We start from the raw sequence: 57,235 nt of genomic DNA, 5'->3' as shown, positions 1-57,235 counted from the left end.
AAGACCGAGCGGTTGTCGATGAAGCCGTGCAGCAGGACGACCGGGGGCTTGGCTTCCGTCGGCAGCTGCGCGGCGCCGTCCTCCGGGGACGGGGACGGGGACGGGGGCAGTGGGGCGCGGCGCTCCTGGGTGATGCCGGAGGGATAGAGGAGCAGATGGCCGGCGAGGATCGCGAGCTCCAGGGCGGTCGCCTTCAGCAGGGCCAGGGAGAGTCCCGCCAGACTGTCGGGCAGCAGTCGCCGGCAGAGCGGGAGAACGGGCAGCGCCGCCTTGGTGACCTTCATGGCCGACCTCCTGTCGGCACACGGTGAGGACGGCTCCGTCCCCCGTGTGCGCTCATGGGAGTCGCGACGGCGGTGTCGGCGGAGCGCGAATGGGGCGCGGGGCGGTATGGCGGCGGCGGGGTTCCGCGGGTTCGGGTGTGGGGTGCCGGCTTGGCTGGTGGAACCGGTGGTGCGGGTGCTTCAGGTGGTGCGGGCTGTGCGGTGGCGCTTTGGTGCGGTGGTGCCGGTTGGTGCCGGTGATGGCTGTGCGCTGGTGGTGCTGCTGGTGCGCCGGTGACGTGACGAGTCGCTCTGTCGGTGTGGCGACGAGGCTCCCCGCTGTCGTGCCTTACCTGTCCTACGTGCCCTTCGTGCCGTCGCCGACGCGTCTCACCACCGTGTCGCGCGGTCCGCGGCGCGGCGGCGGGACGACCTCGTTGCGGCTCCCGAACGTGTCCCACCATGTGATTTCCCCCTTGGCGTCCTTGGTGAAACTGCCGGTCGAGCGATGCTGTAGATAACGTTCGTTCACTTTCTGGGGTGGGGCGGGGGTTGTAAGGGGGTTGCCTGAGGGGGCGTCGAGGGGAACGCGGGTGGCTTTGGTGGGAACGTTGGTGGGAGTCGGTGCGGTCCTTTCGGCCGCTTCGGTCGCTTGAGTCGCTTCATGGAGGCAGTGATGGGTGTGGCAGCCGGTCCGATCCGCGTGGTGGTGGCCAAGCCGGGGCTCGACGGGCACGACCGCGGGGCCAAGGTGATCGCGCGGGCGCTGCGGGACGCGGGCATGGAGGTCATCTACACCGGCCTCCACCAGACACCCGAGCAGATCGTCGACACGGCGATCCAGGAGGACGCCGACGCGATCGGGCTCTCCATCCTCTCCGGCGCCCACAACACGCTCTTCGCTGCCGTCATCGACCTCCTGAAGGAACGGGACGCCGCGGACATCCTCGTCTTCGGCGGCGGGATCATCCCGGAGGCGGACATCGCGCCGCTGAAGGAGAGGGGCGTGGCGGAGATCTTCACGCCGGGGGCGACCATGCGGTCGATCGTGGAGTGGGTGCGGGGCGCGGTGGGGCAGCCGACGGGGGCGTAGAGGGGGTGGCGTCGGGGGACGTCGGGGGACGTCGGGGGACGTCGGGGCCCGACTGTTCGATGCCGGGACCTCATATAAGGGCGCGGGGAACTGCGCGACCAGCCCCCACCGACCCGCACCCGCCGAATCACCTGACCCAACCCCTTCCTAGTTCCTGGGCCGCACCCCTCAACTCCTCGGCCATCGCCGCCCGCAGCCGCAACGTCGTCACCAGTCTCTGGAACGCCTCCGCCCAGTAACCCCCCGCCCCCGGACTCGCATCCTCCCTCTCGTCCGGCACCGCCATCAGCCCCTCAAGGCGCCCCGCCTCGGACGGATCGAGACACCGCTCCGCCAGTCCCATCACCCCACTGAAACTCCACGGATAACTCCCCGCGTCCCGGGCGATGTTGAGCGCGTCCACCACCGCCCGCCCCAGCGGCGCGGCCCACGGCACTCCGCACACCCCCAGCAGCTGAAACGCCTCCGACAACCCGTGCGTCGCGATGAACCCCGCGACCCACTCGGCCCGTTCCTCCGCCCCCAGCGTGCCGAGCAGCTTGGCCCGTTCGGCCAGTGACACGGCGCCCGGGCCACCCGCTTCCGGCGCGGCGGGCGGACCGAGCAGTGCGCGTGCCCAGCCGGCGTCCCGCTGCCGTACGGCGGCCCGGCACCAGGCCGCGTGGAGTTCGCCGCGCCAGTCGTCCGCCACCGGCAGCGCGACGATCTCCTCGGGTGTCCGCCCGCCGAGCCGCCCCGGCCACACCCCCAGCGGTGCCGCCTCCACCAACTGCCCGAGCCACCAGGACCGTTCGCCCCGCCCCGAGGGCGCCTTGGGCGCGACACCGTCCCGCTCCATGCCCGGATCGCACTCGTGCGGTGCCTCCACGACGAGCGCCGGCTCGGTCTGCGTGCGGTCGACGGCCACGCACGCCCCCGCCCTGACCGCCATCCGCGCCGCCAGCGCCGAACCCGGCAGCGCCGACAGCAACTCCGCCGCCGTGGCCCGCACATTGCGGCTCCGGTCCGCCAGTGCCTGCTCCAGGAACGGCTCGTCGTCCGCCCCCAGCCCGGTGCGCAGCGAGTCGAGGAACATCAGCCGGTCCTCGGCCCGCTCCGACGCCCAGGTCGTGGCGAGCAGCTCGCGCGCGGCGGCGGGGTCCCGGTCCCGTATCGCCGCCAAGAGGGCGAGCCGCTCCGCGAACAGCCCCTCCTCCCACAGCTGTCGGGTGCCCGCGGTGTCCTCCGGCGGCGGCAGTGCCGTGCCCCCGCCGGGTGCCGCGCGCAGGGCGAACCGCCAGTCCGGGTTCAGCCGGGCGAGCCAGAGGGCGCGCGGTCCGGCGAGGGTCAGCGCCGCCGGTCGCAGGTCCGTACGGCCCCGGGCCGCGTCCAGCAGCGCCGGCAGCAACTGCGGTGGCGGCGCGTATCCGCGGGAGTTCGCCGTCGTCAGCCACTGCGGCAGCAGCTCCATCAGATCCGGTGCCGTACCCCTGCGGCCGCCACCGCCCGTGCCGGGACGGTCCGCGAGCAGCATCGAGAGTCTGCGGGCCGCCGCCGCGGGCAGCACCGGGCGGGTGTCCTCGGGCGCGGGCCGCGGTCGCTCCGCCGCGCGCGTCGGACGCAGTCCGGCCCGCCGCCGTACGGTCTCCACGGCCGCCGCGTCCAGCAACGCCACCGGCGCCTCGGGACCGGGCGCGACCCCGGGCGGCGTACGGCGCTCGGTGCCTAGCAGCGCCGAGGTGACCAGCTCCTCCCAGGCGTTCGGCGCGGAGGTCTTGTCCATGCGGTTCCTTTCCGTCCGGTCGGCTGCTCGCACAGTTCCGTTCAGCACAGCTGCACCGCCTCGCCCGCCCCCTCCGGCCACGCCGTCAGCGGCGTGAAGCCGCGGTGGCCGCACTCGCCGAAGACCTTGACCGGGGCGCCGCCCGAGAGCGCCACCAGGCGCCACAGACCCGGGCGGGAACGGGCCGCGGGAGCCAGCGGCAGCGCCGAGTCGCCGACGGCGTCCGCCAGTTGCCAGGAATCGCCGTCCGGGGCCGGTATCACCCCGTCCAGGGTCACCGGGACGGAGTCCAGCCAGGGATCGTCCCGCAGCGCCTCGCCGTACCGGGCCGCAGCCTCCTGTGTCGTCACCCCCGGCGGCCGGGTCGCCGACGGGGCGGGCGGTGCGAACTGCTCGCCGAGTGCGGCCCGCAGCTGTCCGGTGCCGGGATAGGAGGACACCTCGGCCTCCAGCTCCAGCCCCACCGGCAGCGCCAGTTCGGGAGCGCGGCCGGCGGCGCCGTAGGAGAGGAGCAGCGCGGTGCGGCGCGAGTCCGTGCCGTGCAGCCAGATCCGGCGGGTCGTCAGACGGGTGTCCGACGTGTCGTACTGGGCGAGCACCAGCCAGCGGTCCCGCACCGGCGGGCCGTCCGCCGAGGAGGGCAGGCCGATCCGGGAACGGACCGTCGACGCCAGGCCGTCCGGCAGCCGCTCGCGGCGCAGCCAGCCCTGGTCGAGCAGGTGGATCAGGGCGCACTCCTCCAGCAGGCGCACCGGCCAGCCCGGACCGGACGACGGTATCGCCCCCAACTCCCGCACCCGCGAGGCGAGTCCGGGTGCCTGGGCGTCGACCATGCGGGCCGCCGTCTCCTCCCACAGGCCGTACCCCGCCTGTTCCGCCCCGGCCAGGCCGCCGCGCAGCAGGTCGACCATCCGCTGCTCCAGCTCCGTCGCACCCGCCGTGATCCGCACGGCCCGGCGCTCCGCCCTGCGCCGGGCGGCCTCCGGATCACCGGACCCGGCGGCGGAACCGGCCGCGTCCGCCGTCCGCTTCTCCTGCGCCCGCTGCCTCCTCCCCGCTGTCCACTGCTCCGCCCAGTCCGGCGCCGGCCCCGGCGGCACCGCGCCCTCCCCGCCCGCCCAGAGCAGCAGCAGCCCGAGCGCGTGCTTGCACGGGAACTTGCGGCTCGGGCAACTGCACTTGTACGCGGGCCCCGCGGCGTCCGCGATGTCGATGACCGTCTGATACGGCTTGCTGCCACTGCCCTTGCACTGCCCCCACACCGTCCCCTCGTCGGAACTGCCCGCCCCGGACCACGGACCGGCCGCGCCGAGTTTGCTTCCCGCTTTGCGTGAAGCGGCGTCAGGAGCCAGTGCCAGCACCTGATCCGCCGTCCAGCGCACCCCCTGCTGAGTCATGTCATCGAAGGTAGATCCCCCCACTGACAATCGGCCCCGGGCCGCCCGCTGCTTCGCCCCCTGCGAGCACGTTTCCGCAGGTCGGATCGGATTGTCAGTGGCGTGGTGCACGGTTGGTGGCAGATCCGAACCGGCCGAGCTGGAGGGGGCCTCAGCCATGACTGTGTCCGTTGAACCGACATCCGTGGAACCGAAGCAGGTCGAGGAGACCGAGGCGTTGCGGCCGCATGCCGAGGACGCCTTCGCCGCTGAACTCGCCGCGCTGGCCGCGCAGGACGACCGCCCGCGCCCGGCCCGCTGGAAGTTGTCGCCGTGGGCGGTGGCGACGTACCTGCTCGGCGGCACCCTGCCGGACGGCACGCTGATCACCCCGAAGTACGTGGGCCCGCGCCGCCTGGTCGAGGTCGCCGTCACCACCCTCGCCACCGACCGCGCCCTGCTCCTGCTCGGCGTGCCCGGCACCGCGAAGACCTGGGTCTCCGAGCACCTGGCCGCCGCGGTCAGCGGCGACTCGACCCTGCTGGTGCAGGGCACGGCGGGCACCCCGGAGGAGGCCATCCGCTACGGCTGGAACTACGCGCAGCTGCTCGCGAACGGCCCGAGCCGCGACGCCCTCGTACCGAGCCCGGTGATGCGGGCCATGGCCGAGGGGATGACGGCCCGGGTGGAGGAGCTGACCCGAATCCCGGCCGACGTGCAGGACACGCTGATCACGATCCTGTCCGAGAAGACGCTGCCGATACCGGAGTTGGGCCAGGAGGTGCAGGCGGTCCGCGGCTTCAACCTCATCGCCACGGCCAACGACCGCGACCGCGGGGTCAACGACCTCTCCAGCGCCCTGCGCCGCCGTTTCAACACGGTCGTGCTGCCGCTGCCGGAGAGCGTCGAGGCCGAGGTCGACATCGTCTCGCGCCGCGTCGACCAGATCGGCCGCTCCCTCGACCTGCCGGCCGCGCCCGACGGCATCGCCGAGATCCGACGCGTCGTCACGGTCTTCCGTGAACTGCGCGACGGGATCACCTCCGACGGCCGTACGAAGGTGAAGTCGCCCAGCGGCACGCTGTCGACGGCCGAGGCCATCTCCGTCGTCACCAACGGGCTCGCCCTCGCCGCACACTTCGGCGACGGGGTGCTGCGCGCCGGTGACGTGGCCGCGGGGCTCCTCGGGGCCGTCGTCCGCGATCCGGCTGCGGACCGGGTCATCTGGCAGGAGTACCTGGAGGCGGTCGTCCGGGAGCGGGACGGCTGGAAGGACTTCTACCGGGCGTGCCGCGAGGTGAGCGTGTGAACGACGACCTGGGGTGGGGGCGTCCGGCCGGGGGCCAAGGGAACAAGGGAGCCGGTGGCGGTTCGTCGTTCGTGACGTGTGAGGTGTCGGGGCTCGCTGGTTCCCGGCGGCTCCGAGCGGTTTCGGAGGGGAGGGGGACGGTGTGACGGGTGCGGGTGAAGTCGGGGCGCGGCCTTGGCTGTTGGGGGTACGGCACCACGGGCCCGGGTCTGCCCGGGCCGTGCGGGCGGCGCTGGACGCGGCCCGGCCGCGGGTCGTGCTGATCGAGGGGCCGCCCGAGGCCGACGCGCTGATTCCGCTGGCCGCCGAGGAGGACATGCGGCCGCCGGTCGCCCTTCTCGCCCACGCGGTGGACGAGCCCGGCCGCTCCGCGTTCTGGCCGTTGGCCGAGTTCTCCCCGGAGTGGGTGGCGATCCGCTGGGCCCTGGACCACGACGTTCCCGCCCGCTTCATCGACCTCCCGGCCACGCACACGCTCGCGTGGGGGAGGGACGAGGAGGCGCAGGGTGCTGAGGGGCCGGAGCGCACCGACCCTTCGGACGGCGAGCAGGCCGCCCACGAAGCCGTTCGGATTGATCCGCTCGCGGTGCTTGCCGAGGCCGCCGGGTACGACGATCCGGAGCGGTGGTGGGAGGACGTCGTCGAGCACCGGGGCGCGGGGGACGGGGACGTGTTCGAGCCGTTCACCGTGCTGGAAGAGGCGATGGGGGTGCTGCGGGAGACGTACGGGACCGGGGGACACGACCGGGATCTCGTGCGGGAGGCGTTCATGCGGCTCCAGGTGCGGGCGGCTCAGCGTGAGTTCGGGGACGACGTGGCCGTGGTGTGCGGGGCCTGGCACGTGCCCGCGCTGCGCACGAGGACCACCGTCGCCGCGGACAAGGCGCTGCTGAAGGGGCTCCCCAAGGTCAAGGCGGACATGACGTGGGTGCCGTGGACGCACCGCAGGCTGTCGCGTCACAGCGGCTACGGCGCCGGGATCGACTCGCCCGGCTGGTACGGCCATCTGTTCGGCGCGCCGGACCGGCCCGTCGAGCGGTGGCTGACCAAGGTGGCGGGGCTGCTGCGGGACGAGGACCGGATCGTGTCCTCGGCGCACGTCATCGAGGCCGTACGGCTGGCCGAGACGCTCGCGGCGATGCGCGGCCGCCCGCTGCCCGGCCTGACCGAGACGACCGACGCGGTGCGGGCGGTGATGTGCGAGGGCTCGGACGTACCGCTGCGGCTGGTGCACGACCGGCTGGTCGTGGGGGACGTCCTGGGCGAGGTGCCCCAGGCGGCGCCGGCGGTGCCCTTGCAGCGGGACCTCGACCGGATCCAGCGTCGGCTGCGGCTCAAGCCGGAGGCGCTGGAGCGGGAGTTGGAACTGGATCTGCGCAAGGAGAACGACGCCGAGCGCAGCAGGCTGCTGCACCGGCTGCGGCTGCTCGGCGTGGGGTGGGGCGAGCCGGCGGCGTCGCGGGGGAGCACGGGGACGTTCCGGGAGACGTGGCGGCTGCGGTGGGAGCCGGAGCTGTCCGTGCGGGTCGCCGAAGCGGGGGTGTGGGGTACGACCGTGCTGGCAGCCGCGACGGCCAAGGCGGAGGCGGACGCCGTCACCGCGCCGGGTCTCGCCGACGTCACGGCTCTCGCCGAACGGTGTCTGCTGGCCGAACTGCCCCAGGCCCTGCCCGTGGTGATGCGGGTTCTGGCCGACCGGGCCGCGCTGGACGCGGACGTCGGTCACCTCGCCCAGGCCCTGCCCGCTCTCGTCCGTTCGCTGCGTTACGGCGATGTGCGCGGCACCGACACCGGGGCGCTGGCCGAGGTCGCCGCGGGTCTCGCCGAGCGGGTCTTCGTCGGCCTGCCGCCGGCCTGTGCCGCGCTCGACGCGGACGCGGCGGAGGAGATGCGGGGCCACGTGGACGCGGTGCACGGTGCGGTGGGGCTGTTGGGGGAGGTGGCGCCGGGGCAGGACGGGTCCGGGACGGGCGGTGCGGGTGACGGCCCGGCGGCGGTATCGGCTCCGACTCCGGCATCGGCATCGCCATCGGCATCGGTCCCGGCATCGGTCCCGGCAGCGGTCTCGGTGCAGCGTGGGCTGCGGGGGCGTTGGCAGGCGGTGCTCAAGGTGCTGTCCGCGCGGGACACCGTGCCCGGGGTGGTCCGGGGGCGGGCGGTGCGACTGCTGCTGGACGACGGGGAGTTGGCGCAGGACGAGACGGCTCGGCTGATGGGGCTCGTGCTGTCGCCGGGGACACCGCCGGGGGACGCGGCCGCGTGGATCGAGGGGTTCGTCGGCGGGGGCTCCGGCGGCGGGATGCTCCTCGTCCACGACGAGCGGCTGCTCGGCCTGGTCGACGCCTGGCTGACGGGGGTGTCGGCGGAGGCGTTCACGGATGTACTGCCTCTGCTGCGGCGGACGTTCTCGGCGTACGAGCCCGGAGTGCGCCGGACGCTGGGCGAACTGGTCCGGCGTGGCCCCGGGCAGCGGGGAGGCACGGCGGGGGGCGGTTCCGGGATACCGGGCTTCGGGCCCGAGCTGGACGGTGAGCGCGCGGACGCCGTGCTGCCGGTGGTGCGGTTGCTGCTCGGGCTGGACGACGAGCATGACCACGACGACGACCACGCCGACGACAACGACCACGACGACTTGGCGAACGCCGACGGCAACGACCTTGCGGGGGTGGCGGGATGATGACCGACAGGCTGCGGAAACCGGTCGACGGGACGGGGACGGGGACGATGACCGGTGGCGGCGGGGGCGGGCTCGGTTCCGGCTGCCGGTCCGGACACGGCAAGGGGTTCGGCAGCGGGCTGCGGTCCGAGCGCGGCCCGGCCGCCACCGTGCTCGTGATCCCGCTCTGGGATCGGCAGGGGGCGGGGGTGCGCGGATGACGACGGGACGGAGGGAGCCGGTGCTCGACTCGGAGTCCGACCGCGCGCTCGGCTCGGATGTGGATCGGGGGCGGGGTGAGGACGAGGAGGTTGTGATGGGGTCGGCGGCCGACGGCTCGGCCTCGGGGCCGGTGGCGTCCTCGGTGGCGCCCGGCATGGCCATGGGATCGGCGGCATTCTCGGCAACGCCTCGCCCTGGCACGGGGCTGACGGACTCTCACGCGGCCCCTCACACGGACACTCGGACATCGACGGCTGCGGCGACGCGTGGTTCAGTCGTGGGGGCGGCGACGGCTTCGGGGCCCATCGAGCCGGACAGGGACCCGGACATGGGATCGGGATCGGGATCGGCGACGGTCTCAGGGTCCGCCGTCCCCTCGGCCGGCCCCGAGACCACCTCAGCGGCGGGCCTCCCCGCGACCGACCCCGACGGCGACCCCGCCCAAGAGCGGCTTCGGCGTTGGCGGTTGGTGTTGGGTGGGGAGGCGGCTGATGGGACCGGGTGTGTGCTTTCCGGGCGGGATGCCGCGATGGACGGGGCGTTGACGTCGCTCTATGGGCGGCGGGACGGCAAGGGGCAGGCGGGGAGGGAGCGTTCGGCGGGGCTCGGGGGGTCGGCGCCCGCCGTTGCTCGGTGGTTGGGGGACATCCGGACCTACTTTCCGTCCTCCGTCGTTCAGGTGATGCAGCGGGACGCCATCGACCGGCTCGGGCTGTCGACGTTGCTGCTGGAGCCGGAGATGCTGGAGGCGGTGGAGGCCGACGTGCACCTGGTCGGGACGCTGCTGTCGCTCAACAAGGCGATGCCGGAGACCACGAAGGAGACGGCACGGGCCGTGGTGCGCAGGGTCGTCGAGGACCTGGAGAAGCGGCTGGCGACCCGTACCCGGGCCACGCTCACCGGGGCGCTCGACCGCAGTGCGCGGATCAACCGGCCCCGCCACCACGACATCGACTGGAACCGCACGATCGCGGCCAACCTCAAGCACTACCTGCCGGAGTACCGCACGATCGTGCCGGAGCGGCTCGTCGGATACGGGCGGGCGTCCCAGTCGGTGAAGAAGGAGGTCATCCTCTGCATCGACCAGTCGGGTTCGATGGCGGCGTCCGTCGTCTACGCGTCCGTGTTCGGGGCGGTGCTGGCGTCCATGCGGTCGATCAACACCCGGCTCGTCGTCTTCGACACGGCGGTCGTCGACCTCACCGACCAGCTCGACGACCCGGTGGACGTGCTGTTCGGTACGCAGCTCGGCGGGGGCACGGACATCAACAGGGCGTTGGCGTACTGCCAGTCGCAGATCACCCGGCCCGCGGAGACGGTGGTCGTGCTGATCAGCGACCTCTACGAAGGGGGGATCCGCAACGAGATGCTCAAGCGGGTCGCGGCGATGAAGGCGTCCGGGGTGCAGTTCGTGACGCTGCTCGCGCTGTCCGACGAAGGGGCGCCCGCCTACGACCGGGAGCACGCCGCTGCACTCGCCGCGTTGGGGGCACCGGCCTTCGCCTGCACCCCCGACCTGTTCCCGGAAGTGATGGCGGCGGCGATCGAGAAACGGCCGCTCCCGATACCCGAGACGGCGTGAACCAGGGCCGCGGGTTGGGGATTTGTCGACCCGGTGACCTGCGTCTTCGAAGAGGAAAACGGACATGACTGCGCATCGGTAACAGGGGGCTTGCGCTACCTCGGGAGCGCCGTGCAAGGATCGGCGTCTCCACAGTCTTCACGCTTCCGCTCCGCTTTCATTCCGTTTCCACGCCGTTGTGCTTCGTTCCGCTTCGTTCCGTCGCACGGAAGGAACCGCCCTCTCTTGACCCGGCCAGCAGCCTTCCCCGCTGTAGTCCTGCGCGTGCTGCGCACGGCGGCGGGGTGGCGTGTGCGGCAAGTGGGGCTGCTGGTGGGCGGGTTGTTCGTGCTCGGCTTCCTCTGCGGAGGGCAGGCGCAGGCGGCGGACGGAGACGAGGGCGGGGCGTTGCACGGCGGCGAGGTGATCGGTCGGCTGGTGCATCCGTTGGCCCAACCGAGGCCCACGGACGCGGAGATGACGGTGGTCTCGGCCCTGGCGGGGGCGACGCGGACGGCAACGGCAACACCAACGGACAGTGCTACCCGGCCGGTTGGCGCTAAGCCGACCCCCGCCAAGCCCAGCGCTCCCGCCAAGCCGAAGCCCCCCGCTCCCACCGAACCCGGCCACGCCAGCGGCGACTTCACCGAGGGTCTCGGTCAGCCGGACGACGACACGGTCCTCCGTCCGGTGACCGAGGACCTCGTGGGGACGGTGAGCGACCACGTCGTACGCCCGGTCGGTGACCTGGTCGAGACGGTGACCTCGGGGCTGGCCGAGACGGTCGGGATACCGCCGCTGGCCGCGCTGCCGGGCCTGCCGACGTTGCCCGAGTCGCCGTCGTGGCCGACCCTGCCCACGCTGCCCGGACTTCCCACGCCCACGCTGCCCGGCATACCCGGCCAGACCCTGCCCGCGCCGGTCACCTCGGCGTCGCAGCCCCAGGCGGGCGGTGCGGCCGGGGTGAAGAAGCCGGTCGGGGACGAGGGTTCCGTGGGTGAAGGCGCGGTGTACGGGCCGCGGTTCGTGGTCGACGGCACCGTGACGCAGGGGGCCGCGGATCACGAGGCCCGCCGTTCCGCCTCCTCCGTGCACGTGCCCGCGCATCGGGCGCCCGCCGATCAGCCGGGCGGTGCGCTCGGCGGCAAGTCGGCCGTGGACAACGGCTCGTCGCGGCACAGCGACGCGCATGCCGTCACTCTTGACCACCGGGCGCCGCTGCGGCTCGTGCCCGGTGCCGCCGCGGGCGTCGACGCGGCCGGGACCCGGGACAGGCACCGGGACATCCCCGTCTTCCCCGGCTAGGGCAGGCCTTCCCCCGCCGCTGACCTGCCGCGCGGGGGCGGAACAGGTCTGCCCCGGCCGTTCGGACACCCCTCCGATCCGGACGGATCCCCTGGAGCCCTGTGGCTCCGGATGTCCCCCTGCCTCTCCAGGCACCCCAAGATCCAGGGATCTGACGCACTCATGAACAAGAACACCCGCCGTTCCGTCGTCACAGCCGCCGGAGTCACTGGTGCGTGGGCGCTCGGCTCCGCCGTGGCCAGCGCGGACGAGCTTCCGGCGACCGCGCTCGCCACGTGGGACACCGCGTCCGAGGCGTCGGCCGGCACCCTCGGCTCGGTCACCGGCACCGGCACCGTCGACGGCGTCGTCACCGACACGACAGGCGTCACCGGTACCGCCCAGCCGCATCGGACGGCCGATGACGCCAAGGTCACCGTCCTCCAGATGTCCCGGGCTGCCCACGTCAAGGCGTCCAAGATGAAGGGCGCCGCCGCGATCCAGGGCGCCAAGGCGGCCCGCGCCGCGCAGGCCGAGGTGAAGAAGGCCGCAGCGGAGGCCGCCGCCACCAAGGCCTCCGACCCGACCGGGCTCGCCGCACCCACCCGGCCCACCACACCCGAGCCCGGCGTCGACCACCTCTTCGGCCCCCTCTCCGCCCTCGCCCCCGAAGCCGAGCCCGCCCCGGCCGACGCCCAGACGAAGCTCCAGGGTGTCCAGGCGGCGGCGCGTTCCCGGGCGCAGGGCGCCGACGGCGTCGTACGGACGAAGAGGCGGCAGGTCATCGCGGACGCGGGCCGCACCGCGACGGCCGAGACCACCGCCGTCACGACCGCTGTCACCACCGCCGTCACGACCGCCGCCGACGCCACCGTCTCCTACCTCCCGAGCCACATCACGGGCACGGTGACCAGCATCCACCGCCAGGTCACCGGCACCGTCATCCCCCTCACGCGGACCGCAGCCGACCCGACCGGCACCGTCCAGAGCGCCGCCGGACCGCTCGCCGGGCACGCAACCACGGGTGTCGACGGCGTTGCCGAGTCCGTCACCCCGGGCTGCCCGCAAGGCGTGCGGAACCGCGGCTGACCGACCGTGCCCCCACCACCGACTTCGTGAGACGACGGCCCCCGGACGGCCGAAAACCGTCGGTCCGTCCTGCCGGAGCCTCACGGACAGGGTGCGGAGGTCCCCATTGGGGTGGGGATCGTCCGCCCTGAGCCCCTGAAGGGGCTGTTCAAGGGGCCTCACCGGGTTCACCCCAGCCCGGTGAGGCCCTTCACCTTCGGCACGCCGTGCCAGTGAGCGCGGCATCATGTGACAGGTATCACCGCTCAGGTGTGACCCTCGATTTAGGGGCCTCCTGCAAGCAGCGATAACCTGCGAGACGGACATGCCGCGCGCTCGGACACCGTGTGCGCCTCCCTTGTGACACAGACAGTGGTCGGACGTCACGTTGCCCTCGCGGCACGCCCACGCAGACAACGAACCGCGAGATCACTGATAGGGACGGAAGCGCGTGGACCTGTTCGAGTACCAGGCGAGGGACCTCTTCGCCAAGCACGATGTACCGGTGCTGGCCGGTGAAGTCATCGACACGCCTGAGGCGGCCCGCGCAGCCACCGAGCGTCTCGGTGGCAAGTCCGTCGTCAAGGCCCAGGTGAAGGTCGGCGGCCGTGGCAAGGCCGGTGGCGTGAAGCTCGCCGCCACCGCCGACGAGGCCGTGGAGCACGCGACCAACATCCTCGGCATGGACATCAAGGGCCACACGGTCCACAAGGTGATGATCGCCGAGACGGCCCCGGAGATCGTGGAGGAGTACTACGTCTCCTTCCTCCTGGACCGCGCCAACCGCACCTTCCTCTCCATCGCGTCCGTCGAGGGCGGCATGGAGATCGAGGAGGTGGCGGAGACCCGCCCCGAGGCCGTCGCCAAGACGCCGATCGACGCCAACGTCGGTGTGACCCCTGAGGTCGCCCGCCAGATCGTCGAGGCCGCGAAGTTCCCGGCCGAGGTGGCCGACAAGGTCGCGAACGTCCTGGTCACCCTGTGGAAGACCTTCGTCGAGGAGGACGCCCTCCTGGTCGAGGTCAACCCGCTGGCCAAGGTCGCCTCCGGTGACGTCATCGCCCTCGACGGCAAGGTCTCCCTCGACGAGAACGCCGAGTTCCGTCAGCCGGAGCACGAGGCCCTCCAGGACAAGGACTCCGCGAACCCGCTGGAGGCCGCCGCCAAGGAGAAGAACCTCAACTACGTCAAGCTCGACGGCGAGGTCGGCATCATCGGCAACGGCGCGGGTCTCGTGATGAGCACCCTGGACGTCGTCGCGTACGCCGGTGAGAACCACGGTGGCGTGAAGCCGGCCAACTTCCTCGACATCGGCGGTGGCGCCTCCGCCGCCGTGATGGCGAACGGCCTGGAGATCATCCTCGGCGACCCCGACGTCAAGTCGGTCTTCGTCAACGTCTTCGGCGGCATCACCGCGTGCGACGAGGTCGCCAACGGCATCGTGCAGGCGCTGCAGCTGCTCGCGGACAAGGGCGAGGAAGTCACCAAGCCCCTCGTCGTCCGCCTCGACGGCAACAACGCCGAGCTGGGTCGCAAGATCCTCTCCGACGCCAACCACCCGCTGGTCCAGCGCGTGGACACCATGGACGGCGCGGCCGACAAGGCCGCCGAGCTCGCGGCTGCGAAGTAAGGGACGAGGACACCAGCCATGGCTATCTTCCTCAACAAGGACAGCAAGGTCATCGTCCAGGGCATGACCGGCTCCACGGGCATGAAGCACACCAAGCTCATGCTCGCCGACGGCACGAACATCGTCGGCGGCGTGAACCCGCGCAAGGCGGGCACGTCCGTGGACATCGACGGCACCGACATCCCGGTGTTCGGCACGGTCGCCGAGGCGATCGAGAAGACGGGCGCGAACGTATCCGTCCTCTTCGTCCCGCCGGCCTTCGCCAAGGCCGCCGTGGTCGAGGCGATCGACGCCGAGATCCCCCTCGCGGTCGTCATCACCGAGGGCATCGCGGTCCACGACTCGGCCGCGTTCTACGCGTACGCCGTCTCGCAGGGCAACAAGACCCGGATCATCGGCCCGAACTGCCCCGGTCTCATCACCCCGGGCCAGTCGAACGCCGGCATCATCCCGGGCGACATCACCAAGCCGGGCCGCATCGGCCTGGTCTCGAAGTCCGGCACGCTGACGTACCAGATGATGTACGAGCTGCGTGACATCGGCTTCTCCTCCGCCGTCGGCATCGGTGGCGACCCGATCATCGGTACGACGCACATCGACGCGCTCGCCGCGTTCGAGGCCGACCCCGACACCGACCTCATCGTGATGATCGGTGAGATCGGCGGCGACGCCGAGGAGCGCGCGGCCGCGTTCATCAAGGAGAACGTGACCAAGCCGGTCGTCGGTTACGTCGCGGGCTTCACCGCGCCCGAGGGCAAGACCATGGGCCACGCCGGCGCCATCGTCTCCGGTTCCTCCGGCACGGCCGCCGCGAAGAAGGAGGCCCTTGAGGCCGCCGGCGTCAAGGTCGGCAAGACGCCGACCGAGACGGCGAAGCTGGCGCGCGCCATCCTTGGCAACTAGGCACGGCGGCAACTAGGCACGGCCTGGCCGGCTGAACGGTCCGAAACACCGGTGGGCCCGCCCCCTGAGAAGGGGGCGGGCCCACTGCCGTCAACGGCCGACCGGCACCAGCCTCTCCGGACCGCTCACCATCGCCTCCCGCAGCTTCTCCCGAAGCTCCACCTCGGCGTCCGACAGCGCACCCTGCCCCACCCGCGGCGGCACCCCCTGGATCTCCGCCCCCGGAGCGATCGGCGGCTCGTAGTGCGTCGGAGCCGTCCGCAGCGTGAGCGCGGTCGTGCCGATCAGGGCCACCGTGAACGCGATCGCCGCCCGGGTCCAGAAACGGGCCCGGCGTTCGCTCCCGTCCCGCACGGACGGCGGTCTCGCGGCGCGCAACCGCTCCTTGGAGGCCAACTCGGCGAGCCGGCGGTGGAGTTCGGCGGGGTCGGACAGCTCGGGCAGCCGCGCCGCGAGCCGCTCGCGCGCGTTCATCAGCCGGTTCGCCGTGGCCGGGGTGCTCGCCTCCGTCTCCGCCGCCGTCTCCGGAAGATCGAGGCCCACACCGTCGTACAACAGGAGCGTGCGCCGCTGGGACGGCGGGAGTCTCAGGAGTACGGCCATCAGCGCGCGGTCGGCCGGGTCGGCGACGGGGGCCTCGGGGCTGCGGTAGCGGGGGCGGAAGCGGTGCCAGGGGGAGAGCGCGTACTCGTACGCCGTCGCCCGGACCCAGCCTGCCGGGTCCCGGTCCACCGCCACCTCGGGCCAGCGCTGCCAGGCGAGTTGGAAGGCCCGTTCGACCGACTCGCGGGCGAGTTCGCGGCGGCCGGTGAGGAGATAGGTCTGGCGGACCAGCGCGGGGGAGCAGAACGCGTAGAGCGCGTCGAAGGCCTGAGCCGGTGTCAGGGGGGCGGCCGGGCGCTCGGGTTCGGGGGCCGGTGTGGGAGCGGGCTCCGGTGCCGGGTCCTTCTGAACCACCGCCACCTTCTGATCCACCGTCACCTTCTGGTCGACCGTCACCTTCTGAACCACCGTCACCTTCGGTTCCGCAGGCGGCTTGTGGGCGCACTCGGCCAGCAGTTTCACGTACGCCTCCCGTCTGCGGCCGCGCGGAGTCGTGCGGCCGGTCTCCCACGCGCGGATCGTCTCGCGGGTGACGCCCACCCGCGCCGCGACCTGATCCTGCGTCAACGACCCGGCCTCACGCAGGCGTCGGCGTTCCTTGGGCGGAGGGAGGGGGGTCGCAGGGCTCTGCGTCACAGGGCGCCCCTTCGTACGAAAAAGTACATAGTCGTATATTGAGCGACACATCGGGGGTTCGCCTGTTACGACGAGAAAGCGCGTGTCGTTGGGAGCATGGCGGTCGTGATCCAGATGACCGCTCGCCGTACGACGTTGTCGCCCCTGCTCACCCGGTTGCGCGACCGAACGCCCGGCTTGGCCGCCAGCCTCTTGGGTGGTGCCCTCGCCGCGGGCCTCGGCCTCGGTTCGTTCGCGGTGCTCGTGATGGTGCTGTGGATCAGCTCGCCCTATCCCGACAGCGGGCCCGGCGGCGCGCTGCACGTGGCGGCGGCGCTGTGGCTGCTCGCGCACGGGGCGGAGCTGGTGCGGACCGACACGCTCTCCGGGGTGGCCGCGCCCGTCGGCGTCACTCCGCTGCTGCTGCTCGCCGTACCGCTGTGGCTGGTGCACCGGGCGGCACGGGACGCGGCCGCCGGGGACGAGGAGCCGCCGCCGGCGTCCGCGCGGACCGCGTGGGCCGGGGTGGTGCTCGGGTATCTCGCCGTCGGGGCGGCCGCCGCGCTGTACGCGTCCGGCGGTTCGCTGCGGCCCTCGTGGGTGTCGACCTGCGGATGTCTGCCGGTCGTCGTCATGGCGGCCGCCGCGGCGGGGGTCTGGACGGCGTACGGCCGTCCCGCCGAGGCGGTGGACGAGGTGCTGGTGCTGCTCCCCGCGGGGCTGCGGCGGCTGGTGCTCGGGGTGGAGGCGCGGGCCCGGCTCGGGGTCGCGCTGCGGGGCGCGGGGGCCGGGGTGGCGGTGCTCGTCGGTGGTGGGGCGGTGTTGCTCGGGGTGTCGCTGGTGGTGCACGGCGGGGCCGCGCGGGCGTCGTTCCTTCAGCTGACGGAAGGGGTGTCGGGGCGGTTCGCGGTGCTGCTGCTGTGCGTGGCGCTGGTGCCGAACGCGGCGGTGTGGGGGGCGGGATACGCGCTGGGGCCCGGGTTCGTGCTCGGTGCCGGGCATGTGGTGGGGCCGTTGTCCTCGGACCCCGCGCCCTTGCTCCCGCCGTTTCCGTTGCTGGCGGCTGTGCCGGGGGCGGGGGCCGGCGGGCCGGTGCACTGGGCTTCCGCGGCGGTGCCGGTGGTGGCCGGTGTGGTGGTGGGGTGGTTCGTCGGGCGTGCCGGTGCCCGTGAGGGGTGGGCCCGGGGTCGGACGGCCGGGGTCGCCGGGTGGGCGGCCGTGCTGTGCGCGGGGGCGGTGGCGGTGCTCGGCGTGCTGGCCGGCGGGGGGCTCGGCGTGGCGGCGCTGGCCCGGTTCGGGCCGGTGTGGTGGCAGGTGGGCGGAGCGGCGCTGGGGTGGGTCGGGGGAGTGGGGGTCCTGGTGGCGGTGGGGGTGAGGGCCTGGCGGTGCCGGAGCGGGGGCGGGGTGCGGGGGTGGTTCTCGCGGAGGAAGGCGGCTGCGGCCGTGCCGGTGCCCGCGCCCGCTTCTGCAGAGGCCGGCGGGTACGTCCCCTACGACCAGGACGCCGAGCTCGAACCGTACGAGGTGCTGCCCGTCGCCGCCTCCGTGGAGGCCGGGGGGTCGTTGGCCACGCCCTGGTACGACGGGGCGTCCCGGGAGGATCGGTGGGCCGCGCTGAAGGAGGCCTCGGGGGAGGAGGGGGGCGAGAAGGGGGCGGACGAGGCGTGATCCTCGGGCCGCTTGTCCCGCCCCGCTCCTGAAGCACCGAAGGGGCTGACTCAGCTGCTCGTGCCCAGGATGCTCCGCAGCTCCTTCGGCAGAAGGTCCGTGCACGCCTGCTGCGCCTGGTTGGTGAGGGCGTCGCTGGTGCAGGTGTAGTAGTCGTCGTAGACGAGTCTCGCGGTGAAGCCGGCGGCGACGAAGATGATGGCCAGGGAGGCCGTGACGAGGCCGCTCACCGCCGCCGTGGTCTGGGGGCGGGCCGACTGGGGCGGGGTCGGGGCGTCGGGGTTCGGGGTGTGGGGCTTGGCGCGGAGGGCGCTGGCGCCCCAGTAGAGGGCCAGGGCGCCGAGGAGGAGGCCCACGGGCTGCCAGCCGAAGAGGACGAAGAAGAAGGCCCACATGCCGGAGAGCAGGGCGTAGCGGGCGCGGCGCTGGGCCGGGTCCGTCGGGTCCCAGCGCGGGCCCGGGCCGGGGTTGTTCTGGCCCTCGGGGCCGCCGGGGCGGGGCCGGTCGCCGAAGCCGCCGTCGGAACGGCCGGGCTGGCGGTCGCTCCACTGGTTGCCCCAGGGGGTGTAGCCGCCACCGCCGCCACCGCCCTCCCTGCTGTCGCCGCCGTCGTCCTCAGGGCGGCGCGGCTGCCAGGGGCGGTCCGGTGTGCCCTCGGGCGGTGGGGCGAAGGGGTTGTTCTCCTCGGTGGTGTCGCCCGGGCCGGTCGTACCGCCCTGTCCGTTCTTCTTGCCGGAGGAAGGCGCGTCCGGCGGCGAGGCGGGGTGCTCCCGCAGCAGCACGCCGCTGCGCTCCCCTCCCCGCACCGAATGCTGGGAGAGCGTGAGGAGTCGCGGGCTGCGGTCCGGCATCAAGTGAGCGTCTTCCCCTTGGAGTACGAGTCGTCTGGCGAGAGCCGTCACTGGGTGAACGCACCGCACACCGTCCGCGTTCCCGGAGAGGCTCCCGGCAGACGCTACCTTCCGGCCACGCCCCCGTCCCGTGGGGGCCTTCCGGTGTGCCGGTATCGTTGCTGACGGTCGGCCGCTTCGTAGGCTTCCCCGTATACCGGGGCTCGATGCATTCGTACGACCGTACAAAAGATCCCCCGAGAAAGGGCCCCACCGTGGCCGAGCCGGTCAAGCGCCTGGTCGTACTGGTCTCCGGATCCGGTACGAATCTCCAGGCGCTCCTCGACGCCATCGCGACGACCGGGCCCGAGGCGTACGGCGCCGAGATCGTGGCCGTGGGGGCCGACCGGGAGGACATCGAGGGGCTCGCGCGGGCCGAGCGGGCCGGGCTGCCGACCTTCGTGTGCCGGGTCAAGGACCACGGGACCCGCGAGGAGTGGGACGCCGCCCTCGCCGAGGCCGTCTCCGCCCACGAACCCGACCTCGTCGTCTCCGCCGGGTTCATGAAGATCGTGGGCAAGGAGTTCCTGGCCCGCTTCGGAGGGCGGTTCGTGAACACGCACCCCGCCCTGCTGCCCAGTTTCCCCGGGGCCCACGGGGTCCGTGACGCGCTCGCGTACGGCGCCAAGGTCACCGGATGCACCGTCCACTTCGTCGACGACGGCGTCGACACCGGACCGATCATCGCCCAGGGCGTGGTGGAGATCCGGGACGAGGACGACGAGAGCGCTCTGCACGAGCGCATCAAGGAAGTCGAGCGAAGGCTGCTCGTCGAGGTCGTGGGGCGGCTCGCCCGCACCGGCCATCGCATTGAGGGACGAAAGGTAGTTATCCAGTGACCGCCGAGAACAAGCGGCCCCTTCGCCGGGCGCTCATCAGCGTCTACGACAAGACCGGCCTCGAAGACCTCGCGTGCGGCCTGCACGCGGCGGGCGTGGAGCTCGTCTCGACCGGGTCGACCGCGGGCCGTATCGCCGCCGCCGGCGTCCCCGTCACCAAGGTCGAGGAGCTCACCGGCTTCCCCGAGTGCCTGGACGGCCGGGTCAAGACCCTGCACCCGCGCGTGCACGCCGGCATCCTCGCCGACCTGCGCCTGGACAGCCACCGCGAGCAGCTCGCCGAGCTGGGTGTCGAGCCGTTCGACCTCGTCGTCGTGAACCTCTACCCGTTCCGCGAGACCGTCGCCTCCGGTGCCTCCGCCGACGAGTGCGTCGAGCAGATCGACATCGGCGGCCCCTCCATGGTCCGCGCCGCCGCCAAGAACCACCCCTCGGTCGCCGTCGTCACCAGCCCCGAGCGGTACGCCGACGTCCTGGCCGCCGTCGAGGACGGCGGGTTCGACCTCGCTACCCGCAAGCGGCTCGCCGCCGAGGCCTTCCGGCACACCGCCGAGTACGACATCGCGGTCTCCAGCTGGTTCGCCAGCGCCTACGCCCCGGCCGACGAGTCGCAGTTCCCCGACTTCATCGCCGCCGCCCTGGAGCGCAAGAGCACCCTGCGCTACGGCGAGAACCCGCACCAGCCCGCCGCGCTCTACGTCGACGGCACGGGTGTCGGTCTCGCCGAGGCCGAGCAGCTGCACGGCAAGGAGATGTCGTACAACAACTACACGGACACGGACGCCGCCCGCCGTGCCGCGTACGACCACACCGAACCCGCCGTCGCGATCATCAAGCACGCCAACCCCTGCGGGATCGCGGTCGGTTCGGACGTCGCCGAGGCGCACCGCAAGGCACACGCGTGTGACCCGCTGTCGGCGTTCGGCGGGGTCATCGCCGTCAACCGGCCGGTCTCCAAGGAGATGGCCGAGCAGGTCGCCGAGATCTTCACCGAGGTCATCGTCGCGCCCGACTACGAGGACGGCGCCCTTGAGGCCCTCGCCAAGAAGAAGAACATCCGCGTCCTGAAGGCCCCGGCCGCGCCCGCGCACCCCGCCGAGATCAAGCCCATCGACGGCGGCGCGCTCCTCCAGGTCACCGACCGGCTCCAGGCCGAGGGCGACGACCCGGCGAACTGGACCCTGGCGACCGGCGAGGCGCTCTCCGCCGAGGAACTCGCCGAGCTGGCCTTCGCCTGGAAGGCCTGCCGCGCGGTCAAGTCCAACGCGATCCTCCTCGCCAAGGACGGCGCCTCCGTCGGCGTCGGCATGGGCCAGGTCAACCGCGTCGACTCCGCGAAGCTCGCCGTCGAGCGGGCCGGTGCCGAGCGCGCGCAGGGGTCGTACGCCGCCTCCGACGCCTTCTTCCCCTTCCCCGACGGCCTGGAGATCCTCACCGCGGCCGGTGTGAAGGCGGTCGTCCAGCCGGGCGGCTCGGTCCGCGACGAACTCGTCGTGGAGGCCGCGAAGAAGGCCGGCGTCACCATGTACTTCACGGGGACGCGGCACTTCTTCCACTGACGGAACACCACTTGGGCGGCGCTACGTGGAACTGCGGAGCGCCGCCCAGGTGTTGGGCCCCACCTGGCCGTCCACCTCCAGGCCCTTCGCGCTCTGGAACTGCCTGACCGCGGTCCGGGTGTCCTTGCCGAACTCGCCGTCCACGCCCGAACTCCCCACGCTGTAGCCGCGCTTGGTGAGCATGCACTGCACCTGGACGACTCGCTGGCCCTTGTCGCCGTAGTCGGTGAGTTCGGTGCCGGAGTAGTAGGTGCAGCCGGAGATCCAGGCGGGGGTGGCCGGGGGCGCGGTGGTCTTCGTGACCGTGGCGGTGGGGGCCGGGGTGGTCGCGGTGCCGCCGCTTCCGCCGCCCGTGTCGCCGCCGCCGCTGTCGCCGCCGGCGGAAGCGGAGGGGGTGCTGTCCGGCTCGCCGCTCTCCTCGGTGGCGGCCTGCCGGCCCTCGCCCTTGTCCTTCTGCTCCTCCTCCTTCTTCTCCTCGTCCTTGTCCTTGCCGGAGGGTGAGGCGGAGGCGCTGGGCGATTCGGAGGCCGGTGTCCCGGAGGCGCTGACGCTGCTGGAGCCGGTCGGGGCCGCCGCGGCGGGGGAGTCAAGGCCCGGGCGGGTGAGCAGGAAGGCGCCGACGGCCACGGCCCCCACGGCGATGCCCGCCACCCCGGCCAGGAACGGCCTCCTACGGCGCTGCCGGGTCTCACCGGTCCCCGCGACCGGGGAGAGCACCGGTGCCGTCGGTGTGCGGAAGCGATCGGTCTGCCGTACGGACATCCCGTCCAGCACCGCACACCCCTGCTGCCGGTCGCGGAGCCGGGCGGCCAGCGGTTCCTGCCAGTTGGCGGCGCGGCCGTGCCCGGCGGCGGTGGCCGCGTCCGTCAGCTGCCCCGGAGTGGGGCGCCCTGCGGGGTCCTTGGCGAGACAGGCGGTGAGCAGCGACGCCAACGCCGGGTCGGACTGCGCGAGTTCGGCCATCACCTCGGCGTCCGGCGCCTCGAAGGCGACCCGGTGCATGACGTCCACGCCGGTCCCGTCGCCGAAGGGGGCGTGCCCGGTGGCGGCGTAGACGAGGGTGCAGCCGAGCGAGAAGACGTCCGAGGTGTGGTCGCAGCGGCCCTCGCGCAGATACTCGGGCGCCATGTACGCGGGCGTGCCGACCCGGTTGCCGGTCGTGGTGATCGCGCTGCTGTCGGCGGCGCGGGAGATGCCGAAGTCGATGACGTGCGTGCCCCGGGGGGACAGGATCACGTTGGACGGCTTCAGATCCCGGTGTACGACCCCTGCGGCGGCCAGCGCCGACAGCGCCTCCCCCAGCTCCGCCACCAGCCGCCACACCCCGGCCGGCTCCATCAGCCCGCACTCGCGCACGGCGTCCACGAGGGTGAGGCCCGGCAGGTACTCGGTGGCCATCCACAGCAGCGAGTCGTCGAAGCCGGTGCCGAGCAGATGCGGGGCGCGCGGGGTGCGGACCCGCCCGTGCACGGCGGCCTCCCGCTCGAACCGCCGCCGGAAGTCCGGCCCTTCGGCGTACTCGGGCCGGATCACCTTCACCGCGGCGAGGCCCGGACCGTCGTCCTCGCGCCGGGCCAGATAGACCCGGCCCATGCCGCCGCTGCCGAGCAGCCCCAGTGGGACGTACGGTCCGATACGTCCGGGATCGGCGGGCACCAGCGGGACCGCGCCGGCCTGCCTGAGCGTGGTCTCCCCCGCCGGTATGTCTGTCACGCGCCCCCGACCTGCCTCTTCCCTCGCAACGGGCCCACATGTCACGCCAGTTGGCTGGGAAGAGGCTATCGTTCCGACGCCGGGCAGGGGGCCGGGACGGCCAGGGAGCGGTGGGGCGGGGGTGTCAGGCGTCCGCTTCGTACCGTCCGACCTCCAGGAAGTACCGCAGCGCCTCAGGTGAGCCGTCGTCGAGGGCCACCTGGGCCGCCGCGCGTACGGCGGGGCTGGTGGCCGGGTCGGCGAGGATGCGGAAGATGGCGACGCGGTCGTCCTCGGCCTGGGCGAGCCGCAGGCCGGTCTTCAGGAAGGCGCGCTGGTCCTCGATGGTGCCGTCCATGGCCCGCTGTGCCTCGCGGTAGACGGCCCGGCCGGTGGTGGGGGCGCCGATGATGCGCATGATCGCGACCCGGACCTCGTCGTCCGACATCTCGTCGACGGGGTAGTCCGCCGAGACCGACGTGGCCGCGGTGGCGGACACCGAGGACGGGGTCGCGTCGGCGGCGAAGGCCGGGGCGGTCAGCACAAGGGCCGGGGCCAGGGCGGCGGCCGCGGTCAGGACGGCGGCGCGGGTCAGTCTCACGTGGGAAACCTTCCTGGTGAACGTCGGATGTCCGTGCGTCCACCGTGACCGGTGGGCGCACGGACATCCTCGCTCCGGGCCCCGTGCCGGATCACTGCCGTGATCCGGCAGTCTTCACGGCCTTCCGTTGCCCGGTCTCCGACCCTCCCCCGAAGGGGCCGGAGCGGCGCGACCACCACCGTCCCGTACCGGCCCGCCCGGGGGAACCTGAGATGTCCCAGGGTCACTTCCTCCCGGGCGGGGTGTACTCCTTGAGGTGGCGGGCGACGCGGTCGGTGTAGTCGCGGTACTTCGCGGGGACACCGCGGGCGTCGTTCACCTTGTCGTACGACGTCCGGTACGCGGCGGCGATCAACACCCGCCGGTCGCCCGGCAGTCCGGAGTCCAGGCGGGGCGCGATCCAGCACAGGTAGCGGCCCATCGCGGGGATGGACTCGGCGGGCGGGAAGGGCGGCCGGGGGACGGTGTCCGCCGGGGTGCCGTCGGCGTTCATCCAGTAGCGCAGGACCCTCGGGGTCCAACGGGCGATGCCGTACTCGTCGTTGGCCGGGTCGGAGAGGCTCGCGTCGAAGCCGCTCTCCGTCTTCAGCATCGCGGCGAGCAGCGCGGGCGTGACGTCCGGCTCGGCGCAGTCGTGGGCCGACTCGACGATCAGCGGCCGGTAGACGGCCGGGACACCCCGGTCGGTACGGAGTTCGGCGGCCCCGTAGGCCGAGGGCGCGCTCGAACCGGCCGCCCCGCCGGGGGAGTCCGGGTCCGTCGCCCAGGTGGTGAGCCCGTGCCCCAGGGCGGCCACGGCCACCGCCGCCGCGAGGGCCGCCAGGACCGTCGTACGGCCGGGTCGGCGCCGTGGGCGAGGGGACGGGATGGTGCCGGCGGCCGCCTCGACCCGGCGCAGCAGCGGCTCGATGGTGACGCGGTCGGCGTGCGTGCGGGTGAGGCAGTCGCGGACGATCTCCCGCCAGTCGTCCGGGAGTTCGGGGGAGAGCCGCAGGTCGTCGGTGCCCCGCGCATACGCGGCCGCCGCGTCCCGGCGGGCCGACGGGGTGCCGCCGGGCAGCGGGAAGGTGTCGGTGAGGACCAGGTGGGCGAGGACGCCGAAGGCCCAGATGTCGGCGGAGGGGCGGATCCGGCGCCCGCGTTCGCCGACCTCCGACCAGAGCAGCTCCGGCGGGGTGTAGTCGGGCGTGGAGAAGGCGGGCGTGTAGGCGTGGGTGCCCTCCAGCTCCGCCGCCATGTTGAAGTCGGCGAGCCGGGCCGAACCGTCGTCCATCAGAAGGACGTTGGCGGGCTTGAGGTCCCCGTGCACCCAGTGCGCGCGGTGCAGCTGGGCCAGCCCCTCGCAGATCTGGGCGAGCAGCGCGGGACCGGACGCCGGGCGGGGTTCCGCGGCCACCAGCGAGGACAGGGAGGTCCGCGCGAGCTCCAGTACGAGGACGGTGGCGCCGTCCAGCTCCGGGCGCTCGGGGTCGTCGACGACGAGGGTGTCGTACAGCCGGATCAGGCGGGGGCGTTGGAGTCTGCGGTACAACTCCACCTCGCGGTCGACCAGTTCGCGCAGGTGGGCTAGGTGGCGGGGGGTACCGGTGCCGGTGGGCAGGAACTTCAGGGCGGCCAGGGCGGGTCGGCCGTCCCGTCGCCGGCCCTCGTAGACGCTTCCGAAGGCGCCGGTGGCGATCGGCTCGCGCACCTCCCAGCCGCCGACCCGGTAGCCCCGGGGGACCGGCACGGCGTACGGCTCGGTCACCGGACCGCCCCGCCGGCCGCCGGCAGCACCGCCAGGTCCTCCTCCCGGACCAGGTCGAAGCGGAGGGCGAGGGAGACCAGGGACTCCTTCTTGCCGTTCAGCCGCGGACCCGGATCGGCCTCCTCGGGGCCGGGTTTGAGGCGCAGCTTCACCGCCAGGTAGTCGATGTTCCACTGCACGGAGGTGCGCGAGGCGGCCGGCCAGGCCGGCCGCAGCCGGTCCACGACCTGGTCGACGGTGGGCGTCGGCGCGTGCGGCGCGCCGCGCAGCCGGGGCTCGCACAGGGCGGCCAGGACGGCGAAGTAGCGCTTGGACACGTCCAGCGAGAAGGCGGGCGCGGTGGTCGCGCCCTCCAGGCCGTCCGCCTCGCGCAGATAGTCGTGACGCGGCGCCCACACGTCGACGGCGAGCAGGTCGCCCGCGGCCGGCAGCACGATCCGGGAGAACTCGAAGGGGACCGGCGCCTCCAGCCGCCCCGGCCCGACCTTGATGTGCTCGCCCGCGCCCTCCGGGTTCTCCACGACGTAGGTCTGGCGCCCGCTCAGGTTGCTCAGCGCCCAGAAGGCGCCCTGCGCGGTGATCTCGCCGGCTCGTCGCGAGACGCCCTCGTGAGGGATCCGCACCGCGCAGGCGGCGCTGCGTCCGAAGGTCAGCCGCTCGCCCGGCGCGAGCCGCAACTGGCCGGGTGCCGTCCGGTCCTCCGTGGTCGGCGGAGGTACCACGATGATGCTGTACACGGTTCGTCTCCCCGTCCCCGCGTGTGTACGAGCAAGGGTGGGCGACGCCGCGGGGCCGTGTCACGGCGTGACACGGCCCCGCGGAAAGTATGGCGAGAAGGCACCGTGGCGATCCGGCGCCGATTGTGGTGAAGCGGTGCTCAGTTCGTACGGATGACGATGGTCGAGCAGACCTTGTCGGCGAAGGTCTGGCGCTTGGCGTCCCACGCCGGCCACAGCCAGCCGAGGTAGCAGGCGATGCTGTCGAGGAAGTGCGCCAGGCGGCGGACGAAGGCCATGCCGACGCCGATGGGCTGGCCGTCGATCTCCCGCACCAGCCGGATGCCGAGCGCCTGCTTGCCGAGCGTCTGGCCCTTCTTGCCCTCGATGATCAGCTGGTAGATCGCGAGGCCGAGGAGCGCGAGACCGCCGAGCAGCGACAGGAACGCCATCTTGGCGTTGGCGCCGACGATGACGAGGACGTACGGGACCAGGAAGGCGAGGCCGTCCACCAGGGTGCCGAGGAAGCGCTGGCCCCAGTTCGCGTACGAGGGCTGCATGCCGTAACCCGGCTGCTGCGGGTAGCCGTAGGCGGAGGCGGGGACCTGCGGCGCCTGCGGGTAGCCGTAGCCCGGCTGCTGGGGGTATCCCGGCTGCTGCGGGTAGCCCTGCTGCGGCGGCACGCCCTGCGGGGCCTGCTGCGGGTAGCCGTATCCGGGCTGCTGCTGCGGGGGCTGCTGGGGGTAGCCGTAACCCGGCTGCTGCGGGGGCTGCTGGGGGTTCTGCGGCTTCTCGTACGGGTTGTTGGGCGAGCCGAAACTCATGGTGGGAATCCTCCGTTGGCGCAAAGGGGACGTTGCGGAATTGTGCGGAGGAACGTCACGAACAGAGCGGTATGCCCCCCGAACAGCAGCCGCGATACAGCGCCCTACATCGTTCTCAAAGAGGACACGGCTTGTCCAGCCGCATTCGCCAGGTGTTGTGCAAGTGCAACCAGGATTGGAACCCGGGGCGGGTCATCCGCGAGGATGGGCACATGACCGCCCAGATTCTCGATGGCAAGGCCACCGCAGCCGCGATCAAGTCCGATCTGACCGCCCGCGTGGCGGCGCTGAAGGAGAAGGGCGTCACGCCCGGCCTCGGCACGATCCTCGTCGGGAACGACCCCGGCAGCCAGAAGTACGTCGCCGGCAAGCACCGGGACTGCGCCGAGGTCGGTATCGCCTCGATCCAGCGTGAACTGCCGGACACGGCCACGCAGGAGGAGATCGAGGCGGTCGTCCGCGAGCTCAACGACGATCCCTCGTGCACCGGTTACATCGTCCAGCTGCCGCTGCCCAAGGGCATCGACGAGAACCGCATCCTCGAACTCATGGACCCCGACAAGGACGCCGACGGGCTCCACCCGATGAACCTCGGCCGCCTGGTCCTCAACGAACCGGCGCCGCTGCCCTGCACACCGAACGGCGTGCTGACCCTGCTGCGCCGCTACGGCGTCGAGATCAAGGGCGCCGAGGTCGTGGTCGTCGGCCGCGGTGTCACCATCGGCCGCCCGATGCCGCTGCTCCTCACCCGCCGCAGCGAGAACGCGACCGTGACCCAGTGCCACACCGGCACCCGTGACCTGTCGTCCCACCTCAAGCGCGCCGACATCATCGTCGCCGCCGCCGGTTCCGCCCACCTGATCCGCCCCGAGGACGTGAAGCCGGGCGCCGCCGTCCTCGACGTCGGCGTCTCCCGCAACGCCGAGGGCAAGATCGTGGGCGACGTCCACCCGGGCGTCGCCGAGGTCGCCGGCTTCATCTCCCCCAACCCCGGCGGCGTAGGCCCGATGACCCGCGCCCAGCTGCTCGTCAACGTGGTCGAGGCGGCGGAGCGCAGTGTCGCCTGAGGCGGGGGAGCAGGGGAAGGGAACGGGCGCGGGCGCGGCTACGGGTACGGGCGTGGAGACCGGGGGTCGTGAGCCGGGTGCGGCGGATGGCGGGGATGCTTCGGCGGGTGGCTCGTCGGGGACTTCGTCGGAGGGTGCCTCGACGGGTGCCTCGGTGGGGGCTTCCCGTGCTTCCCGTGCTTCCCGTGCCTCTCGGGACGAGTCCGTCGACGCGGAGGACCCCGAGCGGCAGGCCGAGATGGTGGTGCGGGACGCGATCAGCGCTCCCGACGCCGAGGGACGGCCGCGCCGGGTGACCCGGCGGTTTCCGCTGTTCACCAGGGACACCGCACGGCCCGAGGGCGGCGGCCGGGCCGCGCCGCGGGACGCTCCGGCGCCCGCCCGGCAGTGGCCGGTGCTCGCGGTGCTGGCCACGGTCGGGATCGGGCTCCTGCTGACCGCCCTCGACCAGTTCCGCCTCGGCACGCTGCTCGTCGGTGTCGCCCTGCTCGCCGGTGCCGTGCTGCGCTGGCTGCTCCCGGACGTCGGCATGCTCGCCGTGCGCTCCCGCTTCACCGACATCGCCACCTACGGCGTTCTCGGCTCCGCGATCGTCCTGCTGGCCCTGATGGTGCAGCCGGACCCGTGGCTGGTGATCCCGTTCCTCAAGGACACCCTGCACTTCACGGTCAGCAGCAGCTGAGGACGAAGGCGGCTCAGGTGAAGCCGGCTCAGGCAAAGCCGGCCCAGGCGAAGGCGGCCCATCCCCTCCCCCGATGAGGGACGGGCCGCCGTCACGCTTCAGCCTCCCGTGTCCTGAGCTGCCTGTTCAACCGCTGTCAGTGCGCTGTGTCACAGCGGTGACGGTTCCGGCACGGTGTCCGCGAGCTGCCACAGGCGCCCCGGTGCCAGGAACCGATCAGGCCTCTGACGTCGTCGAACTCCTGGGAACAGGACAGGACCGGGAACAGGTCGGGACGCCGTGGAGGTGGGTGATGGGTGGCTGGCAGGCGCTGCCGGACGATCTGCCGCCGGAGGTACGGCACTTCGTGGAGCAGCTCAGGCAGCTCAAGGACAGCACGGGGCTCAGCCTCGTCTCCCTAGGCGCCCGCACCGCGTACAGCAAGTCCTCCTGGCACCGCTATCTCAACGCCACCCAGCCGCCGCCCCGCCAGGCCGTGGCCGCCCTGTGCCGGATCGCGGGCCTCGACGGCGCCGACACCGAACGCTTCGCGGTGCGCTGGGAACTGGCGGTCCAGGCCTGGCCCCGCCCGGCGACGGCCCCCGCCCCGTCCGCCGGAGTGCGGGGCGAGGAGTACGAGGACGACCCCACGCTGCCCTGGTGGGACGAGCCGCCCAAGGAGACCGTCGCCGGCATGAACCGGCTCCTGCTCTCCGCCGCCCTGCTGCTCGCGCTCGTCCTGCTGATCGGGATCGTCGGCGCCGTGGCGTCTGGGTGATCCGGGAACTTCCGTGACGGGCGGTATTTCCGGTGTGTTCCCCCTGTGGTGATGTATTGACAAGTTTGCGTATTTGATACGGCGCTGTTCGACGGTACGACTAACGTGTCGAGCTTGTGGATGCTCCCGTGCGCCCCTGTCCGGGGAACTGAGATCCTTGTGGCACGGGGAAGAGCGAGGAACAGCCAGCACCGACCGGGGGGAAAGAGGGGGGAGCAATGCCTCGTTGGAGGGCCTTGCCGGATGAACTGGATCCGCAGGTCAGGGAGTTCGCGAGCCAGCTGCGGCGGCTCGTGGACCGCAGCGGCCTGAGCATCGCGGCCGTCGCCGACCGTACGGGTTACAGCAAGACGTCCTGGGAGCGGTATCTGAACGGCCGGCTGCTCGCGCCGAAGGGTGCGATCGTCGCCCTGGCCGAGGTCACCGGCACCAACCCGATCCATCTGACCACGATGTGGGAGCTCGCCGAGCGTGCCTGGAGCCGTTCGGAGATGCGCCACGACATGACCATGGAGGCCATCCGGATCTCCCAGGCGCGGGCCGCGCTCGGCGAGTTCGGGGCGCCGCCGGCGAACGCCAAGGGTGGCAAGACGGCCCGCAAGAGCGGCAGCGCGACGGCGACGCCGGGGATCGCGGGACCGGCGGGGGTGGCACCCACGGTGCCGCCGCAGGGGGCTTCGCCGGAGGCCGACCGCAGCTCCTCCGGTGCCAACTCCTGGGGTGTCGCCGGGTACCAGGGGCCGTCGCGGGCTTCCGGGCGTACGGCCGCTGCGGCGCCCGTCCCGGCCGACGGGCCGGGGTGGACGCCGGGGGCGCCGGGGCCGTACGACCAGCCGCAGGACGCGCGTCCGGGGGAGGCGGGCTTCGCGGGTTCCGGTGGGTCTGGCGGCTCCGGTGGTTCCGGGGGCGGCAAGCGGCGGCTGACGATGTTCCTCGCGGGGGTCGTCGGGGTGCTGGTCGTGGTCGCCGCCGTGTTCTACCTGACCGATCCGGGTGGGGAGAAGAAGGAGGGCGCCGCCAAGTCGCCGTCGCCGTCCGCGAGCGCGTCCGTCTCGCTGCCCGCCGGGGTGAAGTGCAGTGGGGCGGGGTGCACCGGGAAGGACGCCGAGGCGATGGGGTGCAGCGGGGATCTGGTGACCACCGCCAAGACCGCGGCGGTGGGGGCGACCGTCGTCGAGGTGCGGTACAGCGAGACCTGCGGGGCGGCGTGGGGGCGGGTGACCCAGGCCGGCCAGGGGGACAAGGTCGAGGTGTCCGCCGGGAAGGTGGCCGAGCAGAGCGGGAGCATCACCGAGGCGGGGGACACGATCGCCTACACGCCGATGGTCGCGGTGAAGGACGCGGGCGAGGCGAAGGCGTGCGTGACGCTCGCTTCGGGGCAGCAGGGGTGCACCGAGTGAGTGCGTAAAACCTCGCGGCGCGTGCATGAGCCGTTGAATCGGGGGCACGCGACCCTTACCCCCACGGGAGTCCGGAAACGGTACCCCCATACGGCGGCCGCCTTCGTCCCCCCTCTCCCGGACGGGCGGCCGCCTCTTTTTGTGGGGGTGTCGCGGGGGCGTTGTGGGGTGGGCCACATGGGGCCGGACGTTCGGGGTGCCGGATGCGCGATAGCCTGACCGGTGGATCTCTTGATGCCGAGAGATCGATCAAACGTCCGGGGCAGGGACGCCCCACCGCCAGCTGTCATACGGAGAACGCCATGACCCGCACTCCCGTGAACGTCACCGTCACCGGCGCGGCCGGCCAGATCGGTTACGCCCTGCTCTTCCGCATCGCCTCCGGCCAGCTGCTCGGCGCGGACGTGCCGGTCAAGCTCCGCCTCCTGGAGATCACCCCGGCGCTCAAGGCCGCCGAGGGCACCGCCATGGAGCTCGACGACTGCGCCTTCCCGCTGCTCCAGGGCATCGACATCACGGACGACCCGAACGTCGCGTTCGACGGCACCAACGTCGGTCTCCTCGTCGGCGCCCGCCCCCGTACCAAGGGCATGGAGCGCGGTGACCTCCTGGAGGCCAACGGCGGCATCTTCAAGCCCCAGGGCAAGGCCATCAACGACCACGCCGCGGACGACGTCAAGATCCTGGTCGTCGGCAACCCGGCCAACACCAACGCGCTGATCGCCCAGGCCGCCGCTCCGGACGTACCGGCCGAGCGCTTCACCGCGATGACCCGCCTCGACCACAACCGCGCGCTGACCCAGCTCGCGAAGAAGACGGGCACCACGGTCGCCGACATCAAGCGGCTGACGATCTGGGGCAACCACTCCGCCACCCAGTACCCGGACATCTTCCACGCCACGGTCGCCGGCAAGAACGCCGCCGAGACCGTCAACGACGAGAAGTGGCTGGCCGAGGAGTTCATCCCGACCGTCGCCAAGCGCGGCGCCGCGATCATCGAGGCCCGTGGCGCGTCCTCCGCCGCGTCGGCCGCCAACGCCGCCATCGACCACGTGCACACCTGGGTCAACGGCACCGCGGACGGCGACTGGACCTCCATGGGCATCCCGTCGGACGGCTCCTACGGCGTCCCGGAGGGCCTGATCTCGTCCTTCCCGGTCACCACCAAGGACGGCGTCTACGAGATCGTCCAGGGCCTGGAGGTCAACGAGTTCTCCCGCGCCCGTATCGACGCCTCCGTCAAGGAGCTGGAGGAGGAGCGCGAGGCGGTGCGCGCGCTCGGCCTCATCTGAGCCCTTCCGGCGCCGAGTTTTCTCGACGGCTCTGTCACGAGCCTGCGCGGGCCCTGTTCCGGTTCCTTCCGGAGTGGGGCCCGTGGCCGTTTTTCGCCCTACCGTCATAGCGGTACCCGGTGGCGTGATGCGGGGGGTTCGCGATGAACGGGTGGAACGGTCACAGCTCCGATTCCGGAGCGGAGCACGAGCCGAGCGAGGAGAGAGGCCGGGCGGCCTGGAGTTCGGGGGAGACGGGGACCGCGCCGCCGTGGTCGGCCGCCGAGACCCAGACCTCCGTGCCCGCGGACCCGGCGCGGCCGGAAGCGGGCGAACAGGCGGGGGCGCGGCCGGAAGCGGGCGAGCAGGCACGGGCGGGGACGGGAGCGGGCGAACAGGCGGGGACGGCGGAACGGCCGCCGTGGGCCACGGCCGAGACCCAGTCCGCGCTGACGCCACCGCCCTGGGCGACGGCCCAGGCGCAGCCCTCGGCCCCGCCGCCGTGGGTGACGGCCCAGGCGCACACCTCGGCCGCGCCGCCCTGGACACCCGCACCGACGGTGGTCACCGCGGAGCCGCCGCACCGCGCCCGTCGGGTGTTCACCGCGGTCTCCCTGGCCGTCCTGGTCGGGGTGGCGGTCGGCGTCGGTATCTGGTTCCTCATCCGGGACACCTCCACCAGCTCCGCCGGCGGTTCCGGTTCCGGTACGGCGGCGGGTCCGGCCGCGAGTGTCACGGTCAGCGCGTCCTCGTCGGACACGCCCAGCCCTTCGGACACACCCACCTCGTCGGCGACGCCGACGCCCACTCCCACGCCTTCGCTGTCCACGGCCGCCGGCTACCGGCGCACCCAGGACCCGGTCGGCTACTCGATCGACGTGCCCGAGGGCTGGACCCGCACCGAGAAGCAGGGCGAACTCGCTCCCGTCGTCACCTACGACGACCCCTCCGACGGACGCCGGATCCAGATCTTCCGGCTCGCCGAGGACACCCCGGCCGACTCCCTCGACCAGGCCGAGAACGACCCCGGCTACGGCTTCGCGAAACAGCCCGGCTACCAGGTCCTCGGCCGTGACTCCGGCACCGCCTGGAGCGAGGTCTCCTATCGCTACGACGACTCGGACCTCGGCGCCCGCCAGGTCGTCGACCACCGCTTCGAGGCCGCCGACGGGACGCTGTACGCGATCCGCGCCGCGGGCCCCGAGTCCCTCGAACCGGACCTGGTGCGCGAGCCGCTCACCAGGGCGCTGGCCTCCTTCTGCCCAGTGGGCACGGAGTGCGGGTGAGTGCTCCTCCGGTCCGCGCGCGTACGGTGTGCGGGTGAACCGTCGTACCCCTGGGGGCCGTTGGCAGACACCGGCTCGCCCTGCGCTCCCGGCACCGCACGCGCACCCGCTGTCCGGTGAGGGAGTGGTGCCGGTGCTCGGCCGGCGGGGTGTGCGCCGGCGGGGCGACAGGCTCGGGCTCGGCGATGGCGCGGCGGAGCAGGAGGATGCCGAGAACCGGGTTCAGGAGAGCGGGCACGGCGGCTCCTCGGGACAACGGGCATACGGGGGCCGGGAGTTGGGCTCAACGGCGGCCAGAACGCGATAGTACTCGTTTTCGGCTGGACGCGATAGTGCGCGATTATCCGGACGCGGAACCTCTTCGGGCGGGCCCGGTCAGGCGCTTCTCGAACCAGTAGTCGCCGTATACGTGCTCCACGTACCGCGGGATCTCCCGGTAGCCGCACGCCCGGTACATCGTCTGCGCCTCGGTGAGCGAGGCGTGGGTGTCCAGGCGCAGGGCTGCGAGATCCCGTACGACGGCCTCCTCCTCCAGCGCCGCGAGGATCCGTCGGGCGAGGCCGAGGCGGCGGGCGTCGGGGTGCACCCACACATGGCGGAGCTCGCCGATGCGCGGTTCCAGCCGCCTGAGCGCCCCGCAGCCCACCGGACGCCCCTCCTCGTACGCCACGAAGAACGCGCCCGCGTCCCCGGAGACCTCCTCGGGCCGCACCAGGTCCGCCTTGTCGAAGCCCTCGGGGAAGCGGGCGTCGAGGTCGGCGGCGTAGGCGTCCAGACAGGCGCGGGCGTCGGGGTGGGCGCCGTCCACGCGGACGACGGTGATGCCGGCCAGCCGCAGCAGGTGCTGGGCGGTGCCCATCGCCTCGGTGAGCCGGGTGCGCTGGTCGGCGGTGAGCTGATCGAGGAGACCGGCGGCGAAGGCGTCGGCGCGGCGGTTCTGCTCCTCGACCTCCGCGCGACCGGCCGGGGTCAGCTCGATCACGCGCAGCCTGCTGTCGTCCCGGTGGACGCTGATCCGGACCATGCCCTGGGCCTGGAGGGTCTTCGCCATCCGGCTGAGGTAGCCCGCGTCGAGACCGAGCCGGCTCCTCAACTCGCGCAGCGAGGCGCCCTCCCCGACCTCGAAGAGCAGCCGGGCCTCGCCGAGGGGGCGGTCCTGGCCGAGGTAGTGGTCGTCGAGGACGCCGATCCGGCGGGTGAGGTAGCGGTTGAAACTGCGGAACCGCGCCACGTGCTCTGTCGTCACCGGGGTCATAATCTTTGACTGTAGTCAAAGATATTGGCGTCGTCCACAGGGATGCGCCGACGGCGGGTCGGGTTGTCAGTCCTGGCCCGTAACCTGCGTGGCATGACTCAGGAGATCGAGGAGATTCCGCTGGAGCCGCCGGTCGCGGGGAGCGAGGTCGACACGCTGATCGGCTCCCTGGAGCGGTCGCGCAGACTCTTCGGGTGGAAGACCGGCGGCCTGGACGCGGCGGGGCTGAACCAGCGGCTCGCGCCGTCGGCGATGACGCTCGGCGGCCTGCTCAAGCACCTCGCGCTCGTCGAGGACGAGTACCTGACCCGGCGGCTGCTCGGTACCGCGTTGGGACCGCCGTGGGACGCGGTCGACTGGGACTCCGAGCCCGACTGGGAGTGGCGGTCGGCCGCCTCCGACAGCCCGGAGGAGGTGTACGGCCTCTGGGCGGCGGCCGTGTCCCGGTCCCGGGTGAACCTCCGGCAGGTGCTGTCCGAGGGCGGTGTCGACCAACCCGTCCGGCTCGACTGGCCGGACGGGCGCGGTCCCAGTGTGCGGCGCGTCCTGATCGACCTCATCGAGGAGTACGCCCGCCATCTCGGACAGGCCGACCTGATCCGGGAGTCGATCGACGGCCTGGTCGGGGAGGATCCGCCGGCGTCCTGAGATTCGCCTCGGCTTCAGTGGGGTTGCCGGGGCTCTGGGCTTGTAGCGGGGTGCGGTGGGCTGTTGGGTGGGGGTGGCTTGTTCTGAACGGCGGCGTGCGCTGCCGGTGTTCGAGGAGGGTGCGGTGAGCGGGGGAGCGCGGTACTGGGACGAGGAGACCCAGCGCTGGGAGGAGGGTGACGGGGAGTCGGGTGCGGCTTCCGGTGCGGGTGCAGGGGTGGCTCCGCAGGCGCCGGTCCGGTCGGACGACGTACCGGTGTGGCCTCCGGCCGCGCTGGGCGAAGGGGCGGCCGGAGGGACATCGGCGGACGTGCCTACGGCGTCGGCGAGCGGCGGGACACCGTCCACGGAACTGGTCTCACCGGTGTGGCCCCCGGCGGCCGGGGCGGACGCGGGTCCCGGCGACGCGAGCGGGGCTTCGGTCTGGCCCACCTTGGGCGGAGCCTCCAACGGGTCGGGTACGAGCGGGACTTCGTCGTGGCCCTGGCGGGCGGACGGCGGTGCGTCCGGTGACGTGACCGCGGGGGCTGCCGGGGCGACCGCCTCCACAGGGCCGACCGCCTCGACCGGGCCGACCGCCTCGACCGGGTCGTCTTCGGAGGCGTCCTCCGCGCCGTCCTCGGTCACCGCATCCGCCGGCTGGCCCGGGGCGGGGGCAGGGTCAGGGGAGGGAGCAGGCGCAGGGCCCGGTCTCGGTGCCGGCAGCACCTGGCACGGTCCCGGAACCGTGGACGGCGGCTGGTCGTCCGTGGAGCAGGTCGGTGGGGGAGGGGGCCCGGCGGCCGAGTGGTCCGGGGTCTCCTGGGCGGCCGGGGATCAGGCCGCGCCCGCCGCGCCCGCCGCACCGGCCGGTGGGGCGAACCGGCGGCTCGTCTGGTCCGTCGTCGTGGGTGCCGCGGCCGTCGCCGTCGCCGTGACCCTCGTGCTGACCTCGGTCGTGGGAGGCGGCGACAAGGACGACAAGGCAGGCGGCGACACGAGCCCGTCCCCCACCGAAGTCGTCTCGCAGCAGAGCGATTCCTACGACTCGCCGACCCCCGAGCCCGAAGAAGAGTCCGCTTCCCCGCTCCCCTCCACGCCCGAACTCCCCGCGGGCTACGAGCTGTACGAGGACGAAGAGGGGTTCCGGATCGCGCGCCCAGAAGGCTGGACCCGCAGCACCGTCGGGTCCCGGTACGGCATCGACGTGGTCAACTACCGCAGCCCGGACAGCGAACGCAGACTCCAGGTGTACCAGGTGGCCGAGGAGTCGCCCGGGGCGTCCTTCGCGCTGTACCTCTCCGACGAGACCACCAAGCCCGACGGCTTCGAGAAACTCGGGCTGCGGCCCGTCGAGGACGGCCAGTTCACCGGTGAGCGGCTGGAGTACCTCGCCGACACCCTCAGCGGCGAACCGGACATCGGCCCCTGGCACGTCTACGACGAACGCTTCGTCGCCCAGGACGGCCTCATCTACGCGATAGCCGCGTACGGCCTGGAGAACGACGGCCGCGAGGACGAACTGGACCTCCTGACCACCGCTTTGCAGGGCTTCTGCGCCCCCGGCACCTGCGAGCGGGCGTCGGCCGGCTGAGCGCGGCCCGCCGGGTCACACGCTCTGCAACTCGTCCTGGAGCTTCCCGACGTCCACGCTGTCGTCCGCCGACGGTGTCTTCGACGGCACCGGCTTGCCGTAGTCCGAGAAGGACAGGGTCATGTCGGTCCCGCCGCCCTTCTGTGTGGCCCGCACCAGCCGGTGCGGCGCGTCCGAAGTCACGTACAGCACCGCCTGCTTGCCCTCCGACGTGCCCTTCAGCGGGATCACGTCCGTGCCGTCGACCTTCGTCTCCGCGCCCTTGGTCAGCCGCCCCGCGTCGGATGAGTCGTCGGTGATGTCCTTCTGGAAGGAGGTCAGATCGCAGGTGTCGGCCATTCCCTTGAGCATGGCGTCGTTGGTGGAGCCGTGGATGTAGCGGTTCTTGAACAGCTCGGCCACCGCGTCGCCCTGAGCGCCCGGCACCTGCGCCTTCCAGAACGCGGTGTCCGGCTTCATCCACACCTCGTCGCCCCGCTTGACGATCTCGACGCTGCCGCCGCCCGAGCCCATCCGCAGCGACCCGGCGCAGTTGCCGTCCTGGTCGAGGGCGAGATCCATCGAGGTCGGCTGGGTCTTGCTGGTGCGGGTGTCCGCGCCCCGGTCCGTCAGCTCCAGATGGACCGACCTCGCGTCGAGGAGGTTCTCCTTCGCCTGGTCCACGAGTTCACGCGCGCTCGGATCATCGGCGGCCGCGGCCACCGGGACCAGGGCCGGTGACAGCAGCAGCGCCGCGCTCGCCGCCGTACAGACCAACACTCTCCGTGCCATGGCGTCACCTCCACGGTGGGCACGTCCAGCGTACGTTTCGCCCATTTTGTCCGCATGTTCAGTGACCCGGCGCACTTTCGGCCGTCGATTGCGCATGCAATCGAGACCCGGGGGCAGGCGGTGACGGTCCCCGTGAGTGACACGCGTGTGACACAGGGGCACTGAACAGGAACGGAAGGCAACACCGATCATGGCCGGACAGCAGGCGCGGCAGGAGCCGCAGACCATCCACGCGGGCGGCGAGTGGCGTGCAGCCGTCTCCGGAGCCACCCGCGAGATCATCGACCCCGCCGACGCGCGGCCGTTCGCCGTGGTCGCCGAGGGTGACGAGAAGGACACCGACCTGGCGGTCGCCGCCGCCCGCCGGGCCTTCGACGGCGGCCAGGGCGTCTGGCCGCTCACTCCCGTCGCCGAACGCGCCGCACTGCTGCGCCGCGTCGCCGACCTCCTCGTACGCGACCGCGAAGAACTCGGCCTCCTGGAGAGCCGGGACGCGGGCAAGACCGTGGAGGAGGGCCGGGTCGACATCGACTGTGTCGCCGACGCCTTCCGCTACTTCGCCGACCTGGTGGCCGGGGAGTCGCCCGGCCGGGTCGTCGACGCCGGCTCCACCGACGTCCACAGCGTCGTCGTACACGAACCCGTCGGTGTGTGCGCGCTGATCACCCCCTGGAACTACCCGCTGCTCCAGGCCAGTTGGAAGATCGCCCCGGCGCTCGCGGCCGGCAACACCTTCGTGGTCAAGCCGAGCGAGATCACCCCGATGACGACGATCGCGCTCATCGAGCTGCTGGCCGAGGCCGGGCTGCCGGAGGGCGTCGCCAACATCGTCACCGGGCCCGGCCACACCGTCGGCGCCCGGCTCGCCGAGCACTCCGACGTCGACCTCGTCTCCTTCACCGGCGGGCTGGTCAGCGGCACCAAGGTCGCCCAGGCGGCGGCCGTCTCGGTGAAGAAGGTCGCCCTCGAACTCGGCGGCAAGAACCCCAACGTCGTCTTCGCCGACGCCTGCGCCACCCCCGAGGGCTTCGACACCGCCGTCGACCAGGCCCTCAACGCCGCCTTCATCCACAGCGGCCAGGTCTGCTCCGCGGGCGGCCGCCTCATCGTCGAGGAGTCCGTCCGGGACCGCTTCGTCGCCGAACTCGCCCGCCGGGCCGGGAAGATCCGCCTCGGCCGCGGTACCGCGGACGGCGTCGAGTGCGGGCCGCTGGTCTCCGAGCAGCAGCGCGCCAAGGTCGAGTCGTACGTCGCCTCCGCGCTCGCCGAGGGCGCGGTGCTGCGCTCCGGCGGCCAGCGCCCCGAGCCCTCGGCCGAACGCCCCGCCGACGGCTACTTCTACGAGCCGACCGTCCTCGACCGCTGCCACCGCGAGATGCGGGTCGTACGCGAGGAGGTCTTCGGGCCGGTCCTCACCGTCGAGACGTTCCGCACCGAGGACGAGGCGATCGCCCTCGCCAACGACACCGAGTACGGCCTCGCCGGAGCCGTCTGGACCACCGACGCGGGCCGCGCCCGCCGGGTCGCTGGACGCCTGCGCCACGGCACCGTCTGGATCAACGACTTCCACCCCTACCTCCCGCAGGCGGAGTGGGGCGGCTTCGGCAAGAGCGGAGTGGGCCGCGAACTCGGCCCCGCGGGACTCGCCGAGTACCGCGAGGCCAAGCACGTCTACCAGAACCTGGCACCGAAGCCGGTGCGCTGGTTCGCCGGCTGAGCCCACGCGCCGTCTCTCCCTCCCCAGACCTCCCTGGAGTACCCCCATGTCCGAGATCAAACAGGAGTACGACTACGTCGTCATCGGCGGCGGAACAGCCGGCTCCGTCATCGCCTCCCGCCTCACCGAGAACCCCGACACCACGGTCGCCGTCATCGAGGGCGGCCCCAGTGACGTCGACCGGGACGACGTCCTGACCCTGCGCCGCTGGATGGGCCTGCTCGGCGGCGACCTCGACTACGACTACCCCACCACCGAGCAGCCGCGCGGCAACTCCCACATCCGGCACAGCCGCGCCCGGGTCCTCGGCGGCTGCTCCTCCCACAACACCCTCATCGCCTTCAAGCCGCTCCCCTCCGACTGGGACGAGTGGGAGTCGGCCGGTGCCAAGGGCTGGGGCGCCGTGCCGATGGAGGCGTACTACGCGCGGCTGAAGAACAACATCGTCCCGGTCGACGAGAAGGACCGGAACGCCATCGCCCGCGACTTCGTCGACTCGGCGCGGAAATCCCTCGACGTCCCCCGCATCGAGGGCTTCAACAAGAAGCCCTTCAACGACGGCGTCGGCTTCTTCGACCTGGCCTACCACCCGGAGAACAACAAGCGCTCCTCGGCGTCGGTGGCGTATCTGCACCCGGTGATGGACGAGCGCCCCAACCTCACGATCCTGCTGGAGACCTGGGCGTACCAGCTGGAGCTGGACGGCACGCGCGCGGACGGCGTGCGCGTGCGCTCGAAGGACGGCGAGGAGACCCTGATCAGGGCCCGTCGCGAAGTCCTGCTGTGCGCCGGGGCCGTCGACTCGCCCCGGCTGCTGCTGCACTCCGGCATCGGCCCGCGCGAGGACCTCGAAGCGCTCGGCATCCCGGTGGTGCACGACCTCCCGGGCGTCGGCGAGAACCTCCTCGACCACCCCGAGTCGGTCATCGTCTGGGAGACGAACGGACCCCTCCCCGAGAACTCCGCGATGGACTCCGACGCGGGCCTGTTCGTGCGCCGCGACCCCGAACACCCGGGCCCGGACCTGATGTTCCACTTCTACCAGATCCCCTTCACGGACAACCCGGAGCGCCTCGGCTACGAACGCCCCGCGTACGGCGTCTCGATGACCCCGAACATCCCCAAGCCGAAGAGCCGCGGCCGCCTCTACCTGACCAGCGCGGACCCACGGGTCAAACCCGCCCTCGACTTCCGGTACTTCACCGACGAGGACGACTACGACGGCCGCACCCTCGTCGACGGCATCAGGATCGCCCGCGAGATCGCGCGCACCGAACCGCTCGCCGGCTGGCTGAAGCGGGAGGTGTGCCCCGGCCCCGACGTCACCGGCGACGAGGAGCTGAGCGAGTACGCCCGCAAGGTCGCGCACACCGTGTACCACCCGGCGGGCACCTGCCGTATGGGTGCCGCCGACGATCGACTGGCCGTCGTGGACCCCGAGTTGAGGGTCCGCGGCCTGGACGGCATCCGTATCGCCGACGCGTCCGTGTTCCCGACCATGACCGCCGTGAACCCCATGATCGGGGTGCTCATGGTCGGCGAGAAGGCCGTAGACCTGCTGGGAGGTGGTGCGTGATGAGTACGACCGCGACCATGGAGAAGCCGCCGACGACGGACAACCCCGTGTTCTCCGTCGACGGCCTGTGGAAGGTCTTCGGCCCCAAGGCGGACCGGGTCCCCGACGACCCCGAGCTGTCCGCCCTCGACCCCGACGAACTGCGCTCCCTCACCGGCTGCACGGCCGCCGTGCGCGATGTGAGCTTCGACGTCCGCAAGGGCGAGGTCTTCGTCGTCATGGGCCTGTCCGGCTCCGGCAAGTCCACGCTGGTGCGCTGTCTGACCCGGCTCATCGAGCCGACCGCGGGCACGATATGCATCGACGGCGAGGACGTCCGCGCGATGGACAAGTCCCGGCTGCGCGAACTGCGCCGCCACCGCGCCGCGATGGTCTTCCAGCACTTCGGCCTCCTCCCGCACCGCACGGTCCTCGACAACGTGGCGTACGGCCTGGAGATCCAGGGCATGGGCAAGGCCGAGCGCCGGGCGCGGGCCGCCGAGGTCGTCGCCAAGGTCGGCCTGGAGGGCATGGAACAGCGCAGGCCCTCCCAGCTCTCCGGCGGCCAGCGGCAACGCGTCGGCCTGGCCCGGGCGTTGGCGGTTGACCCCCAGGTCCTGCTGTTCGACGAGCCGTTCAGCGCGCTCGACCCGCTGATCCGGCGGGACATGCAGGAGGAGGTCGTGCGGCTGCACCGCGAGGAGGGCCGCACGATGGTCTTCATCACCCATGACCTGAGCGAGGCGCTGAAGCTCGGCGACCGTATCGCCCTGATGCGCGACGGCAAGGTCGTCCAGCTCGGCACCCCGGAGGAGATCGTCGGCTCCCCGGCCGACGGCTATGTCCGCGAGTTCGTCCGGGACGTCCCGCGCGAACAGGTCATGACGGTCCGCCGCGCCATGAAACCCGGCGACTGCGCGGGCCCCGCCCACCCCGGCGCACTGGCCCCGGACTCGGTGGTCGCCGACGCGATCAAGGTCGTCGCCGACAGCGGCCGCCCGGCGTGCGTGGTGGAGAACGGCCACTGCCTGGGCGTCGTCGACCACGAGCGCCTGCTCCGGGTGGTCGCCGGAACGGAGCTCCGCAAGGAGGCCGTCTGATGGCGACCGTCACCGCGTCCACGCCCCGCGCCCTCCCCACCGGGCTGCTCAAGAACCGGGCCGTCCACAAGCTCCTCCTCATCGCCCTCGCCGCCGCGATCCTCGTCCCGCTCGCCAACGCCCGCTGGGCCAGCGGCAGTTGGCCGGACGCCCTCACCGTCGACCTCACCAAGCCGCTCACCGGCGCCAGCGACTGGATCATCGACAACCGGGACAGCCACCCCCTGTTCCTCTACTTCTTCGGCTACGTCAGCAACGCCGTCGTGATCTCCGTACGCGCCGTCTATCTCGTCCTGCTCGGCGCGGGCTGGGCCGGTGTCACCGCGCTCGGCGCCCTCGTCGCGTGGCGGGTCGCCGGGGTGCGGCTCGCCCTGGGCACCGCGGCCGCGTTCCTCGCCTGCGGGCTGCTCGGCATGTGGGTCCCCACCATGCAGACCCTCGCCCTGATGGTCGTCGCCGTGCTCGCCTCGGTCCTGGTCGGCACGGTGCTGGGGCTCGCCGCCGGGCTGTCCCGCCGTATGGACAAGATCCTGCGCCCGGTCCTGGACACCATGCAGGTGCTGCCCGCCTTCGCCTACCTCCTCCCGGTGGTCCTGGTCTTCGGCATCGGCGTCCCCGCGGCGGTCCTCGCGACCGTCGTCTACGCCGCCCCGCCCATGGCCCGGCTCACCGCGCTCGGGCTGCGCGGAGCCGACAAGGAGGTGCTGGAGGCGGTCGAGTCGCTCGGCACCACCGCCCGCCAGCGGCTGCTGACCGCCCGTATCCCACTGGCCCGCAAGGAACTCCTCCTCGGCCTCAACCAGACGATCATGATGGCCCTCTCGATGGCCGTCATCGCTTCCGTGATCGGCGCCGGCGGCCTCGGTGACCGCGTCTACCAGGCGCTGGCCTCGGTCGACGTGGGCGCGGCCCTCGCGGCCGGCATCCCGATCGTGCTGCTCGCCGTGGTCCTCGACCGGGTGACCGGCGCGGCGGGCACGGCGGACGACGGTGCCGAGCGCCCCGGGCGCGCCGGATGGGCGTACGCCCTCGCCGGGACTGTCGCCGTGGCGGTCGCCGGGCGGCTGCTCGGCCGTCTCGACTGGCCCGACGCCTGGACGGTGAGCATCGCCGAGCCCGTCAACCGGGCCGTCGACTGGATGACCGACCACCTCTACTCCGGGGTCCCCGTCATCGGCGGCACCGCCGACTGGGCCGCCCACTTCACCACCTGGGTCCTCGACCCGGTCCGCGACGGACTCCAGGCGCTGCCCTGGTGGTCCGTGCTGCTCGTCGTCGCCACCCTGGCCTGGCTGATCGGCACCTGGCGCACCGCGCTCACCGCGGTCCTCGCCATGGCCGCGATCGGCGTGCTCGGGGTGTGGCAGCCGTCGCTCGACACGCTCTCCCAGGTCCTCGCGGCCGTCGCCGTCACCCTCGTGCTGGGCTTCGCGATCGGCATCGCGGCGGCCCGCAGCGACCGCTTCGAACGGATGCTCCGACCCGTCCTGGACGTCTTCCAGACGATGCCGCAGTTCGTGTACCTGATCCCGGTCGTCGCCCTGTTCGGCGTGGGCCGCGCGCCCGCCGCCGCGGCGGCCGTCGTCTACGCCCTGCCCGCCGTCGTGCGCATCACCACCCAGGGCCTGCGCCAGGTCGACCCGGCGGCGATGGAGTCCTCGAACTCGCTCGGCGCGACCAGCTGGCAGCAACTGCGCCAGGTCCAACTCCCGCTCGCCCGGCCCGAGTTGCTGCTCGCCGTCAACCAGGGCGTGGTCCTGGTCCTCGCCGTCGTCGTCATCGGCGGCCTGGTCGGCGGTGGCGCACTCGGCTACGACACCGTCTTCGGCCTGGCCCAGGGCGACCTGGCGACCGGACTGGTCGCCGGCGCGGCCATCGTCTGCCTCGGCCTGATGCTCGACCGGGTGACGCAACCGACCGAACGCAGCAAGAGGAAGGGAGCCTGACATGCGAGGACGTCTCGTCGCCGGAGTCGGCGCCCTGCTGCTGCTCACCGGCTGCGGTGCCGCCGACATGACCAAGCAGGCCTCGCCGTTCGCCAACGCCCAGGGTGCCAAGAGCGTCACCCTGTCCGTGCAGTCCTGGGTCGGCGCGCAGGCCAACGTGGCCGTCGCCCAGTACCTGTTGGAGCACGAGCTCGGCTACCGCGTCGACACCGTCCAGGTCGACGAGGTGCCCGCCTGGGACGCGCTCAGCCAGGGCCGGGTCGACGCGATCCTGGAGGACTGGGGCCACCCCGAGCAGGAACAGCGGTACGTCAAGGACAAGAAGACCATCACGCCGGGCGGCGGACTCGGCGTGACCGGGCACATCGGCTGGTTCGTGCCGACGTACTTCGCCGAGCAGCACCCGGACGTCACGAACTGGAAGAACCTCGACAAGTACGCCTCGCAGTTCCGCACGGCGGAGAGCGGCGGCAAGGGCCAGCTGATGGACGGCTCCCCGTCCTACGTCACCAACGACAAGGCGCTGGTGAAGAACCTGGACCTCGACTACCAGGTGGTGTTCGCCGGTTCGGAGGCCGCGCAGATCACCCAGATGCGGCAGTTCGCCAAGGAGAAGAAGCCCTTCCTGACCTACTGGTACGCCCCCCAGTGGCTGTTCAAGAAGGTCCCCATGACCGAGGTGAAGCTGCCCGCCTACAAGGAGGGCTGCGACGCGGACCCGGCGAAGGTCGCCTGCGCCTACCCGCACACCCCGCTCCAGAAGTACCTCAACACCGACTTCGCCAAGAGCGGCGGCAAGGCGGCGGCCTTCCTGAAGAAGTTCAAGTGGACGACCGAGGACCAGAACGAGGTCTCCCTGATGATCGCCGACCAGAAGCTGACCCCGGAGAAGGCGGCGAAGAGGTGGGTGGACAGCCACGAGTCCACGTGGAAGGCGTGGCTGTCCTGAACACCCCTACCGCTTCAGCTCGTCGGCCATGCCCTGGAGCGCCAGCGCGGCCCAGCGCTGGAGTCCCGGCCCGAACGTGACGCGGGTGGCCCCGAGTTCACCGAGTTCGGTGGGCGAGGGGCCCCTGCCGTCCAGCCGGCCGCCCACGTTGATCGGGCCCTGGATCCCGGACCGCAGCAGGGGCAGTACGGCGGCCGGGGCGCCGATCGGGTAGACGCAGTCGGCGCCCGCGGCGACGTACAACGCGGCTCGCTCGATGGCCTGTTCGGCGGCTTGCTCGGCGGCTTGCTCGGGTCCGGTGGCCTGTCCGGTGGCCGGTCCGGGGGTTGGGTCGGCGCCTTCGGGGCCTTGTCCGGACTTCGCCTGCGGGGCGCGGCAGGCGAACGTGTCCACGCGGGCGTTGACGAACAGCCGGTCAGCGGCCGCGTACCGCACCTCGGCGAGCCAGTCGGCGTGCTCGCGCGGGTCCTTGAGAACGCCCCGGTGGGAGTCCTCAAGGTTGCAGCCCACCGCGCCCGCCTCCAGCAGCCGCTCCACCAACTCCCCGGGCGGGAGCCCGTATCCGTCCTCGACGTCGGCCGACACGGGGATGTCCACGGCCCGGGAGATGCGCGCCACCGCAGCGAACATCTCGTCGGCCGGCGTGGACCCGTCCTCGTACCCGAGCGAGGCCGCGACCCCCGCGCTGGGCGTGGCGAGCGCCGGGAACCCGGCCTCCTCCAGCACCCGCGCGCTTGCCGCGTCCCAGGGGCCGGGCAGCACGAGCGGATCGCCCGGGAGCCGGCCCTTGTGCAGTGCGCGAAAGACCTCGACCTTGCTCACGGCTGGTGACCCCCCGGCGGGGTCCGGCGGCTGACCATCACCCGGTTCCAGTTGTTGATGGCGACGATCAGCCCGACCAGATGGGCGAGCTGACTCTCGTCGAAGTGCTTGGCGGCCGTCTCGAACACCGCGTCCGGCACGAAGCCGTCGGTCAGCACGGTCACCGCCTCCGTCAGCGCGAGCGCGGCCCGCTCCCGCTCGTCGAAGACGCCCTCGGCCTCCTCCCAGGCGGCGAGCAGCTCCAACTTCCGTTCGCTCACCCCCTGTTCACGGGCGACCGCGAGATGCATGTCCAGGCAGAACGCGCAGTGGTTGAGCTGCGAGGCCCGGATGACGACCAGTTCGGCGAGGGCCGGATCGCCCAGCCCCCGCTTGGCGGTCGCGCTCACCGCGGACAGGGCCCGGCCGACCTCGCGGTCGAGCAGGTCCGTACGGCTCACTGGTGCTTCCCGGCCTCGTAGTGGCCCGGAGTCATACGGGAGGTCACGCCGAACCGGTTCCATGCGTTGATCACCGCGATCGTGGCGATCAGCTGCGCCAGCTCGGCCTCCTCGAAGTGCTTGGCCGCCCTCTCGTACACCGCGTCCGGCACGAAACCGTCGGTCAGGACGGTCACCGCCTCCGTCAGCTCGATCGCGGCGAGCTCCCTGTCCGTGTAGAAGTGCCGCGACTCCTCCCACGCGTTCAGCTGCACGATCCGCTGGACGCTCTCGCCCGCCGCGAGCGCGTCCTTGGTGTGCATGTCGAGGCAGAACGCGCAGTGGTTGAGCGCGGACGCGCGCAGCCGCACCAGCTCCACCAGACGGGGGTCGAGACCCTTCTTGGCGGCCGTGTCGAGACGCGCCATCGCCTTGTAGACGTCGGGGGCCAGCTGGGCCCAGCTCAACCTGGCCGGCCGCTCGGCCGCGTACTCGGTGATCTCTTCAGTGGTCATGTCTCGACCCTAGGATCGAGGCAGCCCAGGAGTATGGTCCACTTCCATGGCGAAACCCTGGGCCACTTTCGGCGTCGACCTGCATCTGGAACCCACCGGACCAGGCATCCGGCGCGGCCTCACCGACGCCCTGCGCGAGGCCGTCCGCACCGGCCGCCTCGCCCCCGGCACCCGGCTGCCCTCCTCCCGCACCCTCGCCGCCGACCAGGGCGTCGCCCGCAACACGGTCGCCGACGCCTACGCCGACCTCGTCGCCGAGGGCTGGCTCACCGCCCGCCAGGGTTCCGGTACGCGTGTGGCGATGGGGATCGCTCCGGCGAGGGTTTCTCCAACGGGGGTGTCTCCTGCGAGGGCCACTCCCACGGGTGCCGGTGCCGCGCGGGCCGCTCCCACAGGTGCCGGTCCCGCGAGGGTCTCTCCCGCGCCCGCCGGACGCCGGGCCGGTACGGGCGCCCCGCCGACCGGCACCTCACCCGCGCCCCCACCTCCACCCCGCCCCCGTGAACCCGCGCACCCCACCCACAACCTCATCCCCGGCACCCCCGACCTCGGCTCCTTCCCGCGCACGGAGTGGCTGAAGGCCGCCCGCCGCGCCCTCGCCACGGCCCCCTACCAGGCCCTCGACTACGGCGACCCGCGCGGCCGGATCGAACTGCGCACCGCCCTCGCCGGCTACCTCTCCCGCGCCCGGGGCGTACGCGCCGACCCCGACCGCATCCTGGTGTGCGCCGGCTTCTCGCACGGCCTGCGCCTGCTCGGCGCGGTGCTGCGGGCCCGCGGTGCCCGCACGGTCGCTGTGGAGTCGTACGGCCTCGACGTGCACTGGAACCTCCTCGCGGCGGCGGGCCTGCGCACCGCCCCGCTGCCGTTCGACGACCGCGGCACGGACCCGGGCGAGCTGACCGGCCAGGGCGCGGTGCTGCTCACCCCCGGCCACCAGTTCCCGATGGGCGGCACCCTGCACCGCGACCGCCGGGCGGCCGTCGTCGACTGGGCGCGCCGCACCGGCGGACTGGTCGTCGAGGACGACTACGACGGCGAGTTCCGCTACGACCGCCAGCCCGTCGGCGCCCTCCAGGGCCTCGACCCCGACCACGTCGTCTACGCGGGCACCGCCAGCAAGTCCCTCGCCCCCGGCCTCCGACTGGGCTGGCTGGTGCTGCCGCCCGACCTGATGGAGCCGGTGCTCGCGGCCAAGGGCCACGCCGACACCTGCGGGTCCCTGGACCAGCTGACCCTCGCCGAGTTCCTGACCTCCGGCGCCTACGACCGTCATGTGCGCGCCGCCCGGCTGCGCTACCGGCGCCGCCGTGACGCCCTGGTCGCCGAGCTGGCACGGCGGGCCCCGCGGGTCCACGCCACCGGGATCGCGGCCGGACTGCACGTGGTGCTGCGACTGCCGGCGGGCACCGAGCCGGCGGTGCTGCGGGCGGCGGCCTGGCAGCGCCTCGCGGTGCACGCGCTGGACCGCTACCAGCACCCGCAGGCGGCCGTCGAGCGGCGCGACGCGCTCGTCGTCGGCTACGGGACCCCGCCGGACCACGCCTGGTCCGGAGCGCTCGAAGCGCTGTGCGCGGTGTTGCCCGAATAACGCGGCCGATTCCAGCGATCCGCTATTCCCGAATACGGTCGCGCGGATAGAGTCACCCCATGAGCGATAGCGCAGCCATATCCCGTGTGGCCCTGAAGAAAATCACCCCCCACGTGTCCGCGGCGATGGGCTCCCTGCACACCGCCGCCGTTTCCGCGGCCCAGGAGGCCAAGGTCGAACCGGAACTCCTGGAACTGATCCGGATCCGCGCCTCGCAGCTCAACGGCTGTGCGTTCTGCCTCGACATGCACACCAAGGACGCCCGCGCCGCGGACGAGACCGAGCAGCGGATCTACGCCCTGAACGCCTGGCGGGAGACCCCCTTCTTCACCGAACGCGAGCGCGCCGCACTGGCGTTGACCGAGTCCGTGACCCTGGTCCACGACGGCCAGGTCCCGGACGCCGTCTACGCCGAAGCCGCCGAGGTCTTCGACGAGACACAGCTCGCGGCGCTGATCTGGGCGGCCACCGTCATCAACGCGTACAACCGGATCGCCATCGCGACCCGGATGGTTCCCGGGGGTTATCAGCCGGTCAAGAAATAACGGGGAACACGGGCATCGGCGTGAATTCCCGATGCCCGTTCCTTCGGTTCTCTTTCTTCGGTTCCCGGTTCCCTGGTTTCCCTTTCCCCCGGTTCCCTCTTTCCCGGTTCTCTATTTCTCCGGCAGCGGCTCCATGATGTCGTCGAGCCACGCCCGCCATTCCGGGGCGCGCCTCGCCGGTGCCGCTTCGAGCGGCCCGCCGATCCAGCCCGTCACCGGCCGGATCCCGTGCAGCGCGTTGACCAGCCACACCTCACGGCCGTCCAACTCGGCCACGGTCCGCTCGCGGTGGTCGACACGAAGGCCCTCGCGCCGGGCCCGGTCCTGGATGAGCGCCACGGTCACCCCGGGCAGCACCGGCAGCCGGGGCGGCGGCAGACACAGGGTGTCGTCCTCCCACCACAGCACGCTGGCGGTGGCCGCCTCCAGCACGGCGCCGGACGGCGCGACCAGCACCGCCTCCTCCGCGCCCGCACCGGACGCCCGCTCCCGAACCCGGGCGAGCGCGCCCAGGTCCGGCCCCTTGCGGCGGGGCACGGCCCGCGGATCGGACTGACCCGCAGCCCAGACCCGTACGTCGGTCCCCAGCGGGGGAGCGTGCCGCAACAGGAGGTGCAGCTCCAGGGCCCGGGGCGAGGCGTGCGACTCGGGGTCCGCCGTCCCCGTACGGAACTCGGGGGCCAGCTCGACCCGGGGGAACCACTCTCCGGTGCGGGGCAGGGCGTCGGTCATGTCCCGCCAGAACTCCAGCAGCCTGCGCAACGGCGGCCCGCCGACCTCCCCGCAGGACCGCAGGAACCGCTCCCGGTGCCGTTCGAGCCCGCGCACCCTGCCGTCCCGTACCAGCCAGGAGTCAGCGACCAGCAAGGGCGCCGTCGCCTCCGCCGCCGGGGTCAGCCCACGGCTCGGCGACCACGCCAACAGCCCCTGAGCGATGACCGGTTGTGTCACAGCCGTTCCTTCCTCAGTACTTGCCGCCGGCGACCACCGGCGATCCGTGCCGCGGCCCGTACGGCGCGTGCTCCAGCCACGACCCGCACCACGGCAGCACCGGCGCCAGCGCCGCGGCCGCCCGCTGCCCGACCCGCACGATCCGGCGCCGGGGCCGCAGATGGTCCAGCGCGGTACCGGCGGCGGCACTGTTGAACAGCGCGGCGGACCGTCGTACCCCTGCGAACGCCTCCACGGTCCCCTCCGCGACGGCCTCCGCCGCGGCCGCCGCGTCCGCGATGCCGCTGTTCATGCCCCGCGCCCCGAACGGCGGGAAGAGATGCGCCGCCTCCCCGACCAGCAGCACCCGCCGGTGCGGATCGGTGAAGGACGCGGCCACCTTCCGCAGGAAGCGGTACGTCGACACCCACAGGACGCGCTCGTCGTACCCCTCGCCCACGACCGCGGGCAGCCACCGCCGTACGGCCTCCTCGGTGCCGAAGTCCTCCTCCTGGTCGTCGTCCCGGCACTGGAGGTCGACCTGGAAGCCCCCGGTGAACGGCACCCGCATCACACTGCGGCCCCCGGTGCCCGGATGCTCGTAGTGGAAGACCCGCTCCAACGGCAGCTCGGCGCCCGGCACATCGGCCACGTCGACGACCACGTGGAATCCCTCGCCGCGCTCGCCCTCCATGGCGATACCGAGCCCGCCCCGCACGGCGGACCGGGCGCCGTCGGCCGCCACGATGTACTCGCAGCTCCACTCCCGGCCGTCCCCGCAGCTCAGCCACGCCCCGGACGCGGTGGTGCGGACGTCGAGCACCCGGGTGTCCCACACGAACTCCACCCCCGCTCCCTCGCACGCCGCCCGCAGGAAACGCTCGGTGTCGACCTGGCGCAGGCTCGTGAACGGCGGCGGGCCCGGCCTCGGCGGATGGGTGCGGGAGTACACCTCGCGCCCCCGGTACAGGGTCCGGCGGGTCTGCCAGGTCCGCCCGTACGAGGTGATCTCGCCGGCCAGCCCCGGCCGCATCCCGTCGAGGAGCGCGAGGGTCTCGCGGTGCACGAACAGGGCCCGGCTGCCCGGTCGTTCACGGTCCTCCGGGTCCGCCTCCAGCAGCACGACCGGCAGCCCGCGCGCCCGCAGCGCCAGCGCCGCCGACAGGCCCACGGGCCCGGCGCCGACCACCACGACCGGTGTCACGTGCGCGCACCCTCCGCGAGCATCCGGGTGATCTCGACCCGCTTCACCTTCCAGGTCGCGGTCATGGGCAGCTCCTCGAACCGCCACTGCCTGGGCTCGGCCATCGCCGGCAGATCGGCCGTCGCCTCCCGCCACCGCTCGGGGTCCAGCGGCCGCTCGCCCCGCACACACACCACCGGCACCGGCTCCCGGTCCGCCCCCGGCACGATGACCACCTCACGCAGCTCCTCCAGGCGCTCCATCAGGGTGTCCTCGACCTCGAGATTGCTGTGCACGGAGTCGATCCGGTCGATCTCCCGGTCGATCAGATGCAGGGTGCCGAGGCGGCTGCGGTAGCCCATGTCACCCATCTCCCACCAGCCGTCGTTGAGTTGACGCTCGTAGCGGTCCTGCATGCCGAGGTAGGTGAGGATGCGGCCCCGGGTGCGGGCCTCGATCCGCCCGGTGGTCCCGGGTGCCGCGGGCCGTCCGTCGGAGCCGGTGACCCGCACCCGGGTGAAGCCCGGTATCCCGATGCCGACCCGCCGGCCGTCCGCCCGGGCTGCACTGCGCCGGGTGAACCACTGGAAGGCGACCGGCCCGGTCTCGCTCTGCCCGTACAGCTGGACGAGCCAGGGCGTACGGCGCTTCGAGGCGTCCAGCAGCCGCCGTACCGTGCGCGGATGGATCGCGTCGAACGTCGAGCCGTACGACCGCACCCGCGCGAGCGGCGCCCCGGGCGCGTCGGCCAACTCCTCCCACAGCACGAAGGTGTTGGGGTGCGTCTCCACGATCCCGGGCCGGTGCCTGGTCAGCAGCGGTCCCACAGCGGCCGGGTCCGGGTCGGTGATCAGCACCAGCGGACTGCCGAAGTGCAGCAGCACGCCGAGCAGATGGTAGAAGCGCGAGTGCACGAACGACATGTGCAGCGCCGCCGTCTCCCCACGCGTCGGCCAGCCCATCGCCTTCTGCGGAACGAGCCGGTTCCACATGGTGTTCGCGCAGTGCACGGCCAGCTTGGGGAGCCCGGTGGTGCCCGAACTGTGGGTGATCAGCGCCGGTTCGCGCGGATGCAGGCGTACCGGAGCGGGCGGCTCGGAACCGGCGTACTCCGCGAGGCGGTGGGCCCCCGGCGCCTCGTCCACGGACAGGACCTGCCGGACCCGCAGCCCGACCCCCTTGAGCGGACCCTCCAGCTTGGCCCGGTCGGTCACCAGCCACGGCTGCCTGAGCCGCTCGATCAGCTCCCCGGCCACCTCACCGGCCAGACCGGGGGAGAGCAGCACCGGCACCGCGCCGATCCGGGATATCGCGCAGGTCAGCAGCACGATGTCGACGTTGTCCGTCTTGTGCAGGACCACCTGCTCCGAGGGCCGTACCCCCGCCTCCCACAGCCGCCCCGACAACTCCTCGACGACCTCCGCCAGCACCGCGTAGGTGAGGTCGACACCGAGTCCCGGGTGGGTGTCCAGCGGCCGGTCCAGAGTGACGAACACAGCGCCGTGCCGATCGGCCGCCCGGCGGAACACCGGGCCCAGGTAGAACCCCCGGTCGGCGAAGGGGGGTTGTTGCTCTCGCATGGGGCTGTTCCTCTCTGCGGTGGGGGTGGTTGTGGGGGTGTCGGGGGAGATGGGGGAGATGGGGGTGAGGGCGGGGATGTTGGGGGAGGGGGAGTTGAGGGTGCCGGCGGGGGCGCGTCCGGGGTGCTTTCGTTGCCGGGTCACCAGGCGCCTTGGCGGACCAGGTGGCGGCGGAGCTTGCCGGTGGCGGTGCGGGGGAGGGAGGGGACGAGGCTGACGCTCCTGGGCACCTTGAACGCGGCCAGGTGCTCGCGGGCGAGCTTCAACAGCTCCTCCTGGAGGTTCTGGAGGTTCTGGAGGCCCTGGGCGGGCTGGAGTCCTCGGGGGCGCTGGGTGCCTTGGGGGCCTGGGGGGCTTGGGAGTTCGGCGCTGTCCCTCTGAGCGGCGGGTACGACGAACGCCCGCAGCCGGCCCACCCCGGTCCCGTCGATGACGGCCACGACCGCGACCTCCTTCACCGCCGGGTGGGTGCGCAGCACGGCCTCCACCTCCAGCGGGGAGACGGTGATGCCGCCGACCATCTCCATGTCGTCGGCTCGGCCCAGATGCCGGTAGGCGCCGTCGGGCTCCCGCACCGCCCGGTCGTGCGTGGCCAACCAGCCGCGGACCAGGGTGCGTTCGGTCTCCTCGGGCCGGTTCAGATAGCCCGGGGTCACCGTCGGACCGCGCACCCACAGCTCGCCCTCCACACCGTCCGGTACCGGACGGCCCGCGCGGTCACGCAGCTCCACCTCGAAGCCGGGCACGGGGCGCCCGACGGTGCCCGGAGCGTTGTGGTCGAAGCTGTTGGCGCAGAAGGCGTGACCGGCCTCGGTGGAGCCGATCTGCTCCAGCACCGGCGCGCCGAGCAACTCGGTGACCCGCTTGCCCAGTTCCTCCGGCAGCCCCTCACCGGCCGACACCGCGGCCCGCACCGAGGCGAAACAGGCCTCGTGCCCGCTGCCCCGGTCGGCCACGAGCGCCGCGTACGCCGACGGCACCGAGTACAGCAGCGTCACCCGGTGCCGGGCCACCAGCTCGTCCACGGCGGCCGGGTTCGGGCGCCGGTCCACCAGCACGGCCGAGGACCCGGAGAACAGCGGGAAGACGAACGCGTTCCCGAATCCGTAGGCGAAGTACAGCTTCGACACCGACAGCGTCACGTCGTCCCCGGTGATCCGCAGCAGCCGCCGCCCGATCAGGTCGTGATACGCCTTCGGGTCGCCGTGCGTGTGCACGACCCCCTTGGGGCGGCCCGTGGTGCCCGACGTGTACTGCACGTACAACGGCGCGTGCGCGTCCACCGGATGAGCCGGGGCCGGTTCGGCGGAGGCGGTGAGCGCGAGCAGCTGGTCGGCACCGAGCCGCGCCCGGTCGGCGAACCTGTCCTCCAGCCCCGGCCCCGTCACACACAGCACGGCCGAGGTGTCCGCTGCCACGAACGCGTGGTCCGCCGCCGGGAGTTCGGGGTTGACCAGCACGGCGACCGCCCCGACCCGCGCGACGGCCAGGAAGGCCGTCACCCACGCGATCCCGTCAGGCAACGCCAGCACCACCCGGTCACCCGGCCGCACGCCGTACCCGGCCAGCACACTCGCCGCCCCGGCCGCCAGGGCGTGCACCTCACCGTGGGTCCAGACCCGGTGCCCTTGATGAAAGGCCGGCCGCCCGCCCCAACCGCGCCGCTCGGCGAGATCGGCGAGCTGGGCGGCGAGATTGCCGGGGGTGTCGGAGGGGTGGGAGGCGGGGGTGCCGGTGGCGGTATTGGAGGTATGGGAGGGGCCAGATGGGTCGGTGCCGGAGGTGTCGGAGGTGTCGGAGGTGGCGGCGTCGGCCGGCGGCAGCACGGTATGCGGAGTCGTCATCGGACCGGCTCCTCGGTGGTGGCGGCCGTGGTAGCGGCTGTGGCTACGGTGGCGGCGGTGCTGGCGGCTGTGGCCCTGACCGTGGCCGTGCCCGCGTGCCCGCGATGTGCGTCGTCGCGAGCCGTCGTCCGCTGTCGCTGCTCCGCTATCCGGTCCGCCGTGTACAGGTGCAGGGCGCGCATCTGGGCCGCCGTCTTCAGCAGCATCTCGTCGTACTCGGCGACCGGATCGGAGTCGAGGACGATCGCGCCCCCGGCCCCCAGATGCATCAGCCCGTCCGCGAACACCGCCGTACGGATCACGATGTTGAGATCCGCGCCCCCACTGCACCCCAGGTAGCCGAGAGCACCGGAGTAGACACCGCGGGCCTCCGTCTCCAGGGAGTCGATGATCTCCATCGTGCGCAGCTTGGGCGCCCCGGTCATCGAACCGCCGGGGAAGCAGGCCCGTACGCACTGCACCGCGTCGGTGCCCTCCCGCAGCCGCCCCTCCACGGTGGAGACGAGCTGGTGCACGGTCGCGTACGTCTCCGTGGCCATCAGCCGGGTCACCCGCACCGAACCGGTCCGGCACACCCGCCCCAGGTCGTTGCGGAGCAGGTCGACGATCATCAGGTTCTCGGCCCGCGTCTTGGCGTCCGAGGCCAGCGCGTCCCGCAGTCGGGCGTCCTCCTCAGGACCGCTCCCACGCGGTGCGGTGCCCTTGATGGGCCGGGCCTCGGCGATCCCGTCCCGGGTGATCCGCAGAAACCGCTCCGGCGACGAACCGGCCACGTCGACGTCCCCGAACCTCAGAAACGCCCCGTACGGAGCCGGGTTGACCCGGCGCAGCACCCGGTAGAACTCGTACGCGTCCGGCGGTGCGGGTAACCGGGCCGCGTTCGTCAGACAGACCTCGTAACTGGTCCCCGCCCGCAACTCCCGCCGGCACGCCTCGATGTCGGCGAGGTATGTCGCCCGGTCCCGCACCAGCCACGGCTCGGCGGCCCCGAGGTCGGGATCGGGCTGCGTGGCGGGTGCCGTCTGCTGCGGCTCGGTGGTGACGAAGGTCAGCTGGGCCAGCGCGCCCTCCAGCCAGTCCTCGGCCTCCCGCGCGGCCTGCGGGGTGTCCTCGGCGAGACAGACCGCGTAGGTGAACCGCTTCAGATGGTCCACGGCGATCAACCGGTCGGCGAACAGCCAGCAGGCGTCCGGGACTTCGGAGGAGTGCCGGTTCGGCGATCCGCAGTCGGCCTTCGTCTCGTAGCCGAAGTAGCCGACATAGCCCCCGGTGAAGTCGAACGGCAGCCCGCCACCGTCCACCCGACGGCTCTTCAACTGCCGCCCCAGATAGTCGAAGACGCTCGCCGACACCTTCCGCGGCGGCCGGCCGGCCCGCTCGATCTCGCACCGGCCGCTCTCCACGTCGTACCGCACGAACTCCGCCAGCGGCCCCGTGTCGTCACCGAAGAACGAGAACCGCGCCCGCCCCTCCTCGACCAGCGCGCTGTCCAGCCAGAACGCCCGCTTCGACGCCGCGTACATCCGGGTGAACGCGGCCTCCGCGTCCACCGCGCCCGCGATCCGCCGGGTGTGCAGCCGGTAGGCGGGGGTGGCCCGCCGGGGGCGCGGGATCACCGGCGCGGGCCGGGGGACGGCCGCCGCGTCCGGGGTGACCGCGGTGTTCTTCGTGCGCGGCTTACGGGCCCGTTCCGCCGTGAGATTGCGGAAGTTGACGAGCATCCGGTGACCGAAGTCGGTGAGCACGGACTCCGGGTGGAACTGCACCCCCCACAACGGCCGGCTCCGGTGCCTGAGCCCCATCACCACCCCGTCCTCGGCCCAGGCGGTGGCCTCCAGCGTCCGGGGAAGCGGCTCGGACACGGCCAGGGAGTGATAGCGGACCGCGGTGAAACCCTGCGGCAGCCCCCGGAACAGATCCCGTCCGTCGTGCCGGACCGCCGACAGATGCCCGTGCCGCGGTTCCGGGGCGGGCTCCACCGAAGCGCCTTCCCCGAGCGCGATTCCCTGGTGTCCCAGGCACACTCCCAGTACGGGAATGCGCGCCTGTGCGATGACGGCGCTGCTCAGGCCGAAATCACGCGGCCGGCCCGGATGCCCGGGCCCCGGCGACACGACGACGTTGTCGAACTCCGCGAGATACGTCCCGAGATCGGGAATCGAGTCGACGGCGTCGTTCAGGACCACGACCGGTTCCTCGCCGTTGACCTCGGCGACCAGCTGGAACAGGTTGTACGTGTACGAGTCGTAATTGTCGATGAGCAGGGTCTTCACCCGCCCACCTCCCTCGGTTCGTTCCGGACCTATGCGGTCCGTCTTTTGTGCCGTCCGCGAAGTGCCTGGAGCGGTGGATACAGCCATTTCTTGAAGAAACGCTGAAGCCGGGGCATAAGAATCCAGGTGACCAGAGCCGTCACGCATAGGCACAACAGCAGCGTGCGGACGAGCGGATTAAGTCCGCCCAGATAAGGAAGAACGATCAGATTGAACAGGAGCACCGGCGGAAAGACCGCGCTCATGTTCACGAACCACAGTTTCCATTTCGCCGGCGGTGCGGGTGCCTTCGGAGCAGTGGTCTGGGAATCGAACCACACCTTGGTGCCCCGCACGCTCCTGCGCTCCGTCTGCCGGGCGAAGCCCACCACCCGGGCGTCCCACTGCGTCCGGGCGGTCGAATCCTCCCAGGCCCGGGCCGTTCCCTCGCTGGCGAAGCGATAGACCACATGCCACTCCGCCTCTCGGTCGACAAGGACGCCACCCCCCAGGAAACCCGGCTGCCGCGAACTCGCGGCCAGCATGGCCCACCCCCACGAGTGGAAGTCGGCATCACGGCCCGGCACCACCTGATAGGCCACGGTGACGGTGACGGGATTACTGCTCACGCCACCCAGTACGCAATGCCTTCACATCACGTTCAAATATTCAACGACGTTTTTCGAATGTCCGTAT

49 protein-coding genes (1 of these 49 only partly in view) are annotated in these 57,235 nt (G+C 72.5%); 27 read left to right on the top strand and 22 right to left on the bottom strand.

What is annotated here, in order from left to right; all coding sequences use genetic code 11:
* On the bottom strand, positions 1–284 hold the 5' portion of the coding sequence (locus G3I78_RS12555; protein WP_164423579.1) for an alpha/beta fold hydrolase. It extends 592 nt beyond the left edge of the window; only the first 284 of its 876 coding nucleotides appear in the window; the start codon lies at positions 282–284; its stop codon lies off the left edge, out of view.
* 655 nt (positions 285–939) lie between these two features.
* On the opposite strand from G3I78_RS12555, the gene G3I78_RS12550 reads away from it, so the two are divergent.
* A complete protein-coding gene (locus G3I78_RS12550; RefSeq protein WP_164423577.1) occupies positions 940–1,356 on the top strand; it encodes a cobalamin B12-binding domain-containing protein in 417 nt (138 codons plus the stop codon).
* Between the two features lie 127 nt (positions 1,357–1,483).
* On the opposite strand, the gene G3I78_RS12545 is transcribed toward G3I78_RS12550, so the two are convergent.
* Together G3I78_RS12545 and G3I78_RS12540 are read right to left on the bottom strand one after the other, a co-directional pair.
* Positions 1,484–3,118 carry a DUF5691 domain-containing protein gene (locus G3I78_RS12545; protein ID WP_164423575.1) on the bottom strand — a complete coding sequence of 545 codons (1,635 nt, stop codon included), beginning with the start codon at positions 3,116–3,118 and terminating at the stop codon, positions 1,484–1,486.
* Between the two features lie 41 nt (positions 3,119–3,159).
* Positions 3,160–4,515 carry an SWIM zinc finger family protein gene (locus tag G3I78_RS12540; protein WP_164423573.1) on the bottom strand — a complete coding sequence of 452 codons (1,356 nt, stop codon included), beginning with the start codon at positions 4,513–4,515 and terminating at the stop codon, positions 3,160–3,162.
* A gap of 157 nt (positions 4,516–4,672) precedes the next feature.
* Here G3I78_RS12540 and G3I78_RS12535 point away from each other — a divergent pair, with 157 nt between their 5' ends.
* From G3I78_RS12535 to sucD, 8 genes are all read left to right on the top strand, one after another.
* Entirely contained in the window at positions 4,673–5,803 is a 1,131-nt protein-coding gene (locus G3I78_RS12535; RefSeq protein ID WP_164423571.1) for an AAA family ATPase, read from the top strand.
* A gap of 142 nt (positions 5,804–5,945) precedes the next feature.
* Positions 5,946–8,480: a DUF5682 family protein gene (locus G3I78_RS12530; protein WP_164423569.1), complete on the top strand. Its 2,535-nt coding sequence runs from the start codon at positions 5,946–5,948 to the stop codon at positions 8,478–8,480.
* On the top strand, positions 8,480–8,680 hold the full coding sequence (locus tag G3I78_RS12525; protein WP_164423567.1) for a hypothetical protein: 201 nt from the start codon (positions 8,480–8,482) through the stop codon (positions 8,678–8,680). The genes G3I78_RS12530 and G3I78_RS12525 overlap by 1 nt, the downstream gene beginning before the upstream one ends.
* Before the next feature lie 329 nt (positions 8,681–9,009).
* Entirely contained in the window at positions 9,010–10,263 is a 1,254-nt protein-coding gene (locus G3I78_RS12520) for a VWA domain-containing protein (RefSeq protein ID WP_239157782.1), read from the top strand.
* 225 nt (positions 10,264–10,488) lie between these two features.
* Positions 10,489–11,547 carry a hypothetical protein gene (locus G3I78_RS12515; protein ID WP_164423565.1) on the top strand — a complete coding sequence of 353 codons (1,059 nt, stop codon included), beginning with the start codon at positions 10,489–10,491 and terminating at the stop codon, positions 11,545–11,547.
* Between the two features lie 162 nt (positions 11,548–11,709).
* Entirely contained in the window at positions 11,710–12,615 is a 906-nt protein-coding gene (locus G3I78_RS12510; protein WP_164423128.1) for a hypothetical protein, read from the top strand.
* A gap of 430 nt (positions 12,616–13,045) precedes the next feature.
* Entirely contained in the window at positions 13,046–14,224 is a 1,179-nt protein-coding gene (gene sucC, locus G3I78_RS12505; protein ID WP_164423563.1) for an ADP-forming succinate--CoA ligase subunit beta, read from the top strand.
* A gap of 18 nt (positions 14,225–14,242) precedes the next feature.
* Positions 14,243–15,127: a succinate--CoA ligase subunit alpha gene (gene sucD, locus G3I78_RS12500; RefSeq protein ID WP_164423561.1), complete on the top strand. Its 885-nt coding sequence runs from the start codon at positions 14,243–14,245 to the stop codon at positions 15,125–15,127.
* Positions 15,128–15,217: 90 nt separating this feature from the next.
* On the opposite strand, the gene G3I78_RS12495 is transcribed toward sucD, so the two are convergent.
* Entirely contained in the window at positions 15,218–16,366 is a 1,149-nt protein-coding gene (locus G3I78_RS12495) for a helix-turn-helix domain-containing protein (RefSeq protein WP_164423558.1), read from the bottom strand.
* A gap of 96 nt (positions 16,367–16,462) precedes the next feature.
* Between G3I78_RS12495 and G3I78_RS12490 the strand changes: the two genes are divergently transcribed.
* On the top strand, positions 16,463–18,013 hold the full coding sequence (locus G3I78_RS12490; protein ID WP_164423556.1) for a DUF6350 family protein: 1,551 nt from the start codon (positions 16,463–16,465) through the stop codon (positions 18,011–18,013).
* A 50-nt stretch (positions 18,014–18,063) separates the two neighbouring features.
* Here the strand turns inward: G3I78_RS12490 and G3I78_RS12485 are convergent, their stop codons facing one another.
* The gene (locus G3I78_RS12485; RefSeq protein ID WP_164423554.1) at positions 18,064–18,864 is read right to left on the bottom strand and encodes a hypothetical protein; all 801 of its coding nucleotides are present in this window, start codon (positions 18,862–18,864) and stop codon (positions 18,064–18,066) included.
* Between the two features lie 206 nt (positions 18,865–19,070).
* On the opposite strand from G3I78_RS12485, the gene purN reads away from it, so the two are divergent.
* Positions 19,071–19,742, top strand: a complete 672-nt coding sequence (gene purN, locus G3I78_RS12480; RefSeq protein WP_164423552.1) for a phosphoribosylglycinamide formyltransferase — start codon at positions 19,071–19,073, stop codon at positions 19,740–19,742.
* Complete coding sequence (purH, locus tag G3I78_RS12475) at positions 19,739–21,301, top strand: bifunctional phosphoribosylaminoimidazolecarboxamide formyltransferase/IMP cyclohydrolase (RefSeq protein ID WP_164423550.1); 1,563 nt, start codon at positions 19,739–19,741, stop codon at positions 21,299–21,301. The genes purN and purH overlap by 4 nt, the downstream gene beginning before the upstream one ends.
* 21 nt (positions 21,302–21,322) lie before the next feature.
* Here the strand turns inward: purH and G3I78_RS12470 are convergent, their stop codons facing one another.
* The 5 genes from G3I78_RS12470 to G3I78_RS12450 all read right to left on the bottom strand — a co-directional run bounded on the left by G3I78_RS12470 (position 21,323) and on the right by G3I78_RS12450 (position 26,881).
* A complete protein-coding gene (locus G3I78_RS12470) occupies positions 21,323–23,014 on the bottom strand; it encodes a serine/threonine-protein kinase (RefSeq protein ID WP_164423548.1) in 1,692 nt (563 codons plus the stop codon).
* 124 nt (positions 23,015–23,138) lie between these two features.
* Entirely contained in the window at positions 23,139–23,594 is a 456-nt protein-coding gene (locus G3I78_RS12465; protein WP_164423546.1) for an ALF repeat-containing protein, read from the bottom strand.
* Positions 23,595–23,817: 223 nt separating this feature from the next.
* On the bottom strand, positions 23,818–25,341 hold the full coding sequence (locus G3I78_RS12460) for a protein kinase (protein WP_164423544.1): 1,524 nt from the start codon (positions 25,339–25,341) through the stop codon (positions 23,818–23,820).
* Entirely contained in the window at positions 25,338–26,078 is a 741-nt protein-coding gene (locus G3I78_RS51945; RefSeq protein ID WP_164423542.1) for an FHA domain-containing protein, read from the bottom strand. The genes G3I78_RS12460 and G3I78_RS51945 overlap by 4 nt, the downstream gene beginning before the upstream one ends.
* A gap of 140 nt (positions 26,079–26,218) precedes the next feature.
* Positions 26,219–26,881: an RDD family protein gene (locus tag G3I78_RS12450; protein WP_164423540.1), complete on the bottom strand. Its 663-nt coding sequence runs from the start codon at positions 26,879–26,881 to the stop codon at positions 26,219–26,221.
* Between the two features lie 212 nt (positions 26,882–27,093).
* Between G3I78_RS12450 and G3I78_RS12445 the strand changes: the two genes are divergently transcribed.
* The 5 genes from G3I78_RS12445 to G3I78_RS12425 all read left to right on the top strand — a co-directional run bounded on the left by G3I78_RS12445 (position 27,094) and on the right by G3I78_RS12425 (position 32,079).
* Positions 27,094–27,948: a bifunctional methylenetetrahydrofolate dehydrogenase/methenyltetrahydrofolate cyclohydrolase gene (locus tag G3I78_RS12445; RefSeq protein ID WP_164423538.1), complete on the top strand. Its 855-nt coding sequence runs from the start codon at positions 27,094–27,096 to the stop codon at positions 27,946–27,948.
* Between the two features lie 238 nt (positions 27,949–28,186).
* The gene (locus G3I78_RS12440) at positions 28,187–28,630 is read left to right on the top strand and encodes a DUF3017 domain-containing protein (protein ID WP_164424174.1); all 444 of its coding nucleotides are present in this window, start codon (positions 28,187–28,189) and stop codon (positions 28,628–28,630) included.
* Between the two features lie 292 nt (positions 28,631–28,922).
* Positions 28,923–29,387, top strand: coding sequence for a helix-turn-helix transcriptional regulator (locus G3I78_RS12435; protein ID WP_164423536.1), 465 nt, complete (start codon positions 28,923–28,925; stop codon positions 29,385–29,387).
* Between the two features lie 236 nt (positions 29,388–29,623).
* Positions 29,624–30,787, top strand: coding sequence for an XRE family transcriptional regulator (locus G3I78_RS12430; RefSeq protein WP_239157781.1), 1,164 nt, complete (start codon positions 29,624–29,626; stop codon positions 30,785–30,787).
* Positions 30,788–31,089: 302 nt separating this feature from the next.
* A complete protein-coding gene (locus tag G3I78_RS12425; protein WP_164423533.1) occupies positions 31,090–32,079 on the top strand; it encodes a malate dehydrogenase in 990 nt (329 codons plus the stop codon).
* Between the two features lie 160 nt (positions 32,080–32,239).
* Here the strand turns inward: G3I78_RS12425 and G3I78_RS51940 are convergent, their stop codons facing one another.
* Positions 32,240–32,662, bottom strand: coding sequence for a hypothetical protein (locus G3I78_RS51940; RefSeq protein ID WP_239157780.1), 423 nt, complete (start codon positions 32,660–32,662; stop codon positions 32,240–32,242).
* Between G3I78_RS51940 and G3I78_RS51935 the strand changes: the two genes are divergently transcribed.
* Positions 32,655–33,344, top strand: a complete 690-nt coding sequence (locus G3I78_RS51935) for a hypothetical protein (RefSeq protein ID WP_239157779.1) — start codon at positions 32,655–32,657, stop codon at positions 33,342–33,344. The two genes, G3I78_RS51940 and G3I78_RS51935, sit on opposite strands and share 8 nt — an antisense overlap.
* A 340-nt stretch (positions 33,345–33,684) precedes the next feature.
* Here the strand turns inward: G3I78_RS51935 and G3I78_RS12415 are convergent, their stop codons facing one another.
* On the bottom strand, positions 33,685–34,599 hold the full coding sequence (locus tag G3I78_RS12415; protein ID WP_164423530.1) for a GNAT family N-acetyltransferase: 915 nt from the start codon (positions 34,597–34,599) through the stop codon (positions 33,685–33,687).
* 93 nt (positions 34,600–34,692) lie between these two features.
* On the opposite strand from G3I78_RS12415, the gene G3I78_RS12410 reads away from it, so the two are divergent.
* Positions 34,693–35,247 (top strand): DinB family protein, encoded by a 555-nt coding sequence (locus G3I78_RS12410; protein WP_164423529.1) that lies wholly within the window; start codon positions 34,693–34,695, stop codon positions 35,245–35,247.
* 124 nt (positions 35,248–35,371) lie between these two features.
* Positions 35,372–36,820: a hypothetical protein gene (locus tag G3I78_RS51930; RefSeq protein ID WP_343243731.1), complete on the top strand. Its 1,449-nt coding sequence runs from the start codon at positions 35,372–35,374 to the stop codon at positions 36,818–36,820.
* A 15-nt stretch (positions 36,821–36,835) separates the two neighbouring features.
* Here G3I78_RS51930 and G3I78_RS12400 read toward each other — a convergent pair whose 3' ends face one another.
* Positions 36,836–37,591: a hypothetical protein gene (locus G3I78_RS12400; protein WP_164423528.1), complete on the bottom strand. Its 756-nt coding sequence runs from the start codon at positions 37,589–37,591 to the stop codon at positions 36,836–36,838.
* Between the two features lie 190 nt (positions 37,592–37,781).
* Here G3I78_RS12400 and G3I78_RS12395 point away from each other — a divergent pair, with 190 nt between their 5' ends.
* Genes G3I78_RS12395 through G3I78_RS12375 form a run of 5 tightly spaced genes read left to right on the top strand, consistent with a single transcriptional unit; the run spans position 37,782 to position 44,858 of the window.
* Positions 37,782–39,308, top strand: coding sequence for an aldehyde dehydrogenase family protein (locus G3I78_RS12395; RefSeq protein ID WP_164423527.1), 1,527 nt, complete (start codon positions 37,782–37,784; stop codon positions 39,306–39,308).
* Between the two features lie 46 nt (positions 39,309–39,354).
* Positions 39,355–40,884: a GMC oxidoreductase gene (locus G3I78_RS12390; protein ID WP_164423526.1), complete on the top strand. Its 1,530-nt coding sequence runs from the start codon at positions 39,355–39,357 to the stop codon at positions 40,882–40,884.
* Positions 40,884–41,963 (top strand): glycine betaine/L-proline ABC transporter ATP-binding protein, encoded by a 1,080-nt coding sequence (locus tag G3I78_RS12385; RefSeq protein ID WP_164423521.1) that lies wholly within the window; start codon positions 40,884–40,886, stop codon positions 41,961–41,963. The genes G3I78_RS12390 and G3I78_RS12385 overlap by 1 nt, the downstream gene beginning before the upstream one ends.
* Positions 41,963–43,909, top strand: coding sequence for an ABC transporter permease subunit (locus tag G3I78_RS12380; protein ID WP_164423519.1), 1,947 nt, complete (start codon positions 41,963–41,965; stop codon positions 43,907–43,909). Before G3I78_RS12385 ends, G3I78_RS12380 begins: the two co-directional genes overlap by 1 nt.
* A gap of 1 nt (position 43,910) precedes the next feature.
* Complete coding sequence (locus tag G3I78_RS12375) at positions 43,911–44,858, top strand: ABC transporter substrate-binding protein (protein ID WP_164423518.1); 948 nt, start codon at positions 43,911–43,913, stop codon at positions 44,856–44,858.
* A gap of 6 nt (positions 44,859–44,864) precedes the next feature.
* Here G3I78_RS12375 and G3I78_RS12370 read toward each other — a convergent pair whose 3' ends face one another.
* The 3 genes from G3I78_RS12370 to G3I78_RS12360 are packed head-to-tail and all read right to left on the bottom strand — an operon-like array spanning position 44,865 to position 46,614.
* Positions 44,865–45,680: an isocitrate lyase/phosphoenolpyruvate mutase family protein gene (locus tag G3I78_RS12370; RefSeq protein WP_164423517.1), complete on the bottom strand. Its 816-nt coding sequence runs from the start codon at positions 45,678–45,680 to the stop codon at positions 44,865–44,867.
* Positions 45,677–46,120, bottom strand: coding sequence for a carboxymuconolactone decarboxylase family protein (locus tag G3I78_RS12365; RefSeq protein WP_343243730.1), 444 nt, complete (start codon positions 46,118–46,120; stop codon positions 45,677–45,679). The genes G3I78_RS12370 and G3I78_RS12365 overlap by 4 nt, the downstream gene beginning before the upstream one ends.
* Positions 46,117–46,614, bottom strand: coding sequence for a carboxymuconolactone decarboxylase family protein (locus tag G3I78_RS12360; RefSeq protein ID WP_164423514.1), 498 nt, complete (start codon positions 46,612–46,614; stop codon positions 46,117–46,119). The genes G3I78_RS12365 and G3I78_RS12360 overlap by 4 nt, the downstream gene beginning before the upstream one ends.
* A 46-nt stretch (positions 46,615–46,660) precedes the next feature.
* On the opposite strand from G3I78_RS12360, the gene G3I78_RS12355 reads away from it, so the two are divergent.
* Both G3I78_RS12355 and G3I78_RS12350 read left to right on the top strand, forming a co-directional pair.
* Positions 46,661–48,205 (top strand): PLP-dependent aminotransferase family protein, encoded by a 1,545-nt coding sequence (locus tag G3I78_RS12355; protein WP_164423512.1) that lies wholly within the window; start codon positions 46,661–46,663, stop codon positions 48,203–48,205.
* A gap of 59 nt (positions 48,206–48,264) precedes the next feature.
* Entirely contained in the window at positions 48,265–48,750 is a 486-nt protein-coding gene (locus G3I78_RS12350) for a carboxymuconolactone decarboxylase family protein (RefSeq protein ID WP_164423510.1), read from the top strand.
* Positions 48,751–48,861: 111 nt separating this feature from the next.
* On the opposite strand, the gene G3I78_RS12345 is transcribed toward G3I78_RS12350, so the two are convergent.
* The 6 genes from G3I78_RS12345 to G3I78_RS12320 form a co-directional block, all read right to left on the bottom strand.
* Complete coding sequence (locus G3I78_RS12345; RefSeq protein WP_164423507.1) at positions 48,862–49,701, bottom strand: aminotransferase class IV; 840 nt, start codon at positions 49,699–49,701, stop codon at positions 48,862–48,864.
* A gap of 13 nt (positions 49,702–49,714) precedes the next feature.
* Complete coding sequence (locus G3I78_RS12340) at positions 49,715–50,884, bottom strand: FAD-dependent oxidoreductase (protein WP_164423505.1); 1,170 nt, start codon at positions 50,882–50,884, stop codon at positions 49,715–49,717.
* Positions 50,881–52,443: an AMP-binding protein gene (locus G3I78_RS12335; RefSeq protein WP_164423503.1), complete on the bottom strand. Its 1,563-nt coding sequence runs from the start codon at positions 52,441–52,443 to the stop codon at positions 50,881–50,883. Before G3I78_RS12335 ends, G3I78_RS12340 begins: the two co-directional genes overlap by 4 nt.
* A 140-nt stretch (positions 52,444–52,583) precedes the next feature.
* Positions 52,584–54,287: an AMP-binding protein gene (locus tag G3I78_RS12330; RefSeq protein ID WP_164423501.1), complete on the bottom strand. Its 1,704-nt coding sequence runs from the start codon at positions 54,285–54,287 to the stop codon at positions 52,584–52,586.
* Positions 54,284–56,560: an aminodeoxychorismate synthase component I gene (pabB, locus tag G3I78_RS12325; RefSeq protein WP_164423499.1), complete on the bottom strand. Its 2,277-nt coding sequence runs from the start codon at positions 56,558–56,560 to the stop codon at positions 54,284–54,286. Before pabB ends, G3I78_RS12330 begins: the two co-directional genes overlap by 4 nt.
* A 29-nt stretch (positions 56,561–56,589) precedes the next feature.
* Positions 56,590–57,168, bottom strand: a complete 579-nt coding sequence (locus G3I78_RS12320) for an antibiotic biosynthesis monooxygenase (protein WP_164423498.1) — start codon at positions 57,166–57,168, stop codon at positions 56,590–56,592.
* Between the last annotated feature and the right edge of the window lie 67 nt (positions 57,169–57,235).

The sequence above is a fragment of the Streptomyces sp. SID13726 genome, assembly GCF_010548375.1.
Classification (GTDB): Bacteria; Actinomycetota; Actinomycetes; order Streptomycetales; family Streptomycetaceae; genus Streptomyces.
The sequence above is the reverse complement of the archived record's forward strand: the minus strand, read 5'-3'. Positions and strand labels throughout refer to the sequence as shown.

Excerpts from the sequence above, each read along its gene's own strand:
- G3I78_RS12360 (WP_164423514.1), bottom strand. The coding sequence starts at position 46,614 with ATGACCACTGAAGAGATCACCGAGTACGCGGCCGAGCGGCCGGCCAGG.
- G3I78_RS12540 (WP_164423573.1), bottom strand. The coding sequence starts at position 4,515 with ATGACTCAGCAGGGGGTGCGCTGGACGGCGGATCAGGTGCTGGCACTG.
- G3I78_RS12375 (WP_164423518.1), top strand. The coding sequence starts at position 43,911 with ATGCGAGGACGTCTCGTCGCCGGAGTCGGCGCCCTGCTGCTGCTCACC.
- G3I78_RS12410 (WP_164423529.1), top strand. The coding sequence starts at position 34,693 with ATGACTCAGGAGATCGAGGAGATTCCGCTGGAGCCGCCGGTCGCGGGG.
- G3I78_RS12380 (WP_164423519.1), top strand. The coding sequence starts at position 41,963 with ATGGCGACCGTCACCGCGTCCACGCCCCGCGCCCTCCCCACCGGGCTG.
- G3I78_RS12350 (WP_164423510.1), top strand. The coding sequence starts at position 48,265 with ATGAGCGATAGCGCAGCCATATCCCGTGTGGCCCTGAAGAAAATCACC.
- G3I78_RS12415 (WP_164423530.1), bottom strand. The coding sequence starts at position 34,599 with ATGACCCCGGTGACGACAGAGCACGTGGCGCGGTTCCGCAGTTTCAAC.
- G3I78_RS12450 (WP_164423540.1), bottom strand. The coding sequence starts at position 26,881 with ATGAGTTTCGGCTCGCCCAACAACCCGTACGAGAAGCCGCAGAACCCC.
- G3I78_RS12355 (WP_164423512.1), top strand. The coding sequence starts at position 46,661 with ATGGCGAAACCCTGGGCCACTTTCGGCGTCGACCTGCATCTGGAACCC.
- G3I78_RS12395 (WP_164423527.1), top strand. The coding sequence starts at position 37,782 with ATGGCCGGACAGCAGGCGCGGCAGGAGCCGCAGACCATCCACGCGGGC.
- G3I78_RS12550 (WP_164423577.1), top strand. The coding sequence starts at position 940 with ATGGGTGTGGCAGCCGGTCCGATCCGCGTGGTGGTGGCCAAGCCGGGG.
- G3I78_RS12490 (WP_164423556.1), top strand. The coding sequence starts at position 16,463 with ATGGCGGTCGTGATCCAGATGACCGCTCGCCGTACGACGTTGTCGCCC.
- G3I78_RS12445 (WP_164423538.1), top strand. The coding sequence starts at position 27,094 with ATGACCGCCCAGATTCTCGATGGCAAGGCCACCGCAGCCGCGATCAAG.
- G3I78_RS12425 (WP_164423533.1), top strand. The coding sequence starts at position 31,090 with ATGACCCGCACTCCCGTGAACGTCACCGTCACCGGCGCGGCCGGCCAG.
- G3I78_RS12485 (WP_164423554.1), bottom strand. The coding sequence starts at position 18,864 with ATGCCGGACCGCAGCCCGCGACTCCTCACGCTCTCCCAGCATTCGGTG.
- G3I78_RS12520 (WP_239157782.1), top strand. The coding sequence starts at position 9,010 with ATGGGATCGGGATCGGGATCGGCGACGGTCTCAGGGTCCGCCGTCCCC.
- G3I78_RS12535 (WP_164423571.1), top strand. The coding sequence starts at position 4,673 with ATGACTGTGTCCGTTGAACCGACATCCGTGGAACCGAAGCAGGTCGAG.
- G3I78_RS12525 (WP_164423567.1), top strand. The coding sequence starts at position 8,480 with ATGACCGACAGGCTGCGGAAACCGGTCGACGGGACGGGGACGGGGACG.
- purN (WP_164423552.1), top strand. The coding sequence starts at position 19,071 with ATGCATTCGTACGACCGTACAAAAGATCCCCCGAGAAAGGGCCCCACC.
- G3I78_RS12545 (WP_164423575.1), bottom strand. The coding sequence starts at position 3,118 with ATGGACAAGACCTCCGCGCCGAACGCCTGGGAGGAGCTGGTCACCTCG.
- G3I78_RS12330 (WP_164423501.1), bottom strand. The coding sequence starts at position 54,287 with ATGACGACTCCGCATACCGTGCTGCCGCCGGCCGACGCCGCCACCTCC.
- G3I78_RS12435 (WP_164423536.1), top strand. The coding sequence starts at position 28,923 with ATGGGTGGCTGGCAGGCGCTGCCGGACGATCTGCCGCCGGAGGTACGG.
- G3I78_RS12385 (WP_164423521.1), top strand. The coding sequence starts at position 40,884 with ATGAGTACGACCGCGACCATGGAGAAGCCGCCGACGACGGACAACCCC.
- G3I78_RS12400 (WP_164423528.1), bottom strand. The coding sequence starts at position 37,591 with ATGGCACGGAGAGTGTTGGTCTGTACGGCGGCGAGCGCGGCGCTGCTG.
- G3I78_RS12440 (WP_164424174.1), top strand. The coding sequence starts at position 28,187 with ATGGTGGTGCGGGACGCGATCAGCGCTCCCGACGCCGAGGGACGGCCG.
- sucD (WP_164423561.1), top strand. The coding sequence starts at position 14,243 with ATGGCTATCTTCCTCAACAAGGACAGCAAGGTCATCGTCCAGGGCATG.
- G3I78_RS12510 (WP_164423128.1), top strand. The coding sequence starts at position 11,710 with ATGAACAAGAACACCCGCCGTTCCGTCGTCACAGCCGCCGGAGTCACT.
- G3I78_RS12335 (WP_164423503.1), bottom strand. The coding sequence starts at position 52,443 with ATGCGAGAGCAACAACCCCCCTTCGCCGACCGGGGGTTCTACCTGGGC.
- G3I78_RS12390 (WP_164423526.1), top strand. The coding sequence starts at position 39,355 with ATGTCCGAGATCAAACAGGAGTACGACTACGTCGTCATCGGCGGCGGA.